This window comes from Endozoicomonas sp. ISHI1 (assembly GCF_024606225.1).
Classification (GTDB): domain Bacteria; phylum Pseudomonadota; class Gammaproteobacteria; order Pseudomonadales; family Endozoicomonadaceae; genus Endozoicomonas_A.
In genome coordinates this window covers 1-57,671 of sequence record NZ_JAGRPU010000012.1, presented here as the reverse complement: position 1 = coordinate 57,671, position 57,671 = coordinate 1, and the positions used below count along the sequence as shown (strand labels likewise).

43 protein-coding genes and 1 pseudogene are annotated in these 57,671 nt (G+C 47.8%); 27 read left to right on the top strand and 17 right to left on the bottom strand.

Annotated features, from left to right (window positions below):
* Positions 1–529: 529 nt before the first annotated feature.
* The 4 genes from KBW69_RS09715 to KBW69_RS09700 all read right to left on the bottom strand — a co-directional run bounded on the left by KBW69_RS09715 (position 530) and on the right by KBW69_RS09700 (position 6,952).
* Positions 530–2,101 (bottom strand): serpin family protein, encoded by a 1,572-nt coding sequence (locus KBW69_RS09715; protein ID WP_257280718.1) that lies wholly within the window; start codon positions 2,099–2,101, stop codon positions 530–532.
* A gap of 988 nt (positions 2,102–3,089) precedes the next feature.
* The gene (locus KBW69_RS09710) at positions 3,090–4,430 is read right to left on the bottom strand and encodes a serpin family protein (RefSeq protein ID WP_257280717.1); all 1,341 of its coding nucleotides are present in this window, start codon (positions 4,428–4,430) and stop codon (positions 3,090–3,092) included.
* A 180-nt stretch (positions 4,431–4,610) separates the two neighbouring features.
* Positions 4,611–6,224, bottom strand: coding sequence for a serpin family protein (locus KBW69_RS09705; protein ID WP_257280716.1), 1,614 nt, complete (start codon positions 6,222–6,224; stop codon positions 4,611–4,613).
* 224 nt (positions 6,225–6,448) lie between these two features.
* Positions 6,449–6,952 (bottom strand): YchJ family protein, encoded by a 504-nt coding sequence (locus KBW69_RS09700; protein ID WP_257276136.1) that lies wholly within the window; start codon positions 6,950–6,952, stop codon positions 6,449–6,451.
* Positions 6,953–7,022: 70 nt separating this feature from the next.
* Here KBW69_RS09700 and KBW69_RS09695 point away from each other — a divergent pair, with 70 nt between their 5' ends.
* Together KBW69_RS09695 and dinG are read left to right on the top strand one after the other, a co-directional pair.
* On the top strand, positions 7,023–7,307 hold the full coding sequence (locus KBW69_RS09695) for a DUF1145 domain-containing protein (RefSeq protein WP_257280715.1): 285 nt from the start codon (positions 7,023–7,025) through the stop codon (positions 7,305–7,307).
* Positions 7,300–9,450: an ATP-dependent DNA helicase DinG gene (dinG, locus tag KBW69_RS09690; protein WP_373690686.1), complete on the top strand. Its 2,151-nt coding sequence runs from the start codon at positions 7,300–7,302 to the stop codon at positions 9,448–9,450. The genes KBW69_RS09695 and dinG overlap by 8 nt, the downstream gene beginning before the upstream one ends.
* A 114-nt stretch (positions 9,451–9,564) precedes the next feature.
* Here dinG and KBW69_RS09685 read toward each other — a convergent pair whose 3' ends face one another.
* Positions 9,565–9,795 (bottom strand): hypothetical protein, encoded by a 231-nt coding sequence (locus KBW69_RS09685; protein WP_257276139.1) that lies wholly within the window; start codon positions 9,793–9,795, stop codon positions 9,565–9,567.
* Positions 9,796–10,119: 324 nt separating this feature from the next.
* Between KBW69_RS09685 and prfB the strand changes: the two genes are divergently transcribed.
* From prfB to ung, 4 genes are all read left to right on the top strand, one after another.
* Positions 10,120–11,218 (top strand): peptide chain release factor 2 gene (gene prfB / locus KBW69_RS09680; RefSeq protein WP_257276140.1). Its coding sequence is split into 2 segments (ribosomal slippage): positions 10,120–10,194 and positions 10,196–11,218, totalling 1,098 coding nucleotides; the frame shifts between segments, so codons are not numbered across the junction.
* An 88-nt stretch (positions 11,219–11,306) separates the two neighbouring features.
* Entirely contained in the window at positions 11,307–12,800 is a 1,494-nt protein-coding gene (gene lysS, locus KBW69_RS09675) for a lysine--tRNA ligase (protein ID WP_257254276.1), read from the top strand.
* Between the two features lie 209 nt (positions 12,801–13,009).
* Positions 13,010–13,750 carry a TetR/AcrR family transcriptional regulator gene (locus tag KBW69_RS09670; RefSeq protein WP_257254275.1) on the top strand — a complete coding sequence of 247 codons (741 nt, stop codon included), beginning with the start codon at positions 13,010–13,012 and terminating at the stop codon, positions 13,748–13,750.
* A gap of 171 nt (positions 13,751–13,921) precedes the next feature.
* Complete coding sequence (gene ung, locus KBW69_RS09665) at positions 13,922–14,605, top strand: uracil-DNA glycosylase (RefSeq protein ID WP_257254274.1); 684 nt, start codon at positions 13,922–13,924, stop codon at positions 14,603–14,605.
* A 19-nt stretch (positions 14,606–14,624) separates the two neighbouring features.
* Here ung and KBW69_RS09660 read toward each other — a convergent pair.
* From KBW69_RS09660 to KBW69_RS09630, 7 genes and pseudogenes are all read right to left on the bottom strand, one after another.
* Positions 14,625–14,873: pseudogene (locus KBW69_RS09660) on the bottom strand (Txe/YoeB family addiction module toxin).
* Complete coding sequence (locus tag KBW69_RS09655) at positions 14,870–15,121, bottom strand: type II toxin-antitoxin system Phd/YefM family antitoxin (protein WP_257276141.1); 252 nt, start codon at positions 15,119–15,121, stop codon at positions 14,870–14,872. The pseudogene KBW69_RS09660 and the gene KBW69_RS09655 overlap by 4 nt, the downstream one beginning before the upstream one ends.
* Before the next feature lie 133 nt (positions 15,122–15,254).
* Entirely contained in the window at positions 15,255–16,268 is a 1,014-nt protein-coding gene (gene ansA / locus KBW69_RS09650; RefSeq protein ID WP_257276142.1) for an asparaginase, read from the bottom strand.
* 10 nt (positions 16,269–16,278) lie between these two features.
* Positions 16,279–18,357: an exodeoxyribonuclease V subunit alpha gene (gene recD, locus KBW69_RS09645; RefSeq protein ID WP_257280714.1), complete on the bottom strand. Its 2,079-nt coding sequence runs from the start codon at positions 18,355–18,357 to the stop codon at positions 16,279–16,281.
* The gene (gene recB, locus KBW69_RS09640; RefSeq protein ID WP_257280713.1) at positions 18,354–22,115 is read right to left on the bottom strand and encodes an exodeoxyribonuclease V subunit beta; all 3,762 of its coding nucleotides are present in this window, start codon (positions 22,113–22,115) and stop codon (positions 18,354–18,356) included. Before recB ends, recD begins: the two co-directional genes overlap by 4 nt.
* Positions 22,112–25,441 (bottom strand): exodeoxyribonuclease V subunit gamma, encoded by a 3,330-nt coding sequence (recC, locus tag KBW69_RS09635; protein WP_257276145.1) that lies wholly within the window; start codon positions 25,439–25,441, stop codon positions 22,112–22,114. The genes recB and recC overlap by 4 nt, the downstream gene beginning before the upstream one ends.
* 144 nt (positions 25,442–25,585) lie before the next feature.
* On the bottom strand, positions 25,586–25,870 hold the full coding sequence (locus tag KBW69_RS09630; protein ID WP_257276146.1) for a hypothetical protein: 285 nt from the start codon (positions 25,868–25,870) through the stop codon (positions 25,586–25,588).
* A 137-nt stretch (positions 25,871–26,007) separates the two neighbouring features.
* Here KBW69_RS09630 and KBW69_RS09625 point away from each other — a divergent pair, with 137 nt between their 5' ends.
* From KBW69_RS09625 to KBW69_RS09605, 5 genes are all read left to right on the top strand, one after another.
* Complete coding sequence (locus KBW69_RS09625; RefSeq protein ID WP_257280712.1) at positions 26,008–31,920, top strand: transporter substrate-binding domain-containing protein; 5,913 nt, start codon at positions 26,008–26,010, stop codon at positions 31,918–31,920.
* Between the two features lie 327 nt (positions 31,921–32,247).
* Positions 32,248–32,898, top strand: a complete 651-nt coding sequence (locus KBW69_RS09620) for a fumarylacetoacetate hydrolase family protein (protein WP_257252554.1) — start codon at positions 32,248–32,250, stop codon at positions 32,896–32,898.
* A gap of 173 nt (positions 32,899–33,071) precedes the next feature.
* Positions 33,072–33,737: a 2OG-Fe dioxygenase family protein gene (locus KBW69_RS09615; protein WP_257276148.1), complete on the top strand. Its 666-nt coding sequence runs from the start codon at positions 33,072–33,074 to the stop codon at positions 33,735–33,737.
* Positions 33,738–33,749: 12 nt separating this feature from the next.
* Complete coding sequence (locus KBW69_RS09610) at positions 33,750–34,640, top strand: hypothetical protein (protein WP_257280711.1); 891 nt, start codon at positions 33,750–33,752, stop codon at positions 34,638–34,640.
* A complete protein-coding gene (locus KBW69_RS09605; RefSeq protein WP_257276150.1) occupies positions 34,633–34,863 on the top strand; it encodes a hypothetical protein in 231 nt (76 codons plus the stop codon). Before KBW69_RS09610 ends, KBW69_RS09605 begins: the two co-directional genes overlap by 8 nt.
* A 255-nt stretch (positions 34,864–35,118) precedes the next feature.
* Here the strand turns inward: KBW69_RS09605 and KBW69_RS09600 are convergent, their stop codons facing one another.
* Positions 35,119–36,174 carry a folate-binding protein YgfZ gene (locus tag KBW69_RS09600; protein WP_257255464.1) on the bottom strand — a complete coding sequence of 352 codons (1,056 nt, stop codon included), beginning with the start codon at positions 36,172–36,174 and terminating at the stop codon, positions 35,119–35,121.
* 263 nt (positions 36,175–36,437) lie between these two features.
* Between KBW69_RS09600 and KBW69_RS09595 the strand changes: the two genes are divergently transcribed.
* Positions 36,438–36,752 carry a succinate dehydrogenase assembly factor 2 gene (locus KBW69_RS09595; RefSeq protein WP_257255465.1) on the top strand — a complete coding sequence of 105 codons (315 nt, stop codon included), beginning with the start codon at positions 36,438–36,440 and terminating at the stop codon, positions 36,750–36,752.
* Between the two features lie 577 nt (positions 36,753–37,329).
* Here the strand turns inward: KBW69_RS09595 and KBW69_RS09590 are convergent.
* Positions 37,330–38,700, bottom strand: a complete 1,371-nt coding sequence (locus tag KBW69_RS09590) for a hypothetical protein (protein WP_257276152.1) — start codon at positions 38,698–38,700, stop codon at positions 37,330–37,332.
* Positions 38,701–39,104: 404 nt separating this feature from the next.
* Here KBW69_RS09590 and KBW69_RS09585 point away from each other — a divergent pair, with 404 nt between their 5' ends.
* Both KBW69_RS09585 and KBW69_RS09580 read left to right on the top strand, forming a co-directional pair.
* On the top strand, positions 39,105–39,836 hold the full coding sequence (locus KBW69_RS09585; protein WP_257276153.1) for a LuxR C-terminal-related transcriptional regulator: 732 nt from the start codon (positions 39,105–39,107) through the stop codon (positions 39,834–39,836).
* Between the two features lie 341 nt (positions 39,837–40,177).
* On the top strand, positions 40,178–41,470 hold the full coding sequence (locus tag KBW69_RS09580) for an MFS transporter (RefSeq protein ID WP_257280710.1): 1,293 nt from the start codon (positions 40,178–40,180) through the stop codon (positions 41,468–41,470).
* A 40-nt stretch (positions 41,471–41,510) separates the two neighbouring features.
* Here KBW69_RS09580 and nadB read toward each other — a convergent pair whose 3' ends face one another.
* Positions 41,511–43,139 (bottom strand): L-aspartate oxidase, encoded by a 1,629-nt coding sequence (nadB, locus tag KBW69_RS09575; RefSeq protein ID WP_257275629.1) that lies wholly within the window; start codon positions 43,137–43,139, stop codon positions 41,511–41,513.
* A 779-nt stretch (positions 43,140–43,918) separates the two neighbouring features.
* On the opposite strand from nadB, the gene rpoE reads away from it, so the two are divergent.
* The 13 genes from rpoE (at position 43,919) to acpS (ending at position 55,455) form a co-directional block, all read left to right on the top strand.
* Positions 43,919–44,506, top strand: a complete 588-nt coding sequence (rpoE, locus tag KBW69_RS09570) for an RNA polymerase sigma factor RpoE (protein WP_257280709.1) — start codon at positions 43,919–43,921, stop codon at positions 44,504–44,506.
* A 295-nt stretch (positions 44,507–44,801) separates the two neighbouring features.
* A complete protein-coding gene (locus tag KBW69_RS09565) occupies positions 44,802–45,482 on the top strand; it encodes a sigma-E factor negative regulatory protein (protein ID WP_257280708.1) in 681 nt (226 codons plus the stop codon).
* Between the two features lie 37 nt (positions 45,483–45,519).
* Positions 45,520–46,596 (top strand): MucB/RseB C-terminal domain-containing protein, encoded by a 1,077-nt coding sequence (locus KBW69_RS09560; RefSeq protein ID WP_257274645.1) that lies wholly within the window; start codon positions 45,520–45,522, stop codon positions 46,594–46,596.
* Positions 46,593–47,072, top strand: a complete 480-nt coding sequence (locus KBW69_RS09555; RefSeq protein ID WP_257274646.1) for a SoxR reducing system RseC family protein — start codon at positions 46,593–46,595, stop codon at positions 47,070–47,072. The genes KBW69_RS09560 and KBW69_RS09555 overlap by 4 nt, the downstream gene beginning before the upstream one ends.
* Before the next feature lie 71 nt (positions 47,073–47,143).
* A complete protein-coding gene (locus tag KBW69_RS09550) occupies positions 47,144–48,568 on the top strand; it encodes a DegQ family serine endoprotease (RefSeq protein WP_257274647.1) in 1,425 nt (474 codons plus the stop codon).
* 188 nt (positions 48,569–48,756) lie between these two features.
* Positions 48,757–50,556, top strand: a complete 1,800-nt coding sequence (gene lepA / locus KBW69_RS09545; protein ID WP_257274648.1) for a translation elongation factor 4 — start codon at positions 48,757–48,759, stop codon at positions 50,554–50,556.
* A 162-nt stretch (positions 50,557–50,718) separates the two neighbouring features.
* Positions 50,719–51,537, top strand: a complete 819-nt coding sequence (lepB, locus tag KBW69_RS09540; RefSeq protein ID WP_257280707.1) for a signal peptidase I — start codon at positions 50,719–50,721, stop codon at positions 51,535–51,537.
* 89 nt (positions 51,538–51,626) lie between these two features.
* Complete coding sequence (locus KBW69_RS09535; protein ID WP_257280706.1) at positions 51,627–52,004, top strand: DUF4845 domain-containing protein; 378 nt, start codon at positions 51,627–51,629, stop codon at positions 52,002–52,004.
* Positions 52,001–52,690 carry a ribonuclease III gene (gene rnc / locus KBW69_RS09530; RefSeq protein ID WP_257280705.1) on the top strand — a complete coding sequence of 230 codons (690 nt, stop codon included), beginning with the start codon at positions 52,001–52,003 and terminating at the stop codon, positions 52,688–52,690. Before KBW69_RS09535 ends, rnc begins: the two co-directional genes overlap by 4 nt.
* Positions 52,687–53,628, top strand: a complete 942-nt coding sequence (gene era, locus KBW69_RS09525) for a GTPase Era (protein ID WP_257280704.1) — start codon at positions 52,687–52,689, stop codon at positions 53,626–53,628. Before rnc ends, era begins: the two co-directional genes overlap by 4 nt.
* On the top strand, positions 53,628–54,341 hold the full coding sequence (gene recO / locus KBW69_RS09520; RefSeq protein WP_257252959.1) for a DNA repair protein RecO: 714 nt from the start codon (positions 53,628–53,630) through the stop codon (positions 54,339–54,341). Before era ends, recO begins: the two co-directional genes overlap by 1 nt.
* Entirely contained in the window at positions 54,338–55,084 is a 747-nt protein-coding gene (pdxJ, locus tag KBW69_RS09515) for a pyridoxine 5'-phosphate synthase (RefSeq protein WP_257252961.1), read from the top strand. The genes recO and pdxJ overlap by 4 nt, the downstream gene beginning before the upstream one ends.
* The gene (gene acpS, locus KBW69_RS09510) at positions 55,081–55,455 is read left to right on the top strand and encodes a holo-ACP synthase (RefSeq protein WP_257274148.1); all 375 of its coding nucleotides are present in this window, start codon (positions 55,081–55,083) and stop codon (positions 55,453–55,455) included. The genes pdxJ and acpS overlap by 4 nt, the downstream gene beginning before the upstream one ends.
* 274 nt (positions 55,456–55,729) lie before the next feature.
* On the opposite strand, the gene KBW69_RS09505 is transcribed toward acpS, so the two are convergent.
* Together KBW69_RS09505 and KBW69_RS09500 are read right to left on the bottom strand one after the other, a co-directional pair.
* Positions 55,730–56,947, bottom strand: coding sequence for a DUF4116 domain-containing protein (locus KBW69_RS09505; RefSeq protein WP_257280703.1), 1,218 nt, complete (start codon positions 56,945–56,947; stop codon positions 55,730–55,732).
* A 97-nt stretch (positions 56,948–57,044) separates the two neighbouring features.
* A partial coding sequence (locus KBW69_RS09500) for a DDE-type integrase/transposase/recombinase (RefSeq protein ID WP_257280702.1) occupies positions 57,045–57,671 on the bottom strand: 627 nt, incomplete at its 5' end.

Genomic DNA, 57,671 nt, shown 5'->3' with positions numbered 1-57,671 from the left:
TGGCTTGTGTTGCCGATTCGGAATGCGTTGTGCCATGTTGAGGGTGGTAGTTTTGATGTTGACAGACCGGGCAGCGTACAGAGTATTGGTGATCGTAAGTATAGCCACAGTTGTTACAAAGCACTGCCAGAAGCTGAGAAGGTAGCAACAGGCAACAGACTAAGCAGAATAATACCAGAACGACCCTGTATTGGCAGGCTATATCGAAAGATTTACTGGGTAAAAACACGTTTGAACCTTGTTGTCTTAATTTTAGGGTTTGGCTCGTAATAATCTCCCTATTTAATGGTTCGCTACCCTGCGAAAAAGTCAACCTAATGTGTAATTCGAAATCAAATATAGGATAGTTTCTTCGTGAGTGCTCAAAAAACTAAACCAGCTTGAAGGTCAGAGGGTACTGGCGCTTTATATATTGAAGATCAATTGCTTTTCGATAGTTACATACGCAACTTTAAATCTCTTAAAGTCCCTCACCCTTCCGCTTGCAGCAAGAGGGTGAGGGAGTTAGGAGGCTACCCCCCAATCCTTATTAATGGGTTTGCCATACTGAAGTGCCTGCGCCTAAGTTACCGGGATCAAGTATCTGCCCAATGAAGATGATTTTTTTTGTGATTATATTACGCAATATATAAAGAAATGGTCGATTAAATGTGATGGATTCTCCCGGCTCTCTCCCAAACCCTCTAAGCACACGACTGCGTGTGACAGCTGCGGCCCGGGTTCCTGCTTCATTAACTTCCATGGCACAATGTTGACTAAAAATCATACTGTTGAGAGGTGCAGGGAGAGTCAGCATATTTCCCAAACTGGCCTTTTCAAAAAGGAAACTTAAACCTGCCTGACTTAAAGCTTTGTTCAAATCCGTTTCCGAATCGACTTTAAACGGTGGAAGTTCGAGAGAGATGGTTGAACTGGATGGATCGGCTTCTTCGGAGTCTAATGATGAAAATAATGCTGTTATTATTTCTGGCGTTACCTCTTGAGGCATTATTCCTTCCGGGGGTAACACCAATATCATTTCATGCGCTCCATGGTAGAAAACGGTTACTGCTTGCCAATCATTTTGACTAGCGTATTGGGAAGATCTGATTTCTCCACTCAAAAATTTATCTAAAATCACTCTTTGATTATTGGGTAAAGTAAATTCACCTTTACTTCGGGTTCTGAAAGGCTTATCCCAAAGTCCCATGAAGTAAACAGAATTTATGAGTGCTACGAGATGAGATGAGCCCCAGTCGCGGGCGTTGCAGAAAAATGGAATCATACCACGGGTTAACTCGCAAAATAGTTTGTTGAGCTCCCGTGCGAGTTGTTCCAAAGATGCATGGTTGGAAAAGTTGACATTATCACGAATCTCGACGTTTATCTGCCTGAGCCTATCACGATAAGTCTCCTGAAGCTGAGATTCGTGGGATACGAGTATGCAATTTGCAACACAGTATTGGTCCTGTCCACAAAATGTTGCGCTTGATGCTGCGGCACCGTATTGCTCAGAAAAACTTTTACCCAGACAGTTTTGAAGCAATTGCTGAGTTTCGCCGGTAGCTCCCATGAGTATCAGTGCCAGTGATTGAAAAAGGCCATCAGGGGAGATAACCAAATTTGTAGTCATTCCTTCTGCTACATTGCTAAAAAGATTTATGGCAAGCTGGAGAGATCTCTGGGATTCATCAGATTGTACACCAGGATTTGAATCAGGGTTGACCGGTGTTGCCCATTGGGTAGATGTGTTGTTAAGTTGAAGATACTCATTTCCAATTGGACATATCGGGCAAGATGAAAAATCTTCAAGTCTGTAAATAGACCCGCAGTCACAGCTTTGAATCCCTCGCCAGCTTTCATCCCCTTCCGGACCAGCATATAAATAAGGGTTGACTGACGTTGCCGATTGGGAAGGAGTTGTGTCATGTTGAAGGTGATCATTCAGAAGGAAGCAGCGCGGGCAGAAAGTGTAGGTTTCATGATCATAATCGAAGTTGCACTTTTCACAGGTTACAGCCAGAATTGGCGAGGGTAGAAACAGGAAATAGAACAGAGAGGCAATAACCAGAAAGAACCTGTACTGCCAGACTGAGTCTGAAGATTTATTCAGTAAAAGCACGTTTATACCTTGTGGTCTTAATTTTTAGGGTTTGTATCGGGGTTGCTTCCCTGTTCACTAAACAGTTACCCTCCCTGGACGGTCACCGAATATGAAATCCGAAAATCAATATAGGATAATTTTCTGGTTACTTCCCATCCAATAAATAGACCAGCCTACAGGCTTGAGGGTTCAGGCGTTGTAAAAATTGAAGCCCCATTAGAATTGACGGTCAGTAAACAGTCTTCATAAAGTGAGCAGAACGGTAAATGTGGCTCAAACAAGAGGCGGAAGTGCCTGCAAAAGCGGGTATCTTGCTACTCATCATCGCTTATAGTGAGGAGAGTCATGAGGCTACCCTGTGCCAATTAATGGGTATTCGATTCTGAAGTGCTTGCTCTTAAGCCCCGACGATCAAGTATCTGTCCAATGAAGATGATTCTTTTTGTTATCTTATTACGCAATATATAAATAAAGGGTCCACCAAATCGGATTGGTTGTATTGTATTTCCTTCATGTGTTCTCTTAGAACCAGCGTGTGTTAAAGCTGCGCCCGTTAAGGTGTTCGTCAGCTTGTACATCATGACTTGAGTCGTCATTTACTGGTATTGCCGATTGGGAAAGCGATGTGTCATGTTGAGAGGGGAGATCCTTATCTCTCATATTACACGACGGTATCGGGCAGAATGTGAAGTCTTCTGAATCGTAACTAAAGCCGCATTTGTCACAAGTTACAGCCAGAAGTTCTGAGGGTTGCAACAGTAAATAGAGCAACACCAGAACGATTCTGTACTGGCAGATTGAATCGGAAGGCTCACTCAGTAAAACCACGTTTGCACCTTATCGTTTTGACTTTAGAGTTTTTGTCGGAATAAGCGCCTTGTTTCCTGAATCAGCTTTTCTATCGGGACGCTCCACTGAATGTGGAAATCGGAATTCAATATAGAATAGTTTCTTTGTTATTTTCCATCGATTGCGGTGAGGGGGGCAAGAGGCTACCCCATGGCAATTAGTCGGCTTCCGGTTCTGGACTGCTTGCTTCTGAGTCCAGATGATCAATTGACTGCCCAATGAAGATGATTCTTTTTGTTATTTTATTACGAAATATATAAACAAAGGGTCGATCAAATCGGATTGATTGTATTGTTTCTCCATCATGTGCTCTCTTGGAACCAGCGCCTGATAAAGAGGCCCCCCGGGCTACTTGTTCACTGAACACATTTATAGGAGCAGGTAGAACTGGCACAGCTCCTGAACTCAGATCGTTGGTAACAACAGCAATGGCCAGTGAACCTGATTGACTTAGAGCTTCGCTCAAGTCAGTGTTTTTATCAACGTTAGAGTGTGGAAGTTCGGGCGTCATCGTTGAGCTGGAAGGAAAAGATTCTTTGGCGTCTAATGACGAAAATAATGTGCTTATTACTTCTGACCTTAACTCATTAGGCAATAACCTTGTCTGGGGTAAAATTAAAATTATTTCATCGTTCTCCAGGTAGGGAAAGGTAAATGCTTCCCAATCATCGTGATTGGCGTATTGGGAAGGATTAATTTTTCCTCCCGTAATTCTGTCTAAAGCGGCTAGTTGGCCATCGGGTAAGGTAAATAACGCTGCATCTTGGGTACCGAAAGCCCTTTTCCACATAGCTATAATGTAAAAACAACTATAGAATTCTATGATCGCAGATAAACGGCAATTGTCGTGCATACAGTGATGTTGAATGATACCATGCATTGAACGGCCAAAATTTGTGTTGAGCACTTGAGCCAAGCTTTCTAAAGGTCCAAGATTGGTGAAGTCGACATTACCAGGAGCATTGTCGGCTATGTGTTTAAGTCTCTCTTTATAAATCGCCAGAGACCGAGCTTCACTGGCTGAGGGCATGCTAGATGCTGCTCCATCGGTTGGATCAGAATACTCATCTTCCCTTTGAAGTTGATCCAATTGCTTGTTCGCACCGTCAGCACCTGCCTGTAACAGTAGCAGTGCCACTGTCTGAAAAAGACTATCAGGGGAAATGACAAAATCTTCATGAGGAATATTGAGTGCTGTATGGACAAATTGATCGATGGCAAACTCCTGATTTTTCAGCGATTCATCAGCTTGTACATCAGGAGTTGAGACTGGATTGACTAGTGTTGCCGATTGGGATGGCACGGTGTCATGTTGATGGGGGTGATCTTCTTGATAACACGCCAACGACGGGCAGAATGTGTCGTCTTCCTGATCGTAATTAAAGCCGCATTTGTCACAAGTTACAGCCGGAAGTTGTGAGGGTTGCAATAGTAAATAGAGCAACACCAGAACGACCCTGTAGTGGCAGATTGAATCGAAAGACTTACTCAGTAACATCACGTTTGTACCTTATTCTCTTAACTTTAGAGTTTTCGCGGAATAACCTTCTTGTTTACTGGGCTGTTGTCCTGCTCGGGCGATCAATGGAATATGAAACCCGCAATTCAATGTAGAGTAGTTTCTTAGTTTTTTTATCCAAAATTAAGCAATGCGGGGTAGGTGTTGCTAGCTTGGCACTTACCTTGCGTCTGAGTCCCGTGGAGCAAGTATCTGCCCAATGAAGAGGATTCTTTTTGTTATTTTATTACGCAATATATAAATAAAGGATTGATCAAATCGGATCGATTGTATCGTCACACCCTCATGTGATCTCTTACAGCCAACGTGGGCTGAAGCTGCGTCCCCGGTTCCTTGTTCATGAATTTCAGTGGCACTGTGTTGTCTGAACACATTCGTGCGAACAGGTAAAGGAATAGCTGGCATGGCTCCTGAATTCAGATCGCTTTTGACTGCAGAAATTAAACCTGAGCCTGATCGACTTAAAGCTTCACTCATTTGAGTATTTGTATCCACTTTAGAGTGAGGAGGTCCGGGAGTTATCGTTGAGCTGGATGAAGAGGATTCGTCACAGTCCAATGATGAAAATAATGCCGTAATTATTTTCGGACTTACCGTATAAAGCATACTCTCTGCCGGAGACAAAACCAGAATTATTTCATGATCTCCCTGGTCGGGAAAGGTAAATGCTTCCCAATCATCGTGATGAGCGTACCGGGAAGGATTCATTTTTCCATCCATAATTCTGTCCAAAACGGCTGCTTGACCATTGGGTAAGGTAAATAAAGCTGCACTTTCGGTCCCACGAGACATTCTCAACAGCCCTCTGAAGTAAATAGAAGTTATGAGTTCTATGGATGTTGATAAGGGGCAGGCGATGGGATTGCAAAAACGTTGCACCATACCCTGGGTTAATTGGCAAAATAGTCCGTTGAGTTCTTGGGCCAGACTATGCATAGGCGTGAGCTTCATCAAGTTGAAGTTATCACGAGCCTTGTCGTGTATTTGTTTAAGTCTCTCTTTGTAAATTGACAGAGGCTCAGGTTGACTGGCTGCGAGCAAGCTATTTGCAACACAGTGTGTGTCGTGTCCGCAGGCTGTTGCACCTGATACCGCTGCACCGTACGGCTCAGAATGATCCCCTTTCAGATAATTTTGACGACATTGTTCGGTCGCACCGTCAGCACCCGCATATAACAGTAACAGTGCCAGTGTCTGAAAGAGGCTATCAGGGGACATGACAAAATTTTCATCAATATTGGAGGCTACATATCTAAATACATTTGTGGAAAATTCCAGATTTCCCGGCGATTCGTCCTTCTGTGTACCAGAATTTGAATCAGGATTGACTGATACTGCTGATTGGGAAGGCGTTGTGTCACGTTGAGGGGGCTCATCTTCATCATTATTTTGTAGGTTGCGTGTTTGTTTCGGGCAGGATGTGAAGTCTTTTTGATCGTAATTGAAGCCGGATTCGTTATAGGTCACAGTCCTGGCAGGAGCAGCTGGACGGCTGGGTTGATAACAATTCCACCTTGGGCAGGAGTTAAAATCTTCTTGATCGTAATTGAAGCCGCAGTTGTCACAAGTCACAGGCTGGGCCAGGGCAATTTGATGGTTTTGTGTATTACACGTCCACCTCGGGCACGATGAAAAGGTTTCATCATCGTAATCGAAGCCGCAGTTGTCGCAAGTCACAGCCAAAAGTTGAGAGGGTAGCAACAGTAAACAGAGCAGCACCAGAACGACGTTGTACTGGCAGACTGAACCGGAAGATTTGCTTAGTAAAAACAAGTTTGTACCTTACTCTCTCGATTTTAGCGTTTGTCACGGAATAAACTCCTTGTTTACTGGACAGTTGTCCTTCTGGGGCGGTCAACGGACTATGAATTCGGAACTCAATATAGAATAGTTTCCAGGTTATTTCCCACTCAAAAACTAAACCAAATGATCAGCTACCTGGATACCCGTTAAATTTGATGGTCAGTAATCTGTCGATGAATAAAGTGGGCAGAGAATCAACCGCAACACTTTTTGTATTTTTTGCCACTGCCGCAGATACAAGGATCGTTTCTTCCGGGCAGAATGGCTGGAATATCCGGATAAATAAAATACCAGCGACCCTCTTCCCTGACGAAGTCTGATTGCTCATGATGCGCTTCTTCCCTGCCGGTGGTGGGGTTCAGAAACCAGGCTCTGAATTCCACTTTTCCCCGAGTGTCGCAACGGCCACCGGCTTCAGTGCTGACAACATCCAGTCGGGTCCAATGGGTAGCGTCTGCCTTTTTATGAATACCGGCCCTGTCCAATCCGTCGATCTGGCGCTGCCAGGTGGTGGCTAACAAATAGTCTGTGTTTTTAAGGTAGTAAGCTGAAAAGCGCGAGCGCATCAGGGCTTCTGCTGTCGGAGCCGTTTCTCCTGAATGATAGCGACCGCAGCATGTTTTATAGATTTGGCCTGAGCCACAGGGGCAATGGTTTACACTAGAGACAGAATTAAGCCCAGAGTTGTTTTCAGTCATGTAATTCTTCGAGCAGGAGTGATCGGTTTTCGTTAGAATGTCATTTTACCCAACTTACAGGATCATATACATGCGCCTTGGCAAAGCAGTGGTGGTTTTATTCTGGCTGTCGGCACTGTGGAATCTCTTCGTGCCCATGGCAGAACCCATGGGGGCCGTTGTTAAGTGGGCTGCGCCGCTACTGCTGCTGATGCACACTGCTGAGCATTTCTTCTTCAGTCGCCGTTTTGCTGCCATGGGGGCGCCGCTGTCCATGAAAGATCGCTACATGATTCTGATTTTTGGTGGCTTTCATCTGATGAGCCTGATGAAACAAATACCGATCCAGGCTGTGGGTGATCAGCACAGTGCTTGAAGATTCTCAGAAAAAAAAGATCCAGAACGCTTACAGCACATTTCTGGCCAGCAAAAAGCTGAAGGCCCGGCCCGGTCAGAAACAGATGATTGCAGAAGTCGCCCGTTCCCTGGGTGAGGTCAAGACTGATAGCGAAGGACGCAGAACATCTGATCCTTCTGTAATTGTGGTCGAAGCAGGAACGGGTACCGGTAAAACGGTAGGTTACGTTCTGCCTTCGGTGGTGATGGCGCAGGCTGCCGATAAAAGGCTGGTGATTTCAACAGCGACAGTGACGCTGCAGGAGCAGATTATCAGCAAGGATCTGCCCGACATTATCCTGAAAACCGGACTCAAGTTCTCTTTTACCCTGGCCAAGGGGCGTGGACGATACGCCTGTCTGAGCAAGCTCGATCGGCTGTTGCAAGAAGAGCAGTCAACGGCTTCATTGATTGATATGTTTGCCGGGGAAGGTTTTACCCCGGAGCAGGACGAGTCTTCCCTGAAGCTCTACCAGACAATGTTGGAAGACTTTGCCGCTTCCAGGTGGGAAGGTGACCGTGACAGCTGGCCCGATGCGTTGGAAGACCCGCAATGGCGAATGATCACCACGGATCATGCTCAATGCAGTGGTCGACGGTGTGGCTATTTTAATCAGTGTCCTTTCTACAAAGCCCGGGCAGATCTGGAGCAGGCCGATGTGGTGGTGACCAATCATGACCTGGTGCTGGCTGATCTGGCTCTGGGCGGTGGTGCTATTCTGCCTGATCCTAAAGATACCGTTTACGTCTTTGATGAGGGCCACCATCTGCCTGACAAGGCGATTGATCATTTCGCCTGTCATTCCCGGATAAAAGGGACTGCCAGCTGGCTGGAGAAAGCCAGCAAGAATTTGCAGAAGACCCTGTCCCAGAATGCCCTGCCCGGAGAGTTGGGTGAAAGGCTCGAAAAACTCATGCCAGAGTTTGATGAGCTGGTGAATAATCTGGGTCATACCCGGACTCTGTTACAAGGGGTCGCAACTTTTGAACCACGAATCCAGGGTGATACGACGGTTGCTGTTTATCGTTTTCCTGAAGGAAAAGTGCCCGAAGCCGTTCGTCAGCAAGCTGAAATGCTCAAAGTCGGCTTCAGTCGATGCAGTGGGATGGTTGAAAAGGTTGCCAGGGAACTGAATGATGCTATGGACGGAGATGTTCCTGGCATTGACCGTTGGCAGGCTGAGCAACTGTTTCCGGAAATTGGCGCGATGCAGATGCGACTGGAGAGCCAGTTTCAACTCTGGTTGACCTACACCATGAAAGATCCCGAAGGCGAACCGCCCAGTGCGCGCTGGCTGAAGTGGAGTGAAGGGCCCTTTGGCGAGGAACTGGAGGTTTTCAGCAGTCCTATTCTTTCTTCGGCAACACTCTGGCAGACGCTCTGGAATCCGGGTTATGCATCGATTGTTACTTCTGCCACGCTCACTGCCCTGGGTAACTTTAACCGTTTTCGCATGCGTTCCGGGATTCCATCCGAGTCTCGTTGTGTGGTTGTTCCCAGTCCTTTCCAGCACAGTTTTGCTGCTCAGCTGGTGGTGCCGGGTATGTTGTCTGATCCTCGTCAGAGTGAGGAGCATACGGAAGAAATCGTTGAGAAGCTGCCTGATCTGATGTCCACTCAAAAAGGTACATTGGTACTTTTCTCATCCCGCAAGCAGATGAAAGATGTGCATTTTGGTCTCGATGATGAGTGGCGCAAGAAGATCCTTTTGCAGGATGATTATTCTAGAGCGGAACTTCTGAAACTGCATCGCAAGCATATTGATGATGGCAAAGACAGTATTCTCTTTGGCTTGGCCAGTCTCGCAGAAGGGATCGATCTGCCGGGTGAGTATTGTGAGCATGTCATCATTGCCAAGATTCCTTTTGCGGTGCCCGATGATCCCGTGGAATCGGCACTGTCAGAATGGCTTGAGGCTCAGGGCCGAAATCCATTCATGGAAATAACGGTTCCGGACGCAGCCATCAAGCTGGTACAGGCCTGTGGTCGTCTGTTGAGAACAGAGCAGGACACCGGCCAGATCACATTGCTGGACCGAAGAGTGATCACCGCCAGGTATGGTCGCATGATTCTGGATTCTCTTCCGCCTTTCAGAAGAGCAATAGAACACGCAGTTCTCTGAATTTCCCGGAGAGTGGCTGCTTCTGCTGTCGATGCCGGTCAATGACGGCAGAAGCCAGACCAGATGCCGGTTTCTGAGTTTTCTTCCGACTTCTCTTCCGGCTTCGCCACTGTCTTAAAGCCGCTCAAAAAGCTTGTTTTCTTCGGAAGAAGAATTTTCATCCGAGGAAGGCTCTTCCTCTGTGTTCGTATCTTCGTTGTTGGCAACGAGGCTGTGAAGGTCGATGACCCATTCGCTTTTATTACTCTCGTCCTGCCTTGATTCTTCTTCATCGGCAAAGCCGGTCAGCGACAATGCGGACAGGGGAAAGATCAGGGCCAGTGCAGTCAGTTTCTGTTTAATCATAATGTATACCTCTTGGTTGTTTCTTTCTCGTCTCAATAGTTTTGACTGCAAGATGCTGAAAATGTTCCCTGAATTTTCTTCGGGCCGGAGTCGATTCCCGGAGATTGGCTTTTATTTTTCTCTCATTCCAACGCATCCGCTGATCAGGTAGAATGGACGGCTGTTTTTTATTGTGGAAATGATTCCTTCCTCTCACTGCCCAAGTCAAGCCATCCGGTTCTGTTCCCGATTAGGAGCATTAGCCATGTTCACGGTCAATACCGGCAGCTGAAGTGATATTTCCCGATTTTTCATCGAACCCTGAACGATACTGAGCGATAAATCATGCTTGAAGTAAACCCTATCAAGGAGCGTATTAAGGATCTGACAGCACGTACTGACGTGCTTAGGGGGTACCTTTGACTACGCTCACAAAAGTGAGCGTCTGCAGGAAGTAGAGCGGGAGCTTGAAGATCCGGATGTCTGGAATGAGCCAGAACGTGCCCAGGCCCTGGGTAAGGAGCGTTCCATTCTGGAAGGCATTGTTTCTACCATTGAACAGCTGACATCAGGCCTGGAAGATGCCAGTGAATTGCTGGAAATGTCGGTGGAAGAGCAGGACGAAGACGGTGTGGAAGGCGTTGTGGAAGAGCTGGACCAGCTAAGCGAAAAGCTGGAAGAGCTGGAGTTTCGTCGCATGTTCTCCGGAGAAATGGATCCCAATAATGCCTATTTGGACATTCAGTCGGGTTCCGGTGGAACAGAAGCTCAGGACTGGGCCAACATGTTATTGCGTATGTACCTGCGATGGGGTGAACAGCGGGGCTTCAAAACTGAAATCATTGAAGTGTCTGCTGGAGAAGTGGCTGGCATTAAGTCGGCTACGGTTCAGTTTACCGGTGAATACGCTTTTGGCTGGTTGAGAACAGAAACAGGTGTGCATCGTTTGGTACGAAAGTCTCCATTTGATTCCGGCAACCGCCGCCATACCTCTTTCTCATCGGTTTTTGTCTCTCCGGAGATAGACGATAACGTTGAGATCGAGATTAATCCGGCCGACCTTCGAATTGATACCTACCGCTCCAGTGGTGCCGGTGGTCAGCACGTAAACACCACCGACTCTGCGGTTCGTATTACTCACGAGCCTTCAGGCATTGTGGTGCAGTGTCAGAACCAACGTTCCCAGCACCAGAACAAGGACAAGGCCATGCAGCAGTTAAAAGCCAAGCTGTATGAGCTAGAGATGCAGAAGCGCACTGCAGACGCTCAGGCTCTGGAAGATTCCAAGTCCGATATTGGTTGGGGCAGTCAGATTCGTTCCTACGTTCTGGATGATTCCCGCATCAAGGATCTGAGAACCAGCGTAGAAACCCGTAATACTCAGGCTGTTCTTGACGGAGATCTCGATAAGTTTATCGAGGCAAGCCTCAAGAAAGGCCTGTAATCTCAGCCGTTAACAGAGAACAGTTTACACAAGGGAGTAACAGGCAGCTGTTTGCTCCCAGCCCCCAAGGGGGTGAACTGGAGAAAATATGTCTGAAGAACAGATTTTAGATGCCCGGGAAGAGAACCGGCTGGTGGCTCTTCGCCGTGAAAAACTCAATACCATTCGTTCTGAACGGGTCGCTTTCCCAAACAAATTCCGTCGTGATGCGCTGGCTGCAGATCTTCAGAAGGCGTTCGCTGATACCAGTAAGGAAGAGTTGCTGGACGCCGGCAAGAAGATCAAGGTCGCTGGCCGTATCATGCTGAATCGCGGCGCATTCATGGAAATTCAGGATATGTCCGGTCGTATCCAGGTTTACATGAACCGCAAAGCGCTGGCTAAAGAAGTACTGAAAGAAGCCAAAACCTGGGATCTGGGGGATATCATCGGTGCTGAAGGAACCCTTCAGCGTTCCGGCAAGGGCGATCTCTATGTGGATATGGAGCATGTAGAGCTGCTGACCAAATCCCTGCGCCCTCTGCCCGAGAAGCACAAGGGGCTGACCGATACAGAAATGCGTTATCGTCAACGTTATGTGGATCTGATTACCCGTGAAGAATCTCGTGAAACTTTCCGTATTCGTTCCCGTATTGTTCAGGTGATTCGTGACTATTTCCATGGGCAGGACTACATGGAAGTAGAAACCCCGATGCTACAAGTGATTCCGGGAGGTGCAACGGCACGCCCGTTCGTGACTCACCATAATGCACTGGATATTGATATGTACCTGCGCATTGCTCCGGAGCTCTATCTGAAGCGTTTGGTCGTGGGCGGATTCGAACGAGTGTTTGAAATTAATCGGAACTTTCGTAACGAGGGGTTGTCTACACGTCATAACCCTGAGTTTACGATGATTGAGTTCTACCAGGCTTACGCAGATTACATTGACATGATGGATCACACGGAAGCCCTCTTTAAGCGTCTGGCCAAGGACGTTACCGGTGGGACGACATTGACTTACCAGGGTAACGAGATCGATTTCGGCAAGCCATTTGTGCGTATGTCGGTTTTCGATTCTATACTGCACTTCAATCCGGATCTTGAGGTTGCTGATATTGATACGATTGATTCAGCGACTCAGGTTGCGGAAAAGCTGGGTATCGAGGTCAAGGGTACCTGGGGTCTGGGCAAGATTCAGATCGAGATATTTGAGGAAACGGTTGAGCACCGTCTGATGGATCCGACATTCATTACCGAATATCCAACAGAGGTATCGCCTTTGGCACGTCGTAATGATGGCAATCCATTCATTTCTGACCGCTTTGAGTTTTTTGTGGGCGGACGTGAGGTGGCCAACGGTTTCTCCGAGTTGAACGATTCTGAAGATCAGGCTGAGCGTTTTCGTCAGCAAGTCGCAGAAAAAGACGCTGGCGATGATGAAGCCATGCACTTTGATGCAGACTACATCAACGCTCTGGAGTATGGTTTGCCGCCAACGGCGGGTGAGGGTATTGGTATAGACCGTCTGGTCATGCTGTTTACTGATGCACCTTCCATCCGTGATGTACTGTTGTTCCCGCACATGCGACCCCAGCAGTAATCCCGGCTGGATTCCGGCAGTCAGTCTATCTGTCTGCCGAACCTTCAGCCCAGTCTTCAGCGGCCATTGACCAAGCTTGGAGCATGACTGTCTAACGTCGGTTTTCAAGCTGAAGTACAAGAAGATTGGCGTAACTGGAATTCCTCTTTTATTTTTAGAGATGGCTTCAGGCGTCATAAGACTAACAGGCAACTGCAAGGCATTTTCTCATGGAAGCAACGTACAGTGACGAAAGAAACTGCGTCCTATCGCAGATGGCCCAAAATGAAGGAGCTGCTCTCGGAGACGGAACTCTGAAATATCAAGGACGTAAAACCAGTCGGGCCAACAGTGAGCAACGTCGTCGAACCATTTTGGAAGCAGCACTAAGAATCGTGGTAAGGGACGGAGTCCGTGGCGTAAGGCACCGCGCTGTCGCCAAAGAAGCTCAGGTACCTCTCTCTGCAACCACCTATTACTTCAAAGATATTTCCGACCTCATTACAGACACTTTTACCCTGTTTGTGGAAATGGGGGCTGAAACCTTCAAGGCATTCTGGGAAGAGTCAGACGATCAACTGCAAAAGGCGCTCTCCCTGCTCGATGGCACCAATGATGCCAGAGCTCAGTTTGTCGATCAGATGCTCAATCTGGCGGTTGATTATGTTGGCAACCAGCTGACTGAGCACCGTGATTATCTGATTGCAGAACGGGCTTTCCAGCTGGAGTGTCTGAGGAATGAAACTCTGCGTCCCATCGCGTTTAAACATCAGACCTACCTGTTGAACAGTCTGGTCTCACTCTTCAGGCGCACAGGCTCCTCACAACCAGAAACCGATGCTCAACTTTTTGCCTCTTTCATTGCGCAGGTTGAATATGAGGGGCTCTTGCAGGAAGGTAGGCTGGATATGGCACCGATCAGAGAAAGACTGCATCGCCAGATCGTTTTGATGTTCAGCAATGGTCACTGACTGACTATCAACGGCCATTCTACAGGAAGTAAGAACAGAGATAACGTACACCTCTCTTCTATTGGTGTACGATGTTTTTTTTCGTGAGCCAGCTCGGTATTATCCATTTGTGTATAATGGCCCGATTGTCATCCGGTTCTTATCTTAAACCTTTGGAACAGAGGGAATCCTATGCAGGAAATCAGGCTCGAGCCGTCCTGGAAGACTCATTTGCAGAATGAGTTTAACAAGGAGTATATGCAAGTTCTGCGTAGTTTTCTGCTGACTGAAAAGGCCGCTGGCAAAACGATTTACCCAAAAGGCAGTGAATATTTTCGGGCGATGGATCTGACGCCTTTTGAGCAGGTCAAGGTAGTGATCCTTGGGCAAGATCCCTATCACGGTCCGGGTCAGGCCCATGGGCTCTGTTTCTCGGTGCGTCCCGATGTTCGGATTCCTCCGTCACTGGTCAACATGTATAAAGAGCTGCAAAGTGATCTTGGGATTCCTCCCGCCCGCCATGGTTGTCTTGAACACTGGGCTGAACAGGGCGTTTTGCTGCTCAACAGCGTCTTGACCGTTGAGCACAAGCAGGCCGCTTCTCATCAGAAGCGAGGTTGGGAGCAGTTTACTGACAAAGTGATTGCTGAGCTGAACAATAAAAGGGAAGGGCTGGTGTTTATCCTCTGGGGCAGTTATGCCCAGCGCAAGGGGCAATTCATTGACCGTAGCAAACATCTGGTATTGCAGGCTGTGCACCCTTCGCCTCTGTCGGCAAACCGGGGCTTCTTTGGCAGTCGGCCTTTTTCCCAGACCAACGATTATCTGGCCTCTAGAGGTTTGCAGCCCATTGACTGGCAGCTGCCAGCTATTTAAAACGGGTTATGTTGCTAAATCAAACTCTATAGTGATAGCGCAGATTAGCTATCAAAATGGAGATGTCTTCAAATTTATATACAATCCGGTATTCATTATTTAAGCGTCTTGACCAATAACCTGATAAACCCTGTTTCAATGGCTCTGGCTTTTCGGTTCCTTCATAGAACGTTCTCTTAATTTCTTTAATTAATGAGTTGACCCGTTTATCTGTTTTTTGCCAGTAAAGGTAATCGTCCCAAGCTCACTCTGAGACAGTCAGCTTCATTCCATCAGCTCTCGTTCAGTACCTGTTCTATTTTCTAACTCAGCTATAGACTCAAACAAACGACGAGCATTTTTTGGACTTCGCAGTAAATATGCTGTCTCTTGCAGCGATTGATAGTCGCTCATTGACATCATAACGACTGGTTGTTCACCTTTTCTGGTAATCACTACCGGACCATGGTCAAAACACACTTGTTGCATGGTTTTTGCCAGATTATTTCTTGCTGATGTATAACTAATCGTATCCATAGCTTTCCTCTTCTGTACATCTTCATTATTCTGTAAAGTTTTTTAGTGCAACTTAACGAATTTATCCAGCCGATTCGCTTCGCTTACGGCAGATAAAAGGCTGAATGAGTATTTGAAAGTCCCCGTCGTTTCTTCAGATCGTCAGCTCACCAGAAATATTCTGTCCGATCAGCTCTCTGATCTCCCGGGTTGAGTGACCCTTTGACAATAAATGATGAAGCTTGCAGAACATGGCTTCTGTCGTCGTATCCAGACCCCCTATAACCCCCGCTTTGGCGAGCGCCGAGCCTGCAGCATAACTGCCTTGATGAACAGAGCCTCTGTGACATTGGGTCAGGTTTACAATGATCTTGCCGGCATCTGTCGCCTTTTTCAAAGTGTCCAGCAGTACCGGGTCGCCGTCAGGGCCATTTCCCGTGCCATAAGTCCTCATGATAAAGGCTTTTTGAGGTTGGTTCAGGACTGTTTCCAGCCACTGGGCAGTGATACCGGGAAAGAGTTGCACAATACCGACCAGGGTATCTTCAGAGCATTCAAGATGAAATTCTGGCTTGTTTTCAGGTTTCAATAACAGCAGGTCATTGAGCTCGATGTTGATATCAGCACGCCCCAGCCATGGGAAGTTAGGGGAGTCAAAGGCATCAAACAGATAGGCATTTTGCTTACGAGCCCGGTTGCCGCGCATTAAACGTCCGTTAAAGTACAGACACACCTCGTTGATGCGTTCATCAGTGGCAATACTCAGGGCACCAACAAAGTTTTCCAGACCATCACTTCGAGGTTCACACAGTGGGATCTGGGAGCCAGTGAAGATAACCGGTTTACCGAGATTGCGAAGCATAAATGACATCATTGAACTGGAGTATGCCATGGTGTCAGTACCGTGCAGAACTACAAAACCATCGTAGTCTTCATAGTGATCGGCAATATCCGTTGCTATCTGCTGCCAGTTTTGTGGGCGGATATTACTGGAATCGATCAGTTCCTCATATTCTACCAGTTCAAAGTCCGGAAGGCCCCGGCGGGTGTGGAGAGGTAGCTTTTCGTCCAGAAGCGCCTGCATATTACCAGAGGGGGCATAACCCGAATCAGTGGGTTTCATGCCAATGGTGCCACCGGTATAAATAACGTAGATTTTTTTGGTCATATCAGCAATTTCAGTAGCTGTAGTGGTTAATGAGTCGGTCTTTCAATCCTGACGAACGCAGGGTTTTCTGTTGAATGGCTTTAACCAGAATCTGCGGCAGTGCAAACAGGTCCAGCCTAGTCTTGGCCCGGGTGATGCCGGTGTAAAGCAATTCCCGGGTAAGCACCGGTGTCATCTGCTCTGGAAGTGCCATGACAGTGTGGGGGAATTCTGACCCCTGACTTTTGTGTATCGTCATAGCAAAAACGGTCTGGTGTTCTGGCAAGCGACTGGGCAGAAGGTACTTGAGGCTTCCGTCGGCTAATTCAAAGACCACTTTCAGACGGTTGTTGCGATCAGGCATAGCAATACCAATATCACCGTTGTACAGGCCAAGGTCATGAGCGTTGCGGGTAATCAAAACCGGGCGGCCCGGATACCATAAGCCCTCCGATGGAATCAGGTTTCTTCTTGCCAGAGCAGAACGAATGCCATCATTCAGTCCTTCAACCCCCCAGCGTCCTTCCCGCAATGAACAGAGCAGGCGAAAATGGTTAAAGGCCCTCAAAACCGTCTTTTCATCTTGCTGATCATGAATGGCCTGAAGATAGGGGGTATAGCCTTGTGCGCAGAGTGACATCAGTTGCTGGTAACTATTTTCGTCCACTGGGTACAGGGCAATATCATCAAACATTTGCTGAAATACCCTGATTGTTTGTCTGGCGTCGCCTTTGTTGACGGCCTTGGCCAGAGTGCCTATCCCTGATCGGGCATCAAATCGGTAACTTTTCTGAAGCTGACAGAAGCGGTCGTTGATGGCCAGGTTTTTTTGTGTGAAACAGGCTGCTGCGTTGTTCTGTTTTGCTGTGGGCATTTGTCGCATTGAAAACGACTTCATATTAAAGCCTGTTAATTGTTCCAGTGTGTCAGCCTGTGCCAGTGTGTAACCACCCTCAGCAGCCGAACAAATATCACCCAGCACACTGCCAGCATCAACAGAAGCCAGTTGATCCCTGTCGCCCAGCAGTATGATCCGGGCATGTTCAGGCAGTGCATCCAGCAGCTGACGCATTAGTGGCAGATCGACCATCGAGGCTTCATCCACCACCAGTATATCCAGATGCAGGGGGTTGCTGGCATTGTGGCGAAATTCTGGTCGGTTAGGGATGACACCCAATAGCCGATGAATCGTGCCAGCCTGACCTGGAATCAGATTACGGATCTCTTCACCGCAATGAAGAGTCGGCAGAGCGCCACCCATTGATTCAGTGAGTCGGGCTGAGGCTTTACCAGTGGGTGCCACCAGACGGATGTCGGGTATTTTGCCACTCTTCATACCTTTTTCAACCAGCATGGCCAGCAGTCTTGTCACGGTCGTTGTTTTACCGGTACCGGGTCCACCGCTGATGATGACCAGAGGTTGAGTCGCCGCCATGGCTGCTGCTACTTTTTGCCAGTTCAGGCAACAGTGTTGCGGTATCAGTTGATCAAGAGTTTTAAGGTCATCAGTTTGCCTCGCAGACAGGAGTGTTTGGGTAGCGGCCTGCCAGTCAACGGCCTCGGGAAATTCTACATCGAGCCATTTAATCAGATAGTCTTGTAGGGGCTGTGAATCGTTCGTGTTGGGTCGATTCTCAAGAAGAGTGGAATAGTTTCGCTGAAACAGTCGATCCAGGATAGTTCTGGTTTCCTGAAGGTCTTCCGCCTGCCTTCCCAGTTTGAGCAGGTGCCGGGCAACCAGGCACTCATGTTGCCAGTATCGGTACAGGTAGAGTCGTTTACCGTCCAGAATCAGAGGCGTATTGGATTGACCATTGCTGACAACAGGGCTTGAGAGCAAAAGACGGATCAGTGTTTCTTCGGAGTGAGTGTCAATGTCCGCTATTGCTCTGAGTGGGTCGCTCTGTGTCCGACTTAATTCGAACAGTGGGGCATTAAATAAGTGGCTGAACTCCAGACAGAGGTTGCCCCGGCCCAGCTCATGACTGATGAGGGCTGCCACCAGTACTACACAGGGTGTGTCGTCCAGTTCCTGAATAAAACGGGCAAACTGATAATCCAGAGGGCGAATCTTGCCTTGTTGGTAAAGATGCTTGATGACATTGATCATGAAGAGACTCCGGACCGGGTGGAGCTTTCTTCACTCGAGGCAGGATCTCCATAAAAAAGACGATCCAGTTTTTCAATCAGGGCTTTATTGGGGCGACAATGGAAAATACCCGGCTGGTCAGGCTCATCTTTTCGGATGCCTCTGAGGAACAGATAATAAACACCGCCAAAATGTCGTTCAAAATCATAATCTGGCAGTCTGCTGCTCAGCAATCTGTGCAATGCCAGTGAGTAAAGCTGATACTGAAGATCATATCGGTGCTCAATCATGACGTTCTGCATATTTTCCCGCGTGTAGTCGCTGAGCTGATCTCCCAGCCAGTTTGACTTGTAGTCCAGAACATACCAGCGGCCATTATGTTCAAAGGTCAGATCGATAAAGCCTTTTAACATTCCTTTCACGGTCACAAAGTCGAGTAATTCCGCTTGGGCAGACAGCTTGTCTTCTGATTGCAGGATAGCGTTTAATTCCCTGGCTCTGAGTTTGTCTACTGGAAGGTAAAACTCCATCTCGACTTTTTTGGCGTGTATAGGAATATCTCCCAAAGTTAATCCAGTGTCGTTCAATGGGGCGTGCAGGCAATGATCCAACATATTCTCGAGGGTAGGGCACCACTTTTCATCAAAGCCTTCCGTTTGTAAGTGTTCGAGAACGTAGCTGGATAAGTCGCAGGGCTGGGAGTTCAACGTATCTTCTGCCAGATTTTCGAGGTTTTCGAACAGTGCGTGCAGAAAGGTTCCGGGTCGGGCGCCTTTCGGGAAAGTGAAAATATCCAATCTTTCTGCTTCCGATTGCAGTTCACTATTAACAGATTCTTCTGTCTCACTCATCACTTCGATATCAAGACCGGCTGTTTCCATTGAGGCATCAGGCGCTTGAACTGCCTGGTGCCTCTGCACTTTCTTATGAGAGTGTGAGGTTCTGGACAATGCAGAGTAGCTGGTTACCCACCAGTCTTTCTGGATCTCACCTCGGAACTCTGCCGCGACAAGATGAAGGCTTTCTTCAGATTCGCTCCGGTAGACTGGGAGTTGAAGCTCTTCAACGGGCTGGAAATTAATGGCAGGGTGCCTTTGCGCCAGATGTTTCAATTGTTGCTCAAGCGTCGCATAATCAAGTACCTCAGGGCCGTTCAGCAACCAGCCAATGGCCGTTCTGTGCAGATCAGTCAGGTCACCTTTTCGTCCAGAACCACTTTTGACGGGAGCCATGCCCATATAGCAACGATAGATTGAACGAGTCAGTGCTACGTAAAGTAGTCGAATGTCTTCAGCCAGTCTTTCTTTGTCGGCTTTGATCAGAGCCTGATCATCACCAGACAGGTCCAACGTGGTGTGCTGGCTGTCATGATAAACCGGTTCTTCCGCTTCTCTAAAACTGCAGATATAGGGCAAAAACACGACAGGGTATTCCAGGCCCTTGGATTTATGGATGGTGACAATCTGTACCCGGTTGCGTTCGCTCTCAAGGTGCAGTTGCTGCTCATCGGCATTGGTATCCGGTTTGCTGATGTGTTCAGACAGCCATCGCTGCAGAGCGTGGGGACTCTCCAGCTCAAGACTGGCTGCAGCCAGCAGTTCACCCACATGCAACAGGTTTGTCAGACGCCTCTCGCCATTATCTTTTGCTAACAGTTGCTCTGCCAGTTTACGCTTTTGCACCAGTACTCTGAGCATTGGCAGAACGCCCTGTTTCATCCAGATCTGATGGTAATCTGAAAACTCTTCAACGGCGCGTTCCCAGGCAAGCTCATCGTCGTTCAGTGCATCCAGAGTCTCAGCTGTCAGATCCAACAGTGGCGTGGCCAGAGCCGATCTCAAGGTTCTATCGTGGCCCGGGTTGAGGCAGGCGGTAAGAATTCTTAGCACATCAACCGCCTCGTTCGAAGCAAATACGGAATCACTGCTGCTCAGATAAACACTGGGAATTCCCTGTTTTGCCAGGGCTTCCCTGATCATCAGGCCCTGTCGGCCAGTTCTCACCAGTATGGCAATATCCCCGGGTTTCAGAGGCTGTTGATTTTCGTCTGAATGAATGGCAGCCTGAGCCTGGCTCAGTAGTCGGTTGACTTCACTGGCTGTCGCCAGGGTCATTGTCTGTTCATACTCTGTTTTGCCCACTGCGGTGCCTTCATTGTCCTGCCACCAGATGGTAAGAGCCGGAACCTCAGTGTTTGCTTCCAAAAGACGCTGCTTATCAGCTTTTGGTGAAGGTTTAACAGATAAAAATGGAATGTCTTTGTAGATAAAAGGAGGACGACCGTCGTTGTCTTTTGGGGTGTGAAGGCTCATTTCAAAGACCCGATTGACACTGTCCACCATGTTGCTGCCGGAGCGCCAGTTGGTATCCAGAGAGTAATGAGCCGAGACCTGATTTCTGGCCTGCATATATGTAAAGATGTCGGCTCCCCTGAACGCATAGATAGCCTGTTTTGGGTCGCCGATCATAAACAGTCCGGCACTACGGCTGGAGCTTGAGTGACTGGGATAGATCCGGCTGAAAATGGCGTACTGCAGTGGGTCGGTATCCTGAAACTCATCAATCATGGCGACCGGAAACTGGACTCGCAGTTTGGTGGCCAGCTGTTCGCCATGATTTTCATGAAGTGCTTGATGGAGACGAGTCAGAAGGTCGTTAAACGACATCTGATGCTTCTGGTCTTTAATCGAGAGGCTTCTCTGCTGAATGCTCGACAGAGCTCTGGCGAGCATCATGCTTTTGAAAGCATCCTGAATACTGGCGGGTTGATTCAGCAAGTCTTCGATGAGAGCAAAAACCCTGTGCGTAGGCAATTTGCCGTTTTTGGCAAGGGCGTTTTCCAGAATCTCCCTGCCATAGATTTCCCAGCTCTCGTTCTTGCCAAGGTCCGGAAAGAGAGCATCGCTGTTGGCAAACGTTGCCATTTTGGCTACTCGCTTGAAAGGTTTGCTGTTTTTTTTAAGGCCACAGGACAGCAGTTGATCTTCGATGTCGTGGCGGTTGTCACGCCAAAGGTTTCTGATGGTCAGAGCGGGTTCAACGTACTGACGGTTGAAGCGTTCAAGGGTGTCAGGCATTCCGCCGGTTTCAACCTGTAGCCCCGGTTTGCCCAGTAGCCCTCGCAGGCTTTTCAGCAGGTCGCCGGGGGTTTTCCAGACAGATCGGGCCAGTCGTACCAAGGGTTTATTTAATGGGTAAAGTTCGGTACGCCAGAAGTCTGCGGCTGACTGCTCCAGCAAGTGAGATTCGTCGGTAATCAGTTCATTGGAAAATAGCGTGCCACTTTCGAAGGCATGCTGTCTCAGCATTCTCTGACAGAAGCCGTGTATGGTGAATACGGCTGCCTCATCCATCTGACGTTCTGCGGCCAGCAGCAGTCGAGCTCTTTCTGTATGATGATCAAGGTCGTTCATCAGTGTTGCTATGAAGTCATCATCCGTCAGACTCTTTTCAAACGCCTCTCTGGCCTGATGTAGTCGGGCGCGAATACGATCTCTCAGTTCCCCAGTGGCTGCCTCGGTGAAGGTGACTACCAAAATCTGGTCAACTGTCAGAGGTTTGCAGTGGGCTGACTTTTTCTGATCGTGCTCGGGCCCGTGCCCAAGGACCAGCCTGAGAAAAAGGTTGGCAATCGTATAGGTTTTGCCTGTTCCGGCGCTGGCTTCGATCAAACGGTTTCCGTGCAGGGGGAAGGTTCGTGCTTCCAGCTGCATTGGTTGGTTGGCTATTTTTGTTATGGGGTGTTGCTCCATTAAAGGCACATGAGTGGTTGCAGTCATTTTCGGCTTCCCTCTGAAACCACTTCGATCGTGTCAGTCATGGGCCCGAGAATAAGACGGCTCAGGTCGGTAAATTCGTCAAAGATGGGTTCTAGCTCAGGAAACGTTCGTTGTATGTAAGCATTCTCAATTTCCCCGTGAACCATGAAACCACCATAAAAGGCTGTCTCGGCCGCTTTGCGTGCTTTTTCCTCCTCATCCATTTTCTCCAGCCACGCCTGTGAGGTCGCAGGAAAGAAAGGAACAGGTCGAGTTTGTCCCCTGAGGTAAAGCGATACCAGATCGTTAAGGTAAGCTCTGGCCTGTTGTGCAGGGATGACAGTAAACACTATCTCTTCGTCCAGGCCTATCAGCCGGGTATGGCCAGTTGCTCCCGAATTTTCCTGAGAGGTGCAATACAGGAGATGTTCTATCCAGACGAATAGCTTGTCTTTTGCTTTCAGTCTGGCAGCCCGGTAGCGCAGCAGCCCGGAATTCTGACCTGCAAATGAGTAATGTTGTTTCAGCCAACCAGTGACCTTGATACCGGCGACTGAGAGATTGACCTCAACATCATCCAGGGGTTTAAGAATGGCATCCCTTAGCTTTTCCACGAGAGGAGAGACACTATTCTGTTGGTCTTCCAGCAGCAGTTCACCGAAGGCGCCATGGGGTAGTGTACCAGTGGCGTTTAATTTTTCCCGGAGGCTGTCCAGGCTGCTCTCTGTGAGTAAGGCTTCCAGTATGGATGATTTGAGCCAGTATGTGTCCAGTGCGTCCAGAGCAAAAGGTTCAGTGTCGGCTAACAAGGTTTCTTCCTGTTCGAAGAAGACCTTTAATCTCCGGTTGCAGAAATATTGACTGGGATTACGAAAGAATCTCAATAATTCCGGAACTTCCAGTTCTTCTGGTAATTCACGGGATTTTAGCGATGAAGTCAGAAAAGGTGCTGATGATTCAGTGGGATTACTGGCTGCCGGAAGCCATTCTTTTGCGTAACTGAAGAGGCCAGTGTCCGGAGTGAAGTTTTCCTGACTGAATGGTTGCAATCGGTGTTCTGTGATCAGGTTCTGAAAAGCTTTACTATCAGGGAAAAACTGACTGCAATATTCCTGCAGTTCCGTCACCAGCACCGAGGGTATACGTTCACTGTTGTCCTTGATATTTCGACCGGTGTAACTGATGTAGAACGTCTGGCGTGCAGACAGCAAAGCTTCCAGAAACAGATAGCGGTCGTCTTCACGGCGAGAGCGGTCACCCCGCCGAGGGGTTTCTGTCATCAAGTCAAAACCGGCAGGAGGTATACTTCTCGGATAAGCACCGTCATTCATGCCCAAGAGACAGACTACCTTGAAAGGAATGGAGCGCATGGGCATCAGTGTGCAGAAATTGACGCGGCCTGAAAGGAATTTCTGGCTGCTCCTTTCACTGGTGAGCCGTTCTGTCAGGTAATCCAGCAAAACGGGTCGCGATAGTCGGTTGGTATAGCCTGCATCACGAACTTGCTCTGTCAGGTGTTCCAGTGAGCTTCTGACCAGTTTCAGTGCGTACTCATCTTCTTCGTCGGTTGCAAAGAAGTTTTCGAGTATCTGGTTGATAAAGAGAGTCCAGCTTTCAATGGATCGGGATTGGTTGAGTTGCAGAATGAGTTCAGAGGCTGCTTCAACAAAGGCCGCCAGTTGACCGCTCAGAACCGCATTCATTCCCTGAGAGGAATCCATTGGTAGTATACCCGAGAAAAGACCGGAATCTTCCGGAAGCGCATAACCCAGCAGCATGCGCTTAAGGCCAAAGAGCCAGGAGTTGCTCTCTCTTGGGGGGACGCCAAAGCCACTCTGGTGTTCAGGGCTTAATCCCCAGCGAATGCCTGACTCATTGATCCATCGGCGCAGGAGTTCAAAGCCCTTTTCATCAATCTGGAAGCGTCTCTGAATAGCTGGAATTTCCAACAGTTCCAGCATGTCCTGAGCACTACAGCGTTGATTGTCCAAATCAAGCAGTTCCAGCAAGCCTTTCAGTAGAGGAAATTCCTGACGGGCACTTCGATCTGAAATAGCAAAGGGGATGTATCGTGGATCGTTGTGATGTTCCGGCAGGCCACCAAAAACAGCCCGAATCCATGGGCTGTACTGATCGACGTCAGGCAGCATGACAACAACATCTCTGGGCGTGAGATCAGGATTCAGCTCAAACAGTCTGAGTAGTTGGTCATGCAGAACTTCCAATTCTCTGAGCGCGCTGTGGCAGTCATGGAAAACCAGAGATGGATCGTCAGAGGCAATAGTGACCGGACTTTCCATACTTCTGTCGGTCAGATTCAGGATATCTTTTTGAATCCGGTGCAGCAGGGAGTCTTCCTGACCATCCACAAAGGCAGTGATTTCTGTGGCATCCAAATCATGTAGCTGGTGCATATAATCTCTGCCCAGCTTACCCATTGAGGCTAACAGAGCGTTACTTTGCTCATCAACCAGAGACTCGAAAAGGTCGGTCTGTTGTGAGGAGCCATCACCGGCTTGAGTCGTCGACTGGCTGGCGTGTTTATTAAAGAGCCGTGCAGCCAGTTTAGCCAGATATTTAGGGTCTTTCTCGTCTCCCCAATAGTATTGGCAGGGGTTGCAGACCATTAGATGGACATCGGTTTGCTGACCCAGTGCTTTCAGGGTTCTCACAAAATGCGGGGGGAGTGCAGAAATCCCAAAAACAAACAATCTGCGGGGCAACGACCGTTTATCAAGAGGTTGTTGATGAGAGTTATTCTCCAATGCACTCAGAAAACGGTGATGCATATTGGCCCGGTGCCAGTGAGGCTGGCCGGCTTCGGATGTTCTGGAGACTAGCGCCCGCCAGAGCACAGGCTGCCAGAGCTGATCTCTTGCTGTCTCATCCTTTCCCTGTTCCCAATCGGCAATCCATTCCGGACGATAAACCAGGTATTGGTCAAAAATATCAGCGACCTTGCCGGCCAGCTGGTAACAGCGCACGGTGTCGTTATCATCAGCCAAATAGTGTCTAAGAGACTTGAAGGCCTCTTCATCCAGCATATTGGGCAGCAATGACATCAGCTTCCAGGTCATGGCTTCCTTGTTAAAGGCTGAACGTTTAGGGACATCCGGCAACACCTTGACGAACATGTCCCAGAGAAAACTGGCTGGCAGTGGAAAGTTGAGCGATGCCGCAATGCCCATGGACTGTGCCAGCTCCTGCCGCAGCCACTGAGCCATGCCGGGGCTCTGAACAAGAATCTGTTCATCTTCCAGCGGGTTAGGAAGTGGCTCCCGCTGTATCAGGTCAATCAGCAGGTCTTTGAGCAGGTCAAGCTGGTTAGAGTGATAAATGGTGAACACGAGAGGAGAATCAGCCTGTATCAATGATGGTTCTAACTCTTCATGTTCTGGCGGGCTATGTCAACATAAATGGAGGGGTAAAGAGGTTTCGAGATAAAAATCCAACAATTTCAGGTGGTTCTGGCGATCTGTCAATGTTCTGTGTCAGGCTCTGCCATGTCTGTGCAGGGCATTCATCAGGTTCTTATGCCTCTTTTTCTTCTGTTTCGGGTTGCTGCTTTTTCCCGTGTATTGGTTGGCAATTTCCTTCTCGGCCGTTTTCAGACTGGCTTCGTCGGGCTTGATTTTCTGAAGGTAGCGACGACCTGCACCTTCCTTAATGTTCAGCTTTCCCCGTAGGGCGGCCATTTTGTCCATCAGGTTCTGAGCTTCAAGAATGCAGCTCTTGCTCTCATCAAGGCTTTGCTGGGATCGTTTTTCAATATCCATGATTCATCCGGAGTAGGTGTTCCTCTTCTCATTCTAGGTTCTTGTGTGTGAAATTGCGTACTTCACTCAGTGGCATGGCAGGTGATTCCAGGTAAAATGCTCGTGCTAAGTCCTATATAGACCCAGAACGAGCCCTTATGTCATACGCTCTAAAAATCCTTGAGCGTGAACACAGTTCTGAACCGATTGCCAGTCTGGAAGCCTTCGGTGATGAGTCTGTTTTCACAATAAAAAGAAAACGTGGCCTGATTTTTTACCTCATAAGCCTGCTTTTTTTCTGTGTTTTGTCGTTATCAGCTCATGCTGAGGAAAACAGGCCTAAGACGGATACCAGCTATTTCAAGCCGTTGAAAATTGCTTATACGCAGCACTCCCTGCCCTGGGCTTTCACTAATGATGCCGGTGAGCCCGACGGTCTGATACTCGATCTCTGGCGGGAATGGTCTGAACAGGTGGGGGTGCCCGTCAAGTTCTATCCCATGGCTCGTCAACAAGCGATTGATCGACTTAAAAACAATGAGATTGATGTGATTGCATTGCTTGGGACGGCGGATGAAGTGACTGAGAAAGGCATTCTGACCCGTGAGATCTTCCAGAGTAGCAGGGCTTTGTTTATCCGCAATGATATTACCCCAAGGCCCATTGAGACGTTGTTGTCAGAGTATCAGATTGCGATTTTGGACAAGGACCCTCTGAAGGAAAAAATTATTGAACGGTTTCCTGATGCCAGTCTGAAAGAGTTCAACAATCAGCACTTGATGGTTGATGATATTGCCGCAAAGAAGGTGGCGCTGTTTGCCGGTAATGCGGATGTATTGGGGTATTATCTTGAAAGTCGGGGGGTTAGCTCTGAGTACTCGTCCTATGAATCCCCTTTGGACAGTACTGTTTCACTCGTAGCTGGAATCAGTAGCAGGCGTTCTGCCCTGGGCTCTATCATTGAGAGCGGTATGGAAATGATACCGCAAGATCGCAAGAGTCTGGTATTCGGACGCTGGCTTGGTCATGATGACCAAACTTCAGGAAAACTGGTTATCGCTCTGGAAACGGCCTCGGCCCCGCTGTCTTTTGTCAACGCGCTGGGTAAACCGGCCGGTATGTATGTAGACATCTGGCAGAAGTGGTCTGAAAAAACTTCTACGCCTGTTCGCTTCAGAATGGGGGAGCAAACCGAGATTACTCAGGCGCTCAAGAGTGGCAAGGTAGATGTTCTCGGGAGTATTTCTCCCTCCAGGGCTCGCAGTGAGTGGATGCAAATGTCCAATCCGTTTTATGCCATCAGTTCACGAATTTATTATCGCAGTAACCAGTCGGTCAATGACCTGGGGCCTGATCTGGATGGCAGAAGGCTGGGCGTGGTGACAGACTCCAGTCATGAAGAGTTTGTCAACAAATGGCTTCCGGGGGTCATGCTGGTCACTCGTGACAATATCATTGAGTTGATTCAGAGTCTGTTCAGGGGTGATATCGATGCTTTCTTGGGGGTGCCTGTGGTGGTTGAGTCTGCCCTGGGAGCTCTGGGGCTGATCGGTGAGCTCAGCAGCAGCAAATACTTCAATATGAATGAGGCCATTGGTGCCGGGGTAGCCGCAGATAGAAGTGACGATCTGATTACTCTGGTTAACAGGGGGCTGGGAGATATCTCGCCTGAAGAGTACGAGGAGATTGAAGAACGCTGGATTGTAAACAGTGATAACCGGTATTTTGGCAAGGGTATCACCAAGGTCAACCTGACCGAAGCAGAGCGACGCTGGCTGGACAGGAATCGCATTATCCAGATTGATGTGCAGGCCCATCATCCGCCGTTCCTGTTCCAGGACGAGGAAGGAAATTATCAGGGCATAGCCGTTGATTATCTCCGTCTTCTTGAAGATCGTCTGGGTTTAACATTCCGTCTTAATCCATCCAAAGTCTGGACTGAATCTCTGGGTCGTGCCTATCGTCATGAAACCGATGTGCTTGGCATGGTACAGAAGACCGATGAGCGCAGTCGCTATCTGGATTTCACCAGCCCATTATTCAAAGTGCCATCCGTAATTCTGGCCAGAACCTCGGATAAAACCATTGAAAATATTCGTGATCTTAGAGGGCGCAATGTCGGTTATGTGCCTGGTAGTGCTTCTCTGGATGTTTTCAGGGCCAAACACCCTGGCATTTATTTCAAGCCGATGGCCAGTCTCAGTGTTGGGATTAACCGTGTTTCCAGCGGTGCTCTGGATGCGGTAATTGCGGACATTGCAGCTTCCAGTTTTGAACTTGATCGACTCAAAGTCACTAATCTTCGTGTGGTGGGTGAGGCAGGTTTTGAGTATGAATACGCTCTTGGCAGTCGCAATGACTGGCCCATGCTGGGTTCCATTCTGCATAAAACTGTCGACAGTCTGACTGAGGCAGAGAAGGCTGAGATCAACAGTCGCTGGGTCTCTATTACCGAATTAAGCTGGCAGCCTAATAAAGAGTTGTTCATCGGTCTGTTGCTGATCCTTGTGACGCTGATCCTGATTATTTACTGGAATCGAAGGCTGACTCTGGAAATCGGTGAGAGGGAGCGTGCCGAAGAAGAGTTGAAAGCCCGTTCAGATCTGGATCGTCTGCTCAGTGATATTTCCAGAAAGTTTATTAATAAACCGCTTGAAGAGGCAGTGCAGTATTTCCTCCGCAAGCTGGCCGTTTTTATGAGTTATGACGCGGCCCTGGTTTATTCGAGAACGGATGGACATTCAGCCATTGAGTATTTCTGGTCTGACAACAAGTCTCTGAGAATGGGGGAATTGAATGAGCTGCTTAGGGGTGCCCTCAGGCAAGGAAGTCAGCCATCTGAAGACGGTATAGCAACACTTAAGTTGAGCGTTGATAGTGAGCAGTCAGCCAAAAGCGAATCTTTGAGGAGCCTCAGTAAGGATGGCGTGGTAACGGGGATTCATGTTGCCATGACGTTATTCGCTGAACAGATAGGTGGGGTCATATTCCTCAATCGCCAGACCGAAGACGAGCTGTTGAGTGATGAAGTGGATCTCCTGCGCAGGGCCAGTCAACTGGTAGCTGTTGCGCGCTCAAGGCAGCTTTCCGAAGATGCCCTGAGATCCAGTGAAGAGCGTTATCAGCTGGCGATGGATGCCGCTTCCGATGGTCTCTGGGACTGGGATGTTGCTAATGAGCGTATCTATTTCAGTCCTCGATATCAGCGCATGCTGGGCTATGAGGCCGGAGAGCTGGCGAACACTCCGGGGGGTTGGCGTCGCCTGATTCACTCAGATGACAAGATTGCTACCGTTGATTTCTTCAACGATCAGTTTGCTCACTCGGATAAAGCCTTCGTCTATGAATACCGCATCAGACGCAGGGACGGTAGTTACGCAACAGTTCGGAACAAAGGTAAGGTCGTCTTCCGGGACAGTCGGGGCCATCCACTGCGTGCCGTGGGCACCATGGTGGATATCACCGAGCAGAAAGAGCGTGAGCGTGAACTGTCCATGGCTCGCTTCACCCTGGATCGGGCAGCCGATTATATTCACTGGTTCCGCCATGATGGCAGCCACAAATACGTGAATGAGTCTTCCTGTCGCGCACTGGGTTATACCCCTGACCAGGTGATGGAACTCAGTATTATGGATATCAATCCGGCGGTGACGGAGACTTCCTGGGAGCGGCTCTGGGACCAGCTGACCATGCGTAAGGCGATGACTTATGAGACCCTGCGCAAAACCCATGATGGCAAGGTTTTCCCGGTTGAAGTGACGGCAAACTATATGGAGTACGAAGGTGAAGGTTATCTCTCTGCTACCGGTCGTGACATCACTGACCGCAAGCATGCTGAGGAGACGCTTCATAAAGCCAAAGAGGCCGCAGATCAGGCTAACCAGGCGAAGAGTAACTTCCTGGCTAATATGAGCCATGAAATTCGTACGCCAATGAATGCCATTATTGGCCTGAGTCACCTGGTGTTGCAGACCGATATGTCTGACAAGCAGCAGGACTATGTTGCTAAGATCCAGTCTTCTGCCCATGCCCTGTTAGGTATCATTAATGACATTCTTGATTTCTCCAGAATTGAAGCCGGAAAGCTCAATATGGAGACCATTGATTTTAATCTGGAGGATGTTTTTGACAATGTTTATGACATCACCAACGTAAAGGCGGAAGAGAAGGGTATTGAACTCAGCTACGACATCGGGCCTGATGTTCCGCGCCACCTTCAAGGTGACCCTCTTCGTCTTGGACAGGTATTGATCAACCTGATTCACAATGCTGTGAAGTTTACCCATATCGGGTCCGTCAGGATAACCGTAAGACTACTGTCGATTAATTCAAAAACTGCCAGAATCTGTTTTGAAGTACAGGATACCGGTATCGGCATCAGTCGTGAGCACCAGGCCCGACTGTTTGAGTCTTTCTCTCAGGTTGACGGCTCGACTACCCGCAAGTTTGGTGGAACAGGTCTTGGCCTGGCCATCTGTCGAAGTCTGGTCAATATGATGAATGGTGATATTGAGGTGAAGTCCGAAATTGATCAGGGCAGTACCTTCCAATTTGATGTGGAACTGGGTCTGGGTGAGTCCATTGGACTCACTGACCAGTCGTTGGTCGGCAGACGAGTCTTGGTTGTTGATGACACCGAAGAAGCCCGCAAGTTACTGATTAGCCAGCTCAACAGTTTTGGCTGTGAAACGCTGGAAGCAGAGGACAGTGCAGCCGCTTTGGATATCCTGAGAGAGCACAATCTGGACTCTGATAATCCTGTGACTGTCACTCTGTTGGACTGGAGAATGCCAGAGACCGATGGTATTGAACTGGCAGAGGAGATCAGAGCCATGGAGCTTGATTCCATGCCGGTATTGATCATGGTTTCAGCCTACGGCCGTGAAGAAGTGATGGCCAGGGCTTCTGGCAGGGTGGACGCTTTCCTGATCAAACCGGCCAGCAGCTCCGTATTGGTAGAAACCATTCTGCGCACCCTGGATTATAAAAGCTCTGTTGGTGGCAGCAAGGGTGTCGACAGTCATGCCAGCAAGCAGACGTTCAAGGGTGATATTCTGCTGGTGGAAGATAATGAGATTAACCAGCAGGTAGCTCGTGAGTTGCTTGAAGGTATGGGGCTGACGGTGACTCTTGCAGATAATGGTCAGGAGGCCGTGGATATCCTTGAATCGAACACTTTTGATCTGGTCTTTATGGATATTCAGATGCCCCGGATGAACGGTTATCAGGCAACCAGAGTCATACGTCGAAATGTAGGTGATAAGGATCTGCCGATTGTTGCCATGACCGCCCATGCCATGACCGGCGACCGTGAACGTTGTCTGCAGGTGGGTATGAATGATCATATCTCCAAACCATTGAACCCTGTGGAGTTGCAGGAAATGGTAGACCGCTGGCTCCAGGTGTCTGATGAAGGGGCGTCATCGGGCCCTGCTGTAACTAAAGCGACTGAGCAGAAAGAGTTTGCAGAAGATCTTGAGAAACTGAAAGGCATTCATCTTCATAATGGTCTTAACCGCGTAAGAGGGAACGTCGAATTATACCGTCAGTTACTAGTGAACTTTTATCTGGATCAGGGAGAAGACTTGCAGAAGCTCCGGGATTGTCTGGATAAACAGGATTGGCAGGCTGCCCGTTTTATTGTTCATGGTATCAAGGGGGCTGGAGGCAGCCTTGGAGCAGAACATTTGCATATCACCGCGGCTCGATTGGAGGCAGCACTGAGAACTCGGGATGAATTGCCATCAAAAGAGCTGCTTAAAAGTTTCGAACACGCCTTTGAAGAGGTAATGGAGAGCCTCAGGCAACTGGTCGGGAAAGACCCGGAAGAAGCAACGGTTGGTGAAGGCAGGGTCGAGATTGAGCGCTTGTCCTTACTGATGAGTTCCATGATTACTCAACTTCAGGAAGGCGATGTTTCTGCTTCAGAGTCGTTGCCTGAACTGGTGGGCGGCCTGGTCGGCAAGGTCGATAAACACAAGCTGGACAGGCTGCAGAAAAGCATCAGAGTTTACGATTTTGAAGAAGCAGAGCAGATTCTTGAAGGTTTTCAGTCAGAAGTAGAGCTTTGAGAAAAGAGTGTTCAGCCTTTGGTTGATCGGAACATCTGAAAACTGAAACCAGGATGCCTGCATTGCTGTACAGGTATCCTCCTCCTTTCAGTCAAACATCATTCTCTTAGGTGGATTTAAATTCTAAATGGGCGGATTTAATTTACAAGTTGCAGACATTGATAAATCTTTTATTCTCTACTCATTGAGCAGTTCTCCTCTGAAAACTAATGGTATTCAGCTTATATAGACGTCAAAAGTAATGTATTTGACAATCGAGTTTGTAATCTATATATTTGCTCTCGCCAAATTTCATACAAGTAAAAATAACGGCGATGTAAAAGAGCTATGTTCCCAATTATCAGTCAAAAACCTTCTGACTATGCAGTCGGTAAAATTATTTGTGTAGGTAGAAACTATCTGGAGCACGTTAAAGAGCTCGATAATGATATTTCAACATCACCATTATTGTTCATAAAGCCACTCTCTTCTGTAGTACCTTTTGCAGGGAGCCTCAACATTCCTGAAGATTTTGGGGTAGTCCATCATGAATTAGAAATTTCCATCTTGATCGGTGAGGCGAAAGCTCCTAAAAGTTACAGCATTAGAGGGGTGGGTCTTGCTCTCGATTTAACCCTGAGAGATCTCCAGAATGAATTAAAAAAGCAAGGCCACCCTTGGGAAAGAGCAAAAGCTTTTTCGGGGTCAGCAGTTATTTCCGATTTTATTGAAATCGATGACTATTCTGATCTCGATCACCTGAAACTGATATTATACAAAAACAATAAACTGCAACAGAGAGGTAATAGTGGTCAGATGATTTTTAAGATTGAAGATCTACTTTATGATATTGACCGGGCATTTACTTTGCAGGCGGGTGATATTGTTTTAACAGGCACTCCAGCAGGTGTCAGCTCCCTATCTGGTGGTGACCAGTTAATAGCTGAGCTTTACGTAAGAAATAGATGCGAGCTAAAAACCAGTGCTAGCATTGCTTAATACACTATAAACCTCAAGCAATAAAAAAACGTTAAATATAGGGAGTTAGACAGTGTTATCTGAACGACACGACACGACACGACACGACACGACACTGTAAGCCATCTCATACAGGGGAAGAAAGGTTTATTCATACAAATAAAAAAAAGAGAGCGCTCGATCAATATGGTTATGTGGTAATCAAAGGCGATGACTTAAGAGTCGGTATTGATGAAGAAATAAACTACGAAAGCATCTGTAACTTCTGGGATGATCTTCCTAAAGATGAATATATGAACGATAATGGTAGTTATCGACAGCGTAGGTTTGGTCGGTATGAATATAACTTTGAAACCAAAGAGCTACAGTGGATAAGAGAAAGTCAACACTTCTTTCAATCAAAAAATATTAATCATTTGAATGGCGGCTTAAACAGAAGGCTTCCTCCAGTTGACCTCAACTTTGCCAACTCTATCCTTCTTAATAGTCTTGTAAACTATTGTCTTGATATCATTCCTGTAGAAGACTATAGAACCAGAAAACTTATCATTAATACTCATCAGTTCCGGGTGAACACCAAAGAAAGTATGGTTGGCTTGCCAACGCCTGAAGGAATACACAGAGATGGTCATTATTTCGTTTCTCAACATCTTATTAAACGGAAAAATGTTTTGGGAGGCGTGTCTGGGATTTACAGCAATAAAAATGTTCCGATCGAGCATAAACAATTAAACTGGTTCCTCGATAGCATAATAATTAACGATGAAGTTGTAAAACATGACGTTTCCCCTCTATTTCCCGCACTACAAGATCAGCCAGGCTGGAGAGACATGCTCATTATTGACTATAACTTCGTATAGCTGGGACGATTTATGAAAGAAAGTATCAAAGAATCTAAACGAATAATCCTAATGATTGCAAAACTGGTCATTCCTTTCTCAATGCTGAGTGAAGTTTTGCAATATCTAGGGGTGGTCGACTATGTAGGTTTCATTTTTGAGCCTGCTACTCAATTACTTAAATTGCCAGCCGACGTAGCTGTAGCTTTCGCAGCCAGCTTTTTTCTTAATATTTACGCGGGTATAGCAGTTGCTTCAGGACTTGATCTTTCGCCTTATGAATGGACGATAGTAGGCACATTTATTGCGATATGTCACTCCATTCCCCTGGAGTCTGCCGTAATGAAAAAAGTGGGGTTTCCCATCCATATACATTGGATATCCCGTTTGTGCTTAGGCATTTTAGGGGCTTGGGTGGCATCATTTTTAACGCCTCAAGAATTGGTAGGCAGCGTAGGGAGCAGTCAAGTAAAAGCTGAATATGCTTCATTTGGCGCACTTGTATTGGGGGCTTTTTCTAATGCACTTTTGCTGACACTGAAAATTTCGATTTTGGTGGCCACACTGGTAGTGGCTTTTGACCTAATTAAAAAGCGAGCATTTTTTAAAGCGTTATTAGATAAACACACATATCTATCAAGCATGACCGTTGGCTGTCTTTTAGGAGTCACATATGGAGCAGGTATCCTGCTTAAAGATATAAAGTCCGTTGAGGAAGAGCAGAGGCTTTATCTTTTAACTTTCCTGCTGCTGGCTCATGGTTTAATTGAAGAAACGCTGATCTTTGCTATTTTTGGAGCTGATATAGTCGCAATTTTGCTAATACGCCTCGGAATAGCTATCAGTGTTGTAGTTATCCTTATTTTTATCACAAAAAAACTAATCACGCATAAATTCGTTAGATTGAAAAGCACAAATGAATAAAGTATTTATTACCGACAGAATAATTAACGCCAGCATAGAGAAAAAAATCCTTGGTGATTTCTTGGTGAGTGATCCTAAAAAGAATATTACCGTCTTGCTAGTTTGGCATCAAATAGTAGATGAAGAATTCCTTAATAAGTTCCCTCATGCAGAGGTGATCATTCGTTACGCTGTTATAGTCTTGAGGAGAAAAAGAAATTGGATGGTCAGGAACTACCTCTAAGTTATAAATTAATGTAGCGGATCATTGGGGGTTGATACTGTTGATATACATGAGTCGAAATTTTACAAACTCATAAAGATAGCACTGTGGTTTTGAGATCACCGAATCTAACATGCTTCCTCACCATGCCACAACTTTGGAGCTAGGTGTGTTTGGATTTAAAGAATGGGGGCGGGTTTGAGGTTTACAAAGGTACCTGCATTAATGTGCAGGTACCCTGACTTATGGACTCACTTATGGGCAATCAAACAGGTTTTAATATTGCAGTTCCTGTTTAGGATCTATTTCGTAAGGCAGTGGTTGGCAATTGAGTTTTGGACCTTCTTCACCCTCCAGTCGTACATCATTCTCTTGGGCAGATTCGACCCGAATGACTGCCAGCAGCTCGGTTCCCTGACCGGTTTGAATACTCTCAATTACTTCGCCTATCCCTTTGCCTGCACTATTGAACAGTCGTGTATCAGGTTCAACTGTCAGCTGTTGGTCCGAGCTGAGGCGATAGCAACGACTCTTTAGCTGCCCCAAATTTTGCATGCGGGCAACAATTTCCTGGCCGGTATAGCAGCCTTTTCTGAAGCTGACACTTTTCAGCGATGGCAGGTTCAGGTGCTGTGGAATGTAATTATTGGCAGTTTCCGGTGACAGGCTGGGCTCAACAGCGAGACAATCCAGCAGTTGCCAGTGGTGTTGCCCTTTGGGTGTGAACTGCTCAGTGAGTTTTTCCCAAAGTGTTGCCAGATGCTCGAAGGTAATCCAGAGTTCAAAACGATTCACGCTCCCGGAAACATTAAGAAGCCAGCCCTGCTGATCAATATCGAGTGCGCTGTTGCCATCGGGAACGTCATTAAAGACACTGGCTATTTTCTCTTCAACGGCATTTCCTGACAGTCCCAGGCAGACGTACTTCTGGTCAGGGGTCAGCTCGGTTTTATAAAAAACAGCGTATTTTCCCAGGCAGCTCCGAGTGCTTTCAACCAGTCCCTGGTGCATAGCCATCATGAATTGATCTTCACTGGCCTTGAGCAGAATGAAGCTGGTGAACATTCTGCCCTTGGGGGTGCAGGCCGCTCCTCCAGAAAACTGACCAGTCGTTAGCGTATCAAGATTGCAGGTGAGTTGTCCCTGGAGGAACTTCATACTGTCGGGGCCAGAAACCTGCAAAAGTGCTTTCTGGTTTAGAACAGATAATATCGGCTTTTCCGGTTCGGATGTTGAAGAGGGCTCACCAAAGCCAAGCAGTTTGCCGTTTTCATAACGAGCGCCCCGCTCAGTAAAAAACGTTTGGAATCTTTCTTCTCGATCGTTAGTCATGATCCATTCTCTTCAATGTTTTGTTCTGGTCAGTGTTCTGATTTTCAGTATCCTTGCTGGCTTGCAAATGGATACAGACAAGGGCGGGTGGACGTTGATTGTCATAATATAGAGTATTCAGAGCGCTAACTAAACCGTATAATGCTTCTCACTGAATGCCGGGAGCTTGTCTTGCCTGCATTTAGACAACTTTCCCAGAGTCTTATGACAAGGCTTTCTGTTTTTTCCGGTTGATTGAACTCGATCAAGGGAGTATTCCGAAAATGTTAAGCGCTGATGATTTCAGACGCCTGCAGTGGCACAGTCGACGCGGTATGCTGGAGCTTGATGTCTTGCTGGAGCCCTTCACCAATCAGGTTTTTAAAAAACTGTCTGCAGAAGATCAGTTTGTCTATTTGAAATTAATCGATTGTGAAGATCCGGATCTGTTTGCCTGGTTTATGGGGGATGGTCGTCCTCAGGATCCCGAGCTGGCGAGTATGGTGGACAAGGTTCTGCAATATGCCCGAAGTGGCTTGGATAGCGGTTTGGATAAAGCTTTAGATAGTGGTTTGAAGGATGCGGTCAGGGCCCAATGATTCTCTGATTGAAGTGCGGGCAGGTTTCTCTGTTCGTCACTTCATACTAACTGTTTTCTGTTATCTTTTTGCCAGTATGGCATTGTTTTTCACATCTCTTAACTTCCTCTGTACCATATTGTTGTTTGCAGTCCTGAATGCCTATGCCGTTTATTATTACCTGTCACAGCTAAAAAAAAGTCTTGGCACCAGTGTGCTTGCTATACGCTGGTATAGGGAGCGATGGTTCATTGGGACCCGAAAAGGTTGGCAGCCATGCATACCACAGGGCGAATGGCTGGTATTGCCCTGGTTGATGTGCCTGAGGTTTCGTGGTGAGGATGAGCGAAATTATTCGGTGAATTTTTTCAAGGACTCCGATCATCCAGCGTCACTGCATGCTCTGAGGTTGCGCTTAATGTTGATGAGCAAAGGAAGAAAATAAAGTATTAAAATTATGTCATCGCTTCCATGAGGAATACAGTTGCTTCCCTGCTCCAGACTATCGGTAAAATATCGTTGATAATATCGCAGCAGTAACGCCATCAATGCTGCAGCTGGAGAAAAGGGAAACGTATACAGAAGCTCAGGGTCATTTTTACAAAGGCGTTCCATGAAGTGTCTTCGCCCGACGATTTCCACAATGGACTGCTAATACTGACAAAGCCCCGGCAACTACTATAAACCCGCAAAACCCACCGAGAAACGCGTACACGCCGCTGTAATCCTGATGCTGTTCTGGAAAGAAAAAATTGTATCTGTTTTCGTTCGCATATTCAGTTTCAGTGTGGATTTTTGTTAGCTGATGAATACCAAACTCGTCAATTCTGTATTCCAGTACATATCCATTTTCATCACTGAATGAAAAATACCCAGGCTCCAGATCAAGATTTAATGTTGCCAGAATCATTCCCTCTTTATTTTTGATAATAATCTGCGTGCCGACATTTTCCGGAATAGCCTCAGAGGCGTCTGGCAGCACTTGTTTCGTCGAAGATGATATTGACGAGGACTGTAGCGACGAAGACAGTGTTGCTGAAGGGCTGACTGTTGTATAGGTCATATCACTGGTATCAGACATTGTTGCCGACGTTATTACATCCCTTGATTTCCAAGCCACTTCGATTGAATATTCCAGCTCTTTTTTCAAGCTTAGAATGGGTCTGAAGGGCTTAAACTCACGCTCCTTTGGCATCAAGTCGCGTAACCCGGTTGTATTTTGGGAGGTCGAATTTGTATTTATAAAAGTCTTGTTTAAAGGCTGACCTGAATGAGTTGGCAGAGCCGTGCTTTTGGTAATAGTGCCATTGATTGCAGGAGCTGATGTGTCAGACTTATATAAAACGTCCTGCAAAAAGATGGGCGCAGGCGTTGCACTTAAAACAGCTGTATCAATAACACTACCTTCATCCTCTTCATAGAAACCAAGATACAATTCTGAGGAGTCTTCCGGATCTTCGATTAAAATCAGATGGAACAAATTTTTCAGTGATGCATGTCCCCTAAGTGTGTAGTAAAGAAAATCAGATTCTTTAGCCTGAAAGCGGACTTTTGACTCAATCTTGTTTATTGCCTGACTCCCCCGCAAGGACTTACCCAGCGGGTTTATTGAGACAGATATTTTTTTAGAGGTGGTCATCGAATAACCTTTCATGAATTTTGCAATTTTAACTCTGGCTTTTGATGCTGACGATTTTATGTAGCTCGTCACCTTGTGACCACTTCCTTTTGAACCGCCACCTTTGTAACCACCACCTTTGTAACCGCCTCCTTTGGAACTGCTACTTTTTCCGCCACCTGAGGAGCCTCCGCCTCTTCGAGCCTCTCTTCTGTCTCTTTCAGAGATAGCACCACCCTCCTGAGGATCGTATGGCAAAAGGTCATCTGCACTGATCTCATTATTCACAGCCCATAGAGAAGAACAAAAAGGGAGAATCAAGGCCAGAAGCAGGCTTGAAAGTATTTCCATGAAACTATGAACCACCTGTAAAATAAATACCAAAAGAAAAGGGTAATCCCCGCATTTAACGGATTACTTGAGAGTCCGCCTGAGTAGCGGGAAGCTTAGACATCACATTTTTACCTGTCCAATCAAAACACTTGCAGATTTACATGGAGTTTATTGAATGGTACTCATGTTTAATTTTAAAAGTATGATCGTTCGCACAGGTATGGTCGATATTGGTCTATCCTTGTTCATTCTTAGGTTGGGTTTGCCCTGAATTACAACTGAATGGATTGGGACTCATGTTGCTTTGAGCTGGCTTCCGGGGAGTGCTTCAGAGTGCTGTCCGGATTGTAATTCGTTATGTTGGGCCACGGTGGTCAGGAGCAAACTTGGTGTCTTGAGTCATAATGATTGTGATAACAAAAATGATCTCTATCGATAACGTATCTTCTGCTCCAGAGCTCTCCAGTGACTTCATGCATTTTATGGAACACGACCACTTGCAGGCCTGGGGGGTTCATGACTGTCACGACAGAGCGTTCTATCTCAATGAGCACTCTCTCTGGTTGTATGGTATTCCCCTGCGCTACAAAGTATGTGGTAAACGGTTTTCGGAGATTCCGGCACCTATATTCTCTTGCTGTTCTGACCAGATTGTGGCGCAGAACAACATTTGTGTCAGCGAGAAAAAAGAGATTACTGTCCTGAATGTGCATCCGGGAGGAAATGGCTGGTTTGCCTACATTTCCAGGAAAAAACCTCACTACAACCATCTGCACCAGATAGACGGGGTGCTTAGTCATGGTCATTCGGTGACACAGTCTTGGATGAAGGCTGCTTTGAATATACGCTGCCTGATGAAACTGGATGGTCGAGCCAAAGGTCAGTCGACATTCCGCATAGGCGTTATGCCCAGTCTGAGCCCCAGAGAGTCAGAGGTGCTGTTTTTCCTGATTTGTAATCAACAGATTAAGCAGATTGCAGGTATTCTGTCACTGTCTGAAAATACCATCCGGTCCCACATTGAGCATCTGAAAAAAAAGTTTGAAGTACACTCCATCGCTCAGCTGATAGAAGCGGCGATTTCTGTGGGCTGTCACGACTTTCTGCCTCCCACCTTACGTCTCAGACAGTTGTCTATGGTAATGGTTAACTGATACATGCGCATCAGGAACGTACAATGGTATCTGTTGCCGTTTCACAAACATATTGGGATCAAATCAAGCCATTTTTTTGCCGTCGAAAATTTATCATCCCCGAGGGTGACTAGCAGCCTGTCGGACTTAAGGCTGTCCTGCTGCGGTTGCAATAAATTGGTCTAAAAATTCCTGCTTCTTCGTCAAATAGCTCGCTATTCTCCTCAGAAGCAGAAATTTTTATCCTCAATTTCTTGCAATCCTCGCTACGGACGCTTAAGTCCGACAGGCTGCTAGAAATTGTTTCAGTCGTTCATTGTTGATTTATGAATATTGTTGATTGATTTTTCAGAGAGGCAGTTATGGCTTTGCCCCAGAAAAAGGTGGTAGCGATTACATCCTTGGGCGGACTCCTTGAGGCCTATGACTTTACCGTTTATGCGCACATGGCAGCCTACATCTCGCAGGTTTTTTTTCCTGCCTCAGATACTACCGGTTCGCTGATTAATACCTTTATTACTTTTGCGTTTGGATATATTTCCAGACCGCTTGGGGCTATTGCCTTCAGTCACTGGGGAGATCGCTACAGCCGTAAGGCGAGTTTTACGGTCACCATTCTGCTAATGGCGATCTCAACATTGTTGATTGGTCTGTTACCCGGTTATGCCCAGTGGGGTCTGCTGGCCCCTGTTCTTCTTGCTCTTTTGAGGTTTTTGCAAGGATTCTCTTTTGCAGGTGAGCTTTCTGGTGCTTTCACTTATCTCTATGAAACCGTCCCTGCCCGAACACAAGGCTTTGCTGTCAGCATTCTGGGTGCGGCGACTCTGGCTGGAACTCTGCTGGGTGTCAGCCTGCATGGGCTACTGGTTCATCTATTGACGATGGAACACATGATTGATTGGGGATGGCGAGTGCCCTTCATACTGGGTGGATCTCTTGGAGCTGTCAGTTATGTCGTCAGAAGACGTTTTGTGGAGCCAGAAGCTTTCAGACTTCTGTTGACACAGGGTGAAGTGGAAAAAGTACCAGTGCTCACGCTGTTGAAACACTACAAGTCACAAATTTTTACCGGGCTACTGCTGGTCATGCCGGTGCTGGTTGCTGTGACAGTGCTGGTCTTGTTTATCCCTGGCTATCTGACTCGATTGCTCGACTATCCAGCCAGAGAGGTGGCTCTTGCCAATGGCCTCAGCATGTTCGCCGGAGTGCCTTTATGCCTGCTGATGGGCTGGCTGGCTGATCGGGTCGACAGGCGCTATCTGATGCTCAGCGCTTCTCTTCTGATCGTTGTGATGGCCTGGCCACTTTTCGATTGGTATGCTTCTGGCGATGCGAATCTGTTGGTGACTGCTTTAATCGGGGCCATCCTTTGGGGGATTATCGATGGCATTTCACTTTTGCTGCTGGTCTCGGCCTTTCCAACAGGCATCCGTTTTACCGGAATGGCTTGCGTATACAATATCGCCGCTATGATTTTTGCCGGCTTTGGCCCAGTTATCTCAATGGGTTTGATTCGAGTGACTCACTTGCAGGCAGCTCCTGCATTTTACCTGATGATCAGTGGGTTGGCAGGTTGTTTGGGGGCTATGCTGATATCACCTGAACAGCGAAGGAGTCATCCAACATTCTCTGATGAGCTGGAACCCACCGCTTAGACACAATGCCCGGGCTGTGGATTCCAGCGATTCGGGGACATTAAAAAGTGATTGCGTTTTCCGGTACAAAGTTTTCTGGTATCAGGGTGGTTTCTTTGCTGGATTCCAGTGTGAATGGGAAGTCCAGATTGAAATGCAGTCCCCGGGACTCCTGCCGGGAGAGAGCACATTCAATAATCAGCTCTGCAACCTGGGACAGATTCCTCAATTCAATCAAGTCATTGCTGATCTTGAAGTTGCTGTAAAAATCATGAATCTCATGTTGCAATAATCTGGATCGGTTCCTGGCTCTCAGAAGCCGCTTAGTCGTCCTGACAATGCCTACGTAGTCCCACATGAAGCGTCTGAGCTCATCCCAGTTGTGTGAGATCACAACATTTTCATCAGAGTCGGTCACCAGACTGTCGTCCCATGCTGGAATTTCAGGGCAGGGAGGTTGATCGGCGATGGTACGGTTAATATCTTCGGCGCAACTTCTGGCGCTGACAAAGCATTCCAATAGTGAGTTGCTGGCCAGACGGTTGGCTCCATGCAGTCCGGTAAATGAACATTCACCGATGGCGTAAAGTCCCGGGAGATCAGTTTGGCCGTTAAGATCCACAAGAATGCCGCCGCAGGTGTAGTGAGCTGCCGGAACGATAGGAAGTGGTTCGCGGGTCATATCAATCCCGTATTTCAGGCACCGCTCATAAATATTCGGGAAATGAGATTTAATGAAGTCCCGTGGCTGGTGACTGATATCCAGAAACAGGCAGTCTGCACCCAGCTTCTTCATTTCATGATCAATGGCTCTGGCGACAATATCCCTGGGGGCCAGTTCACCTCGTTGGTCGTAGTCATCCATGAAGCGAGTTCCATCAGGTCGCACTAGCAAACCACCTTCTCCGCGGACAGCTTCAGATATCAGGAAGGACTTGGCCTTGGGGTGGAACAGGCAGGTAGGATGAAACTGGTTAAACTCCAGGTTGGCAACCCGGCAGCCGGCACGCCAGGCCATGGCTATACCGTCTCCGCTGGCACCATCGCTATTAGTGGTAAAAAGATAGGCTTTGCTGGCACCACCACTGGCAATAGCCTGTGCACGTCCGCGGAACAGTTTTACCTGGTCTGAATGGATATCCAGTACATAAACCCCGACGCACTTTTGTTCATCCAGACCAAGTTTACTGGTAGAAACGACGTCGATGGCCAGATGATGTTCATAGAGGTCAATGTTGGGTTGTTTCCTGGCTTTGTCGATCAGGGTTTCTGAAATGGCTCTGCCGGTTGCATCAGCGGCATGAATAATTCTTCTGGTGCTGTGACCGCCTTCCCGGGTCAGGTGAAAGTCAAAATTCTTTTCATCCTCCTGTTCACGGGTAAAGGGGACGCCCTGGTCAATCAGCCACTGGATGCTGGCATTACCCTGTTCTACAACGTGTCTGACAGTAGACTCCCTGCAGAGTCCCGCACCTGCTATGAGTGTATCTTCTATATGTTTATCCAGGCTGTCCTGCTGTGTGTCCAGAACGGCTGCGACTCCACCCTGGGCCCCGGCTGAAGAGCCGGCCATTAACTCGCCCTTACTCAAAATGGCGACGCGCAGGTGGCTATCCAGGTGGAGTGCCAGTGTCAGTCCCGCTGCGCCACTGCCAATGATTACTACGTCATAGTCAAGTATCGGATGCATGTATATTCCCTGATCCCTCTAATAACAGACTGCGGGGTCTGTTTCAGGAGCTCGTCACCGACAGGCTCCGGTCTGAAAAATATTATGAACACGGGCAGGGATATTATCCACTGGACATCAGGTGTTCAGGCTGGACTGCGCAGTTTCCTGTGCCCGAGAGGCTGACCGTAAACAGACTACTTTTAAGCGGTGGCAGCGAATGGGCCTAAAATTTTCTGCCATCCTCAGCACGTGCACTATCTCGGGTCAGTCTCCTTTAGCCGGGTATGGAGTGAATATGGTCGTTTTGCAGGTGAAACTGGAACTCACAACCATGATGGTTAAACTCACTTCCATCTAAAGCTGCGCCAGAGGTTGCCGATGGAATGTACGAAGAAAATCACTCACCTTTACAGTGAAAAACATTACGCTAACAAAGTTTCGTAATGCTGTCTTGGCTTTTGGCTGTATGAGCAGACTCAACGTACGGCGTTATAAAAGACTGAAAAATCGGTATCTAGTATATAGAAATTATAGTGAGCACTATAGTACGCTGTGATGATCCGAGTCAGTTTTCAGCCGATACTGTGAAATTTTTTTGAATGAGTTCGGGAACTTTCTGGCCGAAACATGGTCTATATAGAAGAAAACAGAGTTCACTGCACGATCGTGTGTTTGTGGAAGGGGGGGGAGTCTTGTCAGCTGGGGCGCCGATTTGCGTTCGATCAGTTGGCAGTTGCATCTGTTTATTCCTTCGCCATTCGCCCTTGTGTTTTCTGCAGTAGTGGGGGACTCCCTCTATGGTAGAACAACCACAGGCGGATAAGCAGCTCGTTGAGCGCGTGCAGAAAGGCGATAAGACGGCTTTCGATATGCTAGTGCTCAAGTATCAGCATCGGGTACTGGGTCTGGTAGGCAGTTACATTACTGACTATCAGGAAGTGCAGGATGTAGCTCAGGAGGCCTTTATTAAGGCCTATCGGGCGATAGACAAGTTCCGTGGCGACAGTTCTTTTTACACCTGGCTCTATCGGATTGCCGTCAATACTGCCAAGAATTATCTGGTTTCCAAGGGGCGCAAGATTCCAGAGTCTGAGGTGGATGTTCATGATGCAGATCTATTGGATACCGTAACGGCTATTCGAGTGGTTGAAACCCCCGAGCGGAATCTTTATCGGGATGAGATTGAGCAGGTGATCCATGATGTGATCCGACGTCTGCCAGACGAGTTACGAACTGCTGTAGTGCTGAGGGAGTTTGATGGGCTCAGCTATGACGAAATTGCCAATGTAATGGATTGCCCCGTTGGCACGGTTAGATCAAGAATCTTCCGGGCCAGGGAGGCAATTGACAAGGTAGTCGAGCCACTTTTGCGCCGTAATTCCTAGCAGCCTGTCGGACTTAAGCGTCCGTAGCGAGGATTGCAAGAAATTGAGGATAAAAATTTCTGCTTCTGAGGAGAATAGCGAGCTATTTGACGAAGAAGCAGGAATTTTTAGACCAATTTATTGCAACCGCAGTAGGACAGCCTTAAGTCCGACAGGCTGCTAGATAACAGGCCGTTACAGCCTTTAGGGAGGAAAATGACTCCCTTAGAGGATTCATTTTCGTATTATGTTGACTGAAACTGCTGATACTTTTTGCATCGTGTATCAGCTGGACCGGGAGACCAGAGGTATGCCAATGAGTGAGAAAACACCTCACAATCATGCCCAGGAAAGGTTGAATGAGTCGCTGTCCGCAGCAATGGACGGTGAAGCAGGAGAGTTTGAGCTTCGTCGAGTGCTGGATAATATCGGCAGCGATGAAGACTTGCGAGATAAAGCTCGCCGATATCAAATGGTGGGTGACGCACTGCGGCATGAAACCAACGAGTTTGTGAATATCGATTTGTCAGCCGCTATTCGTGACAGGTTGAAGTCTGAGGTACCTCAATCTGTGGCCAAAGAGACATCTGCTTCCAGCCAGGGCGTTCTTGAGGTTGTTGACCGGTGGTGGTCTAAAGCGGGGCGAGTAGTGGTTGCTGCTTCTGTTGCATTGGCTGTGCTGCTGGGTGTGAAAAATTACAATTCTACCCCTGAAGCTCTGCCTCTGGTAGCATCGGTAACTGATCAAACGACATTGTCACAACCAGTACAAATTGCTCAAAACGGCTACGGTGCTGCTGGAATTCAGGCGGGATACAGTTCTCGTCAGCATGACAGTATTACCCCGGAACAGCTCGCACAGGCACAGAGTGTTGCTGACAGGGCTATCAGGGAGCGTTTCAGGGCGTATGCGCTTCAGCATGCTGAAATGAGTGCCATGAATTCAGGACAGGGAATCCTCCCTTTTGCGCGCTTGACCACTTTTGAATCACAATGAGTCTATGAAAGGAATTCGATTGAATAGGGGGCATTTAATGCCTTTGCTGCTGGTCTTACTGGTAGCACTGGAGGGTCACGCATTTCCTGTTGACCAATCATCAGAACCTGCTGGTCAGTCATCAAAGCCTGCCGGTCAGTCATCAAAGTCTGTCGGCCAGTCATCAAAGTCTGCCGATACGCCTGAGAAATGGTTGGAAACCATGATTCAAGCCACTCAAAATCTTACCTATCGCGGACACTTTGTTTACCAACAGGGTGCTAACCTAGAAACCCTGGCAGTGGCGCACACGCTTCAAAAAGTGGGTGGCAAGTCAGAAGAGCTGGAAAGTATTGCTTTTCTGGATGGATTGCCCAGAGAGATGGTTCGTCAGGGAAAGATTATCACTTTCGCCAGTGCTGGAAGAGAACCCACAAGATTTGAACATGAGTCTCTGGTTCCGATGGTGGGACGTTTTACTTCCGGTCATTTTGACAACCATTACAAGCTGAAGCCAGCCGCTCTGGATCGTATAGCGGGTCGGGAAGCTGTTCAGCTGCTGGTGGTGCCAACGGATCGGTTTCGTTATGGTTACCAATTATGGCTGGATCGTCGAACCGGTCTGCTCCTCAAGTCCGTAATGGTAGATAGTGAAGGCAGGATCATTGAGAGAATGCAATTCACCAGCCTTGAGCTTCCGGGAAACCTGACCTCTCAAGAGCTGGAGCGCTTAAAGCGAAAACTGCCTGCATCAACAGGTAAGAATGTGGTAAAACTGAGTGGCAAATCCGTTCCTGGAAAGGCGGAATGGAGCTGGGAAACTGGTTGGATACCTGAAGGTTTTTCGCCTCATGGTCACAGCAGCAGAAACTCAGCCGTCAGCAGTCAGAAAGTGGATACTCTGAACTTTTCTGATGGATTGGCCAGCTTTTCAGTATTTGTTGAGCCCGACGAAACACGGGTATTGAGTCAGGCCACCGAGCAGATAGGCTCTATGGCAGCAGTATCCAAAGTGTTCCGTAACGGTGAAAAGTACTTTCATGTCACTGTTCTGGGTGAGATTCCACTGGGTACGGCCGAGAGGATAGCAGTTTCAGTTCGCCCCAGAGAGCAGAGTCAGAAGGCAGATAAATGATCGAAGAAAAAGGCAGGGTTGTGGCCGTTGGACAGGATGATGTCTGGGTAGAGACCATTCGCAAAAGCACCTGTTCCAGTTGCAGTGCACGTAATGGCTGTGGTCAGAGTCTGCTTGAGAGGTATCGCCCCAATAGGCAGCAGTCGTACATCCGCGCTATGAATGGCTTCTCCATTCAAGAGAATGATCAGGTCGTTATTGGTATACCCGAAAGTGCCCTCATGAGAGCATCGGTTCTCCTTTATCTGTTGCCATTGATAGGCATGATGGGGTCAATCTGGCTTGCCACTGTTACTGGCTGGAATGATTTTTACACTGTCTTGTCTGCTATAGCAGGCCTTGCACTCGGGTTTATTCCCGTACGTATGCGGGGTCAATCAACCAGCGACATGTGTCGCGTTAGAGTGATAAAGGTACTACCCCGGAAGGTGGTCGAGCCTGAATTAATGAAAACCGGCCAGTCCTGGTCAGCATAAACATTATAATTTTTCATCCACATTACCCATGCTGGGTCTCTAATCACAAGGTGTAAGGAGAAGTCAGGTTCATGAACAGGGTCAACCTTCTCTTCAGGAACTTTATTTGTTTTCTGAGTCTCTCGCTGCTTTCGGTGCAAATGGTTCAGGCCAGTGAACTACCGGACTTTGCCCGATTGTTCGAAGAGGCCTCGCCCGCTGTCGTTAATATCAGTACACTTGCGGCCCCAAAACAGGGGCGTGCGCAAATTTATGGTCCGGGTGGCGAAGAGTTGCCCGAGATATTTCGTCGCTATTTCGGTTTGCCCATGCCTGATGCTCCCTCTGGTAAGCCGCAACCAATGTCTCTGGGTTCCGGATTTATCATCTCTAATGATGGTTATATCCTCACCAACAATCATGTGGTTCAAGGTGCAGAAAAAATCATTGTCAGGCTGCATGATCGCAGTGAGAAAGTCGCCAGGCTGATTGGTGCCGACAAACGTTCCGACCTGGCGTTGCTGAAAATTGAGAGCAAAGGCAATTTGCCTGTCGTGAAGATGGGCGACTCTCATGATGTCAGACCGGGTCAGTGGGTGGCAGCTATTGGCTCGCCATTCAACTTCGAATACTCCATCACCAAAGGTATTGTCAGCGCTCTCAACAGGAGTCTGCCCAGTGATGCCTATGTTCCATTCATTCAGTCAGATGTGCCGATTAATCCAGGTAATTCCGGTGGCCCGCTGTTCAACATGAAGGGCGAAGTGATCGGTATTAATTCCCAGATATTTACCCGCTCTGGCGGTTTCATGGGGCTGTCTTTTGCTATTCCATCGGATCATGTTGAGTGGGCTATTGAACAGCTGAAGGAAAAAGGTTACGTCACACGTGGCTGGCTAGGTGTAGCTATCCAGGAAGTGGATCGCGACCTGGCAGAGTCTTTTGGTCTTGAAAAGCCAAAGGGGGCCCTAATCAGTCAGGTTGTGCCCAGTGGTCCCGCGGACAAAGCCAAGTTGCATCCTGGTGATATCATTACCAGTGTCAATGGCCGTGAAATTATGAGTTCTGGTGCTCTTCCCATGGCTATTGGAGTCATCAAACCCGGTGACAAAGCAGCTCTTGAACTGATTCGCGAAGGCAAGAAAGAAATCGTTAAGGTAAAAGTGGGTGAGTTGCCCGATGAGCAAAGCCAGCATTCAGAGCATCCTGCTCTGGACACGGATAAGAAAGAGAATCGTCTTGGCATTCAGGTCGAGGGTCTGAATGATGACTATCGCAACAAGTTGCGTCTAAACAAGGATATCAAAGGAGTGGTGCTGACTGGTGAGATTTTAGGTGTGGGTCGATCCATTGGTCTTCGTCAGGGAGACGTTATCACAGATCTGAACAATAACCGTATTGAATCGGTCAAGGACTTTAATAAGGTGGTGGCTGATCTTCCAAAGGATCGCCCTGTTTCCATGAGGGTGATTCGAAGTGGGCAATCTGGTTACATCACGTTCCGACTGACCGAGTAACCAGGCTTTGATCAGGGTTTCAAGTCTTCAGGGGTGATCTGTATCTTCAGATGCTGTAGACTCCGCCTCTACATACAGCAGCTTCGCGCCTTTATTTCAGGCTCGCAGATTCCCTGCAAGCTGAACAACAGTCCTCGTGAAAGAGATTGAACTCTGAGCGGGGACAAATTTTTTGTAGTGATGCAATCGTGAGCGACTTAAGTCATATCAGGAACTTCTCCATAATTGCCCATATCGACCACGGTAAGTCGACGCTGGCAGATCGCTTTATCCAGACCTGTGGAGGGTTAAGTGATCGTGAAATGCAAGCTCAGGTTCTCGACTCCATGGAGCTTGAGCGTGAGCGTGGTATTACCATTAAGGCTCAGAGTGTCACACTGGATTATACCGCCAAAGACGGTATCACCTATCAGCTAAATTTCATCGATACACCCGGGCACGTTGATTTTTCCTATGAAGTTTCACGTTCTCTATCCGCTTGTGAAGGTGCTCTTTTAGTGGTGGATGCCGCCCAGGGCGTTGAAGCACAGTCTGTGGCGAACTGCTACACCGCAATCGAGCAGGGGCTGGAAGTGATGCCAGTACTCAATAAAATGGATTTGCCTCAGGCAGAACCTGAGCGTGTGGCGCAGGAAATCGAAGAAATTATCGGTATCGATGCCCTGGATGCCGTCCGCTGTTCTGCCAAGAGTGGTCTGGGTATTGACGATGTGCTTGAACGTCTGGTTCAGACCATCCCTGCGCCGCAAGGCGATATCGACGGTGAGTTGCAGGCCCTGATTATTGATTCCTGGTTTGATAATTATCTGGGTATTGTATCACTGGTGCGTGTCAAGAACGGCACCTTGAAGAAAGGCGACAAGGTGCTTGTTAAATCGACCGGTCAGACCCATGGCGTAGATAATGTGGGTATCTTCTCTCCAAAGATGAACGCTATCGGCGAACTGAAAGCGGGTGAGGTGGGCTATGTTATTGCTGGTATCAAGGACATTCATGGTGCACCTGTAGGTGATACCCTGACGCTGGCAAAAACACCGGATGTTCCGGAACTACCAGGTTTTCAGAAGGTCAAACCTCAGGTCTATGCTGGCCTTTTTCCGGTCAGCTCAGACGACTTTGAGTCTTTCCGTGAAGCTTTGGAAAAACTTAGTCTTAATGATGCTTCTCTGTTCTACGAACCTGAGAGCAGTGATGCCCTGGGCTTTGGTTTCCGCTGTGGCTTCCTCGGTATGCTGCATATGGAAATTATTCAGGAGCGTCTTGAGCGTGAATACAACCTGGATCTGATTACCACTGCGCCGACAGTAATCTACGAGGTTGAGCTGAAAAATGGCGATCTGATTGAGGTGGACAACCCATCTAAACTGCCAGATCCTGCCGGTATCCAGGAAATCAGGGAGCCTATTGTTCAGGCGAATATTCTGGTTCCCCAGGATTATCTTGGTAATGTGATCTCCCTGTGTGTAGAACGTCGGGGTGTTCAGAAAGACATGCAGTTCACTGGCAGTCAGGTAGCAATAACCTATGATATGCCTATGAACGAGGTGGTTCTGGATTTCTTTGACCGCCTGAAGTCTGTCAGTCGCGGATTTGCGTCTTTGGACTACAGTTTTGATCGTTTTGAGATGGCCAACATGGTGAAACTGGATATTCTGATCAACGGTGAGAAAGTCGACGCACTGGCTCTTATTGCTCATAGAGATCATGCTGTCTCCAGGGGGCGTTCGCTGGCTGAAAAGATGAAAGAGATCATCCCTCGCCAGATGTTTGACGTCGCCATTCAGGCTGCAGTAGGTGGTCAGATTTGTGCACGAACCACTGTCAAGGCGCTGCGCAAGAATGTAACTGCAAAATGTTACGGTGGTGATGCATCTCGTAAGCGTAAACTGCTTGAGAAGCAGAAAGCGGGTAAGAAGCGAATGAAACAGGTGGGTCGAGTTGAAATCCCTCAGGAAGCTTTTCTTGCTGTACTAAAAGTCGATAAATAATTGACCTATGGACGAGAAATTTCAGGTGTTCTAATTGAGTAGCTTGTCAAAATCGGCGGGCTTTTCGTAAACATGACGAACTATTCCGTTGAAGCATTGTTAACTCCCGCTTCAACAGTAATATTGGTAGAAAAAAGATCGGGTATCTGAGAACAAATAACCATGGATATTAATTTTCCACTGCTTCTGGTGCTGGCGGTTTTTATTACAGGTCTGGTTGCGCTGTTCGACAGGCTGGTATTATTGCCTAAAAGAAAGGCGGCTATTGAGAGCTTTAAGTCCGGTATGGGTTCTGAGCCTGATCAGGAAGCCCTGGCCAGACTGGAGAGAGAACCCGGTATTGTTGAAACCTGCAAGTCGATATTTCCGGTTTTGACACTGGTGCTGGTAGTGCGATCTTTTCTGTTTGAGCCCTTTCAAATTCCCTCGGGTTCCATGATCCCAACCCTTCAGGTGGGGGACTTTATTTTGGTGAACAAGTTTGAATACGGACTTCGTCTGCCGGTCATTGGTACCAAAATTGTTTCCATCAATGAGCCTCAACGCGGCGATGTTATGGTGTTCAAGGAACCAGATAATCCGAATATCAATTTCATCAAGCGAGTGATTGGTATACCGGGTGATGAAATTCGCTATTTGAACAAGAAGCTGACTATTAATGGCCAGCCTGTTCCTGAGAAATACATTGCCCAGCTGAGAGATCAGAGTCGAGCTTATCAGTTGTTTGAAGAGAGCATTGATGGCAAAAGCTTTGAAATTCGCAAAGACCTTGGTGTCAGAAGTCTGCGGGCTGAAGGTGTTTGGGTCATACCCCATGGGCAGTATTTCATGATGGGTGATAACCGTGATCGAAGCAACGATAGTCGTTACTGGGGGACCGTGCCCGAGAAAAATATTGTCGGTAAAGCGGTTTATATCTGGATGCACTGGCCAAGCTGGACTCAGCTGCCCAGTTTCAAAAATAATGGCATAATAAATTAATTATTCCTTCGGTTCGGCTCTGTCGCTCATGGTGCCAGAGTGGTTCCGGGGTTTAAATAGCAGATACTAATAACTCGGCGGGAGGGATCATGACCGTTGCAAAAAACAGACAAAAAGGACTGAGTACTTTGGGCTGGCTGGTAGCTATACTGGTCGGTGGTTTTATGATCATGTTGACTATCAGGGTGGCACCTGTCTACCTGGATGATTATGCCATCAAGAAAGTCCTGAAGTCTCTGGATACCAAGCCGGGTATTGAGGGAGCAAGCGTGCAGCAGGTAAGAGAGTGGCTCGACAAGGGGTTGCTCACCAACCGGATCCGACTGGAAGGGGAAGAATCCAGTGTCCTGCTGGATAAGGGTAAGTCGGTGGCGGTTGAAATCAACTATGATCGTCGTGTACATCTGATACACAACATTGATCTTGTATTAACTTTTGAACATAACTGGAACACTAAATCTCAGTGAAGACTGATGAACTTGCCCGGCTGGAACGTCGGCTGGGCTATACATTTTCTGATCGCAGCCGACTCGAACTGGCTCTGACCCACAGAAGCTGTGGCAGCCGCAATAATGAACGGCTCGAATTCCTTGGGGATTCGATCGTTAACTTTGTCATCGCAGAAGCTCTGTTTGAGCGCTTTCCTGATGCCCGGGAAGGACAGCTTAGCAGACTGCGTGCCCGTATGGTGCGAGGAGCGACACTGGCTGAAATTGGTCGTGAGTTCCAATTGGGAGACTCTTTGCGACTGGGTTCGGGTGAGTTGAAAAGTGGCGGTTACCGTCGTGAATCCATTCTGGCGGACGCAGTAGAGGCGATTATTGGTGCCATCTATCTGGATGCCGGTATGGAAACTTGCCGAGAGCGTATTCGCAGCTGGTTTGCTGATCGATTGTCAGAGCTCTCCGTAACCGATCAGCAAAACAAGGACCCTAAGACCCGTCTGCAAGAGTATCTTCAGGCTCGTCAGAATCCGCTGCCAAAATATCGGGTATTGAATATTCAGGGTGATGCCCACGATCAGGTGTTTACTGTTGTTTGTGAACTGGAAAGTCTGGATATCACCAGTGAAGGTCAGGGACCCAGTCGTCGTGGGGCAGAGCAGCAGGCTGCCCGTTTTGCGCTGGAAAAACTGCGAGTGGATAATTCATGAATTCAGCCGTGACCGGACCTGAAGCAGTGACTGAAGGTCAACGATGTGGCTATGTCGCTATCGTCGGACGTCCTAATGTAGGTAAATCAACGCTTCTCAACCATATACTGGGACAGAAGCTGTCCATTACCTCACGTCGCCCCCAGACGACACGACATCAGGTTCTCGGTATCAGGACGGAAGGCAATGTGCAGACCATTTTTGTGGATACGCCCGGTATGCATAAAGTGGAAAAGAAGGCCATTAACCGTTATATGAACCGTGCTGCCAGCAGTGCGCTGACCGGTGTTGATGCCGTTGTGTTTGTCGTCGACCGTCTGACCTGGAGCGAAGAAGATCAGCTGGTACTGACAAAGCTGAGTCATGTCAGCTGCCCGGTTATTCTATTACTGAACAAGGTCGATCGCCTCAAGGAACGCAAAGAAGAGCTGATGCAGTTTTTGCAGGAAGTGTCTGATAAGGCGGACTTCAAAGCTATTATTCCAGTGTCGGCTTTGCACGGTCATAATTTGAAAGAGCTGGAAAAATTGATTGATGATCTGATGCCCGAGAGCATTCATTTCTTCCCGGAAGACCAGATCACTGATCGCAGTTCCCGCTTCATGGCTGCTGAGCTGATTCGTGAAAAGATCATGCGTCAGTTAGGAGACGAACTGCCTTATGAAATGACGGTTGAGATCGAAGAGTTCAAACAGGAGATGCGTCCAAAAGGCCCGTTGCTGGTCATCAGTGGCCTGATTCTGGTCGAACGTTCCAGCCAAAAGTCAATTGTCATTGGTGACAAGGGTTCCAGACTTCGCCAGATTGGTCAGGAAGCCCGAATTGATATGGAAAAAATGTTCGACAGCAAGGTTATGTTGAATCTCTGGGTTAAGGTCAAGGGAGGCTGGTCTGACGATGACAGGGCCCTAAAAAGTCTGGGCTACGACTTTGATTGATGAATGAACTGAGCGCAGCCTGGATGCTTCACAGCAGGCCCTATAAAGAACGTTCTGTTATTGCTGAGTTTCTGGTGAAAGATCATGGCCGTATCGCAATGGTTATCAGGGGTGTTCGCCAGACAAAATCCCGCTCCCGGGCTGTTCAGCCTTTTACACGGCTCTTCGTCAGCTGGCGGGGGCGATCAGAATTGAAAACCCTCAGCAGCTTTGAAACTGCTGATGCCCTTCATCTGAAGGGACAGTCGCTCTACTGTGGTTTTTATATGAATGAGCTCTTGATGCGTTCATTGCTCCCAGGCCAGCCTCTGGATGGGCTATTTGAGTTGTATAGCGTTGTATTGGAGCAACTCACTACGGGCGCTCCGCTGCAACCCTTGTTGAGAGTGTTTGAGATTGAGTTGCTGGAAATGACCGGCTATGCCCCGTCGTTGACTTCTGATGCTGCATCAGGGGCAGATATACAACCTGATCTGCTCTACGAATTCAAAACCGGAGTAGGTTTTTTACCTGTTCTAACGATCAGGGAAAAAGATCGGCCCCGTTATTTTTCCGGAGAGCTGCTAGTGTCTCTGGCAGAGAGACGTTTTGACAACGTTCAGCATTTTCCGGGTTTTAAACGATTAACCCGTTTGGCACTGGCTCCCCTGGTGGGAGAGAAGCCGCTGAAAAGTCGGGAATTTTTCCTTACCAGAGAGAAGTTTGTCTCATGATTCCGCACAACCGCATCCTGCTGGGTGTGAACATTGATCATATAGCAACCATCCGTCAGGCCCGGGGAGGCACCTATCCTGATCCGGTTCAGGCCGTCATAGAGGCTGAGCAGGCGGGAGCTGATGGCATTACTCTGCATTTGCGCGAAGATCGTCGTCACATCCAGGACCGGGATGTGAGGCTGATTCGAAATGTGCTTCAGACGCGTATGAATCTGGAAATGGCTGCTACGGAAGAGATGTTGGCCATTGCTGAAGAGGTTTTGCCTCACGCGGTGTGTCTGGTGCCCGAAAAGCGTGAAGAACTGACCACAGAAGGTGGGTTGGATATTGTTGGGCAGATGTCTTCCATATCTTCAGCCTGCTCTCGAATGGCTAACGCTGGTATAGAAGTTTCACTTTTCATTGATCCGGATCTCAATCAGATTGAAGCTTCTGCTCAAGCGGGTGCTCCGGTTATTGAATTGCATACTGGTGCATACGCTGAGGCAGAAACCCCTGAAGTTATGCAGGCAGAGCTGGAAAGGCTAAAAGAGGGCACTGATTTTGCCCTGTCTAAAGGGTTGATAGTGAATGCCGGGCACGGTCTGAACTATCAGAACGTGGAGCCTGTGGCTGCTATCAATGGCATTAATGAGTTGAATATTGGTCATTCTATTATTGGTCGCGCATTCTTTACCGGTTTGAAAACGGCCGTAAAAGACATGAAGACCTTAATGCTGAGAGCTTCTCTTCATAAATGATTGCAGGTATAGGCACGGATATCGCCCGTATCGCACGATTTAAGAAAATCCTTGAGCGGCGGGCAGAAGCCTTTGCTCGCCGTATTCTTACGGATTCTGAGCTGAAAACCTTTAGGTCTCAGCCTCAGCAGGCAGCCTGGCTGGCCAAACGCTTTGCCGCCAAGGAAGCTGCTTCCAAGGCTCTGGGGACCGGGATAGGCAAGGTTTCTTTTCGGCATCTTGAGACATTCAGTGATGAGCAGGGAGCGCCTCATATGCGTTTTTTGGGGCATGCGCTTGAACTTCAAAAAGAGAGGGGGATCAAAGCGATTCATCTGAGCCTCTCTGATGAAACCGAACATGCTCTTGCTTTTGTCGTTCTCGAAAGCTAGCCCTTATTTGTTTTTCTTCACAACAAAATCTGTCTTGACGCCGTAGACCGACATCTCGATATGAATGACCTCCATAAAGTCACTGGCCGAAGTGATAAAATCATGCTTACGGTCAAAAACATGGTTTCCCGAGCTGTGATTAAACTCCAGATCATGACGGCATAATTGATGCCGCCTGGTCTTTCCAGCGTATTCCTGACTTGTTAAATGCGCACTTCAACCAGACTCTTGTATGCGGTCTCTAATCAGGCAGGGCACCCCGCATGATATTGGCCTATTTCCTGAATCCATCGTCCTGGTTCCGGATTGCAGCTTGAATATCCGGATCAGACTTCAGTCTGTCGCTGAGGAATTCATAGATGAAGGCGTCTCGTGAGAGCAATGGCAGGACAAAGTCCTTGTCATTTTTAAGGGACTCAGTGGCAAGGCTAACAAAGTAGTGAGCGTAAGGATTTTCCTCAATGAGTCTCTTTAACAGGGCTTCATCGTTTTTTACCATCGGCCCAGCAAGAGAGTAGTTTCTGATGGCTGACAGAACCACATCAAGGTCATTTTTGAGACGATTGCTGGCATAACTTAATAAATTTCCTTGCTGTTCTACGGCAGATTTAACTATTTCTTTATCATCATTAAATCTGTCAGCGATATAACTGAATATCCTTGGATTTTGCTGAACCAGAAAAAGCACCCTTTCCCTGTCGTGATCTAAGTCAAATTCTTCACGCAAGATTGGAATAAAAACCTCCAGGAAGCCGGTCTCAATGGCCATGTGAGCAAGCAGTTCATTGGTTATTCTTGCAGCAACATTCGGTTGAAGGTGTTTGGTCATAGCGGTAAGGATCTGCCGAAGTTCCGCATCTCTATCAGGAATTCTAGCTCTCATAAGCTGGTAGTAAGCTTTTTCGGCCATTTGAAAGAAGAGTTTGTATTTGCCATCCAGATAATCTAAGAACGTATAATCATAATGAAATTCTTGCGGCATAAACCGTGTTGTAATGGCATCTAATACCAGACAATGTTTGAATATCCAGTTATTGATAGGTTCGTCCAGTCCGTTTTGGGACTTTTTAACCAGGGTTTCAAAATGCCACTTGTTGGTATTTTTACTGCGATTAAATTTGTTGAGTAAAACATCCATGGAGGCCAGTCCTGACAGAATGGTCACCAATTTTACAAAGGCCTCTTGTGATTCTGATGTTGAATCAACTTGAGTGTATTCTATGGTCATTTTCCCTGCACTTTGATTGAAACTTATCGCCATTGGCCGTGAATTTCTATCAATTGATGCACAGCGGAGTGTCTGGACCAAAAACCAGAATCGCTTAAGTTTACCCTGCAAATCTTCGTTTTTATTGTCTTGGGAAAAATTATCAGAGATGTCGAGGCGGAGTGTACGGCCCTTGCCTCCCTCGGCCTGTTCCAACATGGTTATGGTGCAGACATGTATTTCGAGGGTGGCATTAATAGAAGCAGCATTCACCATATTAAGCATGCGTAGCTTGACTACGTTAAGTTTGGTCAGTACCTGGATGCAATTGTCATTTAATAGTCCGGAAACCGGTAACTTTCAAGGTAGATGTCGCCTCAACTTATGCAGCTAAATCACAATGCTGCTGATTCTCTGATCGCTCAGGGTTAAGCCATACCTCTGCCGGTAATTGCCAGTTTCTGGTTTCACGGCTTCCCCAACGCTCAGGGTGTTGCTCTTTTGCTTTACGGTAAACTCTTTCACGATTCAGAACCTTCTTCTGAGCCTTCCCTGTGTGTCTGTCGCAGGGTGTCTGGAACTTGATGCCACTGTGCTTATGCTCCATGTTGTACCAGTTTACGAACCCATACACCCACTCTCTGGCTGACTCCAGACTGGCGAAGTGATTCGGATACCCGGGACGATATTTCATGGTTCTGAAGCCTGACTCTGAGTATGAGTTATCGTTACTCACGCGTGGCCTGCTGAACGATGTCTGTACACCCAGTTGCTGAAGAGTACTTAGCATAGTCGCCCCCTTCATCGGGCTGCCATTATCCGAATGCAGGACCAGCGGTTGTTCCTGAAGACTGATCTTATGCTGCATGAAGGCTTTGCGGATCATCTGAGCAGCCAGGTCAGAGGACTCCCTCTCATGGACTTCCCAAGTCACAATCATGCGGCTATAAACGTCCAGAACCAAATAGAGGTAATAATATTTACCCCTGATGGGCGACCCCAAAAAGGT

What these genes read in the sequence shown, in the direction of transcription:
- KBW69_RS09595 (WP_257255465.1), top strand. Translation starts at nt 36,438, where the DNA reads ATGTTAAGCGCTGATGATTTCAGACGCCTGCAGTGGCACAGTCGACGC.
- KBW69_RS09630 (WP_257276146.1), bottom strand. Translation starts at nt 25,870, where the DNA reads ATGGATATTGAAAAACGATCCCAGCAAAGCCTTGATGAGAGCAAGAGC.
- KBW69_RS09580 (WP_257280710.1), top strand. Translation starts at nt 40,178, where the DNA reads ATGGCTTTGCCCCAGAAAAAGGTGGTAGCGATTACATCCTTGGGCGGA.
- KBW69_RS09560 (WP_257274645.1), top strand. Translation starts at nt 45,520, where the DNA reads ATGCCTTTGCTGCTGGTCTTACTGGTAGCACTGGAGGGTCACGCATTT.
- recB (WP_257280713.1), bottom strand. Translation starts at nt 22,115, where the DNA reads ATGACTGCAACCACTCATGTGCCTTTAATGGAGCAACACCCCATAACA.
- KBW69_RS09695 (WP_257280715.1), top strand. Translation starts at nt 7,023, where the DNA reads ATGCGCCTTGGCAAAGCAGTGGTGGTTTTATTCTGGCTGTCGGCACTG.
- acpS (WP_257274148.1), top strand. Translation starts at nt 55,081, where the DNA reads ATGATTGCAGGTATAGGCACGGATATCGCCCGTATCGCACGATTTAAG.
- pdxJ (WP_257252961.1), top strand. Translation starts at nt 54,338, where the DNA reads ATGATTCCGCACAACCGCATCCTGCTGGGTGTGAACATTGATCATATA.
- KBW69_RS09550 (WP_257274647.1), top strand. Translation starts at nt 47,144, where the DNA reads ATGAACAGGGTCAACCTTCTCTTCAGGAACTTTATTTGTTTTCTGAGT.
- ung (WP_257254274.1), top strand. Translation starts at nt 13,922, where the DNA reads ATGCAGGAAATCAGGCTCGAGCCGTCCTGGAAGACTCATTTGCAGAAT.
- recO (WP_257252959.1), top strand. Translation starts at nt 53,628, where the DNA reads ATGAATGAACTGAGCGCAGCCTGGATGCTTCACAGCAGGCCCTATAAA.
- KBW69_RS09625 (WP_257280712.1), top strand. Translation starts at nt 26,008, where the DNA reads ATGTCATACGCTCTAAAAATCCTTGAGCGTGAACACAGTTCTGAACCG.
- KBW69_RS09670 (WP_257254275.1), top strand. Translation starts at nt 13,010, where the DNA reads ATGGAAGCAACGTACAGTGACGAAAGAAACTGCGTCCTATCGCAGATG.
- lepB (WP_257280707.1), top strand. Translation starts at nt 50,719, where the DNA reads ATGGATATTAATTTTCCACTGCTTCTGGTGCTGGCGGTTTTTATTACA.
- KBW69_RS09505 (WP_257280703.1), bottom strand. Translation starts at nt 56,947, where the DNA reads ATGCTTAATATGGTGAATGCTGCTTCTATTAATGCCACCCTCGAAATA.
- KBW69_RS09685 (WP_257276139.1), bottom strand. Translation starts at nt 9,795, where the DNA reads ATGATTAAACAGAAACTGACTGCACTGGCCCTGATCTTTCCCCTGTCC.
- KBW69_RS09710 (WP_257280717.1), bottom strand. Translation starts at nt 4,430, where the DNA reads ATGTTACTGAGTAAGTCTTTCGATTCAATCTGCCACTACAGGGTCGTT.
- KBW69_RS09610 (WP_257280711.1), top strand. Translation starts at nt 33,750, where the DNA reads ATGAAAGAAAGTATCAAAGAATCTAAACGAATAATCCTAATGATTGCA.
- KBW69_RS09565 (WP_257280708.1), top strand. Translation starts at nt 44,802, where the DNA reads ATGAGTGAGAAAACACCTCACAATCATGCCCAGGAAAGGTTGAATGAG.
- KBW69_RS09600 (WP_257255464.1), bottom strand. Translation starts at nt 36,174, where the DNA reads ATGACTAACGATCGAGAAGAAAGATTCCAAACGTTTTTTACTGAGCGG.
- rpoE (WP_257280709.1), top strand. Translation starts at nt 43,919, where the DNA reads ATGGTAGAACAACCACAGGCGGATAAGCAGCTCGTTGAGCGCGTGCAG.
- KBW69_RS09590 (WP_257276152.1), bottom strand. Translation starts at nt 38,700, where the DNA reads ATGGAAATACTTTCAAGCCTGCTTCTGGCCTTGATTCTCCCTTTTTGT.
- era (WP_257280704.1), top strand. Translation starts at nt 52,687, where the DNA reads ATGAATTCAGCCGTGACCGGACCTGAAGCAGTGACTGAAGGTCAACGA.
- KBW69_RS09700 (WP_257276136.1), bottom strand. Translation starts at nt 6,952, where the DNA reads ATGACTGAAAACAACTCTGGGCTTAATTCTGTCTCTAGTGTAAACCAT.
- KBW69_RS09620 (WP_257252554.1), top strand. Translation starts at nt 32,248, where the DNA reads ATGTTCCCAATTATCAGTCAAAAACCTTCTGACTATGCAGTCGGTAAA.
- recD (WP_257280714.1), bottom strand. Translation starts at nt 18,357, where the DNA reads ATGATCAATGTCATCAAGCATCTTTACCAACAAGGCAAGATTCGCCCT.
- ansA (WP_257276142.1), bottom strand. Translation starts at nt 16,268, where the DNA reads ATGACCAAAAAAATCTACGTTATTTATACCGGTGGCACCATTGGCATG.
- KBW69_RS09605 (WP_257276150.1), top strand. Translation starts at nt 34,633, where the DNA reads ATGAATAAAGTATTTATTACCGACAGAATAATTAACGCCAGCATAGAG.
- KBW69_RS09555 (WP_257274646.1), top strand. Translation starts at nt 46,593, where the DNA reads ATGATCGAAGAAAAAGGCAGGGTTGTGGCCGTTGGACAGGATGATGTC.
- lysS (WP_257254276.1), top strand. Translation starts at nt 11,307, where the DNA reads ATGTCTGAAGAACAGATTTTAGATGCCCGGGAAGAGAACCGGCTGGTG.
- KBW69_RS09535 (WP_257280706.1), top strand. Translation starts at nt 51,627, where the DNA reads ATGACCGTTGCAAAAAACAGACAAAAAGGACTGAGTACTTTGGGCTGG.
- KBW69_RS09655 (WP_257276141.1), bottom strand. Translation starts at nt 15,121, where the DNA reads ATGGATACGATTAGTTATACATCAGCAAGAAATAATCTGGCAAAAACC.
- nadB (WP_257275629.1), bottom strand. Translation starts at nt 43,139, where the DNA reads ATGCATCCGATACTTGACTATGACGTAGTAATCATTGGCAGTGGCGCA.
- KBW69_RS09585 (WP_257276153.1), top strand. Translation starts at nt 39,105, where the DNA reads ATGATCTCTATCGATAACGTATCTTCTGCTCCAGAGCTCTCCAGTGAC.